We start from the raw sequence: 54,261 nt of genomic DNA, 5'->3' as shown, positions 1-54,261 counted from the left end.
TTCGGGGTTTTGTTTTATCTAAAATACAACTTATTTTACTGAATATCAAGTATCTGAATCACTTCTGAAAGTGCCTAAAACATAGCTATAATATTTGAATATTATACTAAATTTCAAATAACAGGAAACTGTCTCAAATACTATTATTTTAAGAAGTTTTTAAGAAGAATAAAATTAGCTGGTAAACCATACTATATACAAAAAAAAGGTATAGAATTTATTTTGTTCAAACAAAAAACCAAACCCTATAACTTGATAAGCTTAAGACTAAACTGGTTATTAATAATTAAAAAATAACTTCCTTTTTCTAAGCTTTCAACATTTACAGAATTATGATTATTTATAGCAACAGGGAATTCTTGCCCAAGCAGATTAAATACTTTTACAGAAGTAAGCTCATTTACACCCTTAATATTTATAACACTGCCTTTTACTGGGTTTGGATATAAACTAACTTTGGTTTGATTTAAGGTATTATCATCTGTACTTAAACTGTAACCTGCGGTATATATCTTAGCTAGGTCTGAATACTCAGAAACTCCAATATCATTAAAAGCTGCAATTCTATACGTATGAATACTAGCTGTTTCCAAACCTGGAAGTTCAATACTTTCTGTATCAGCAGATAATGTTGCGACTCTTTGATACGTTCCAGACACAAGTTTTTCAACATAAAACCCATTTTCATCATTAGAAGCGTCTATCCAAAGTATTTCTCCAGTAGAAGTATTTAATAATCCACTTTGAATAATTTCTGGAGCTCTAGGTGGTGATGGTGGTGTAACATCTGGAACTTCAGTATATACACTCAATTCTGCACAAGATGTTAATTTACTATTTGTACCTTCTCCTGTATTAGAAAGTGCCACAAACTTAAGGTAACGCGCTGTTTTAGCTGGAAATGACTCTATAATCTCATCTAGAGTGCTAGTCCAAGTCCCTTGAGAAACAGGAGTACCCCAATCGTTTAAATCTGTTGAAGCATAAAACTCATAACTCGCTACTCTTCCATTAGGATGATCTTGCCTATTATAGAACCCTAAAGCTTTTATATCAATAGTTTCATGCATGTCTATGATAATTTCGTGTGGATGGGTGGATGTGTTATCACCCCAATCTGTAAACCAATAGGTGTTAATATCGCCATCGAAAGTATGCGTTCCGGGATGATCTGGTCTATTACTATCTGTACTTAATAATTCCCAACCTGATCTATCTGGCAGGGTTCTTCCAGCGCCATCAGAAGACACCACATAGTTTGAATATTCAGAAACAATATCTCCAGTTCCTTTTGCTTTTACTCTATAAAATATTTCATCTAGCCCAGAAATAGAGGTATCTGTATATGAAACTACATCTGAACCAACCGAACCTATAACCATGAAATTAACACCATCCTCAGAACGTTCTATATCAAAACCTGTTTCATTAGAAACATTATCTTCCCATTGTAAATCTACTCCAGAAGAGGATTCAGCTGTAATAGCCAATTTAGTTGGAGGCATGATATTGGGTACAACATCTAATTTAAAGTTTAGCACTCCAAATCCATAAGTTGCAAACCTAACCGTATTTGTTCTAGTAATATATTCTACATTTGTATAATCTAATTCGGGTACATTTTCATCATTCATTTCGTACCATCTATCCGCATCAACATCAAAAACCCAAGGTCCACCAGTACCGCATGCTGCAAAAATATATTTTCCATCAGGAGATTCATCAAAGGATCGCATTCTATATATACTTAATCCTGTGTTATGATTAGTAAATGTTTTTCCTCCATCTTCAGAAATCATAAATATATTACCTACCCCAGCATAAAACACTTTATTTTCATCTAGTTTTGATCCTTTTATAACATGTTGATTTTTTTGATAATTATTAGACAAATCATTAGCTCTAGGTTTTGTTGTACTAAATGAGGCTTTTGAAAATGTTGCTCCACCATCTTCTGAATAATAGAAATCACCATTTTTAACTGATACAAACCATTTATTGGTATTGAGTGATGAATAACCAAAGCCTGTTAAGGATTGCGTAGTTAAGGTACTAAAATCAAAATAATGTTGGGTTTTAATAATACTTGCAGCATATGAGTTATACGTTAGTTTTGAAAGCTTAGAGCCACTTGGAATATAAACTGCATCTTCTTTTTGATTTGGTGAAGGAATCATAGGTGCCGCCCACCAAGTTGATGATGAGAAACTATTTGAAACATTTGATGATACTTTATAACCAAAATTATCTCTATGAAAAATAGTTCCGTAATACATCCATGTCCATACGCCACGTTCATTACCAGCCAAAGACACTCTTAATCCATCTGTACTTTTAATTTCTCCTGTTCCTGTTATGCCATCTGTTTCGCGCATTTGCCTAGTTCCGCGGTCTTGAGTTGCCGTAAAAAAAGTATTATAATGCTGACTATTATCTGAATCATACGCCATTTGTGTTGGCGATGTATGGTTAATGGATATATAAGAATCTTTATTATCAGGACTATATGAAATATGACATCCAAAATCGTTGGAGGTAAACATAAAATAGCGTCCATCTTTATGTTTATAGACTTTCATTTGTTTCATATCCCAACCTAACTTATGCGCAAAAGTGTTGTTAAAATTTGCTCCGCTATCTGTAGAATAATAATGATCCAAATAACCTCTAAAAATTACATTCGGCTTTGTTGGATGTACTTCTCTAGCAACAACATCTCCTGATAAAGTCATTGTTGGGGTATTAGTAACCCAAGTTTCACCTTCATCTGGCGAATAATAAATGGTATTTACATCTTGATAATCTCCCGCGGCATAAAGGTGCACATTGCCATTGTACACTGTACCAAAAACTCGCTTAAAAGGATCGGTCTCCATATCATTAGAAAAGCGTTCATCAAACGTATTTGTGGTCGTGTTCCACTTATGTGTTTTTATATTATCTGCAGACCAATCTCTTGTAATTAAATACAAATCTTCAGAATTATGAGGTTTTAGAATACCTAGTTTGCTTGTATTATTTAACGAAAAACTAGATGTATTATAACTTAAACCATTATCGGTAGAATAAAAGGCTTTCCAAGCACCTCCACTAACCTTACCTACAACTACAATGGTATTAACCCCATTTACTTCTGAAACAGCAACTTCATGAGAGGTTGCGTTTAAACTTAACCCTGATGGAATATTCCAAGTTTGCCCCTCATCATCAGAATATTTTATTTTTTTCTCTGAAGACCATAACAATCTAGATGTGGTTGGGGTTGGATTAATGTTATAAAAAAATCCTGAAAAAGATTGCTTTATATTCATCGCTGTCCACTTAGTATTTGTATATGTGGTCTCGTCTTTTTCTATTTTAAACAAATGTTTAGCATGCGTAAACACATAAAAGATGTCTTTTTCCCTATCGTAAGCCGATTCATTCGTTCTATAACTTGTACTAAATCTATTTGGTGCTGAAAACTGTACGTTACTCCAATTACCTGTTACGCTACCGTTGGCATAAGTGGAACTACTATTTACAATCTTACTACTTAAACTAGTTTTACTAAATAAATGATTGCTTTTATATCTTTGTTTTCTTCCTTCTGCAACAGCTAACTCTTCTTTGGTTAATTTTAACTTCGGTCGTTCCTTAGCTTTTTCTATAACAAATTCTTCTTCATTTTCAGACATTAACAACCCATCATCAATATTGTTATCTTCAGAATTGAATAGAAAAACTCCAAACACTAACAATAATAACGAACAAATTACTAGACCTTTATGTATATACTTTAAGATATTCACCATCATATTTAATGCTATTACTGTTTAATAAATTTACCCACACGTTCATTATTTATAATGACTACATACAACCCAGTGGACAAATGCCCCACCTCTAATTTATTACCAACAATACGAGCTTCTTGTTTAGCGCCATATATGTTATATAGTGTAGCAGAAGTTATCTCTGGAATACCTTTAACATAAATTAAATTATCTTTTACAGGATTAGGATATAAAGCTACCTTTTCTAAGGTGTTAAAATCTGTACTAAGCGACGATTGTTCTCCATATAGTTCTATTTCGAATAATCTTATATACTGAGTATCTTGACTTGAGTTAAATACAACACGTATCTTATTAGTAACAGGTTCACCAGAAAAAACACCAGAGGTTACCAAATTACTATTATTTGTTACGTTGACTGTAGTATCTACCCAATTATCGGTAGCATCTAAATATTGTATTTTATACGATTTTGTAGCCTTATTATCCTCGACCATTTTATAAGAGCTAATCTTGTAATTGTCTACTAAATCTATTTCTAAGGTTATAGGGAAACCACCGTTAGTATCAAACCTGAATACCCACCGACCCTCAGTTGTATAATCTTCATCAGTCGCTCCTGCTGGAACATATACAGTATGGTGGTCGTAGCCCCCTGTAGCATTACTATGAATAGTAACAGCTTTATCTTTTGCAATATTTACCAAACTTAAATCAACTGTTGTTGTAGCCATAAGGGAATAGCCAGAATTCGCAACGGCTGGAATAATACTTCGTACTCTATATCTATATTCACCAGAAAACAAAATATCGGTATCTGTATAAGTGGTTATTCCTGCGCCTTCTACCCTATCAATTTCTTCAAAAGTACCACCATCTATGGAGCGTTCAACTTTAAAACCACCTTCAACATCTGAAGTAATTTCCCAAGTTAAATCTACTTCTTCTGCATTTGAATCGAATGTTGCTGTTAGATTATTGGGAGGAGTTAAGGGCTCAAATGTCGTATCGTAAGCTTCTGCAGGATTATAAGCCATATTAGACACCTGATCTCTATATACAATACCATTTTCCGTTAATTGTTTGTCGCTATCAAGTGTTTTATTAAATGGCCAGAAATAAGGGAATATACAATAGCGTTCTACAAAAGGTGCTTCTTCTAACCTTTTTATCATCTCTTTCAATCCCGCAGCATGTTCTGTTTCATCTGCAGGTGTACAACTTGACCAAGGCGCTCCATTACTAAATTCAGTAATCCAAACCGGTCTTCCTGTTCTATCATGTACCGCTTTTGCAAAATTGTAAATGCCTTGACCATTAGTAGTATTACATCCTCTGTAATAATGTATAGCCACAAAATCTACACGGTAATTTAATTCGTCGCACCTATCTATAAAAGGATATAACCAACTGTTTAAACCTCCATCTGTTGGTGCTGGCGACCCTAAACGCAAACCAGATTCCATTAATTTAGGCCATTGTGCTAACACTTGTTCTATAGTAGCATTTGCCTGTTCTGGCGCATTTGGCTCATTATGTCCCAACATATTTGGCGAATCTTTCTTATCCTTAAATAAGGTTAAACTTGGCCAAGATATTTTATGCTTTATTGGTACATATTCTACATCTAAAGTAGAAATTCCATTAGCGTTCCAATTATACTTCCATCCCCCATTAAATTTTGGTGAATCGTTATTTGGATGTCCTTTTTTGTTTGGCCAACGCCATGGTATTACTCTGGCAAATGATACTTCTCCAGCTAATCCATTTGGCATTGTATTTACAGTCAAATCTGCATCATGCGCTAAAAATACTTTACTAAAACCACTACCATTTTCATTTTGAGCCATGGTTACATAGTAACCTCTTTTTACCTTAAAGGAAGCAACAGCATCATTAAAGACTCCTAATTGTGCTATTTTATTGTAAGTGTATGGAGTTAACACCATTGAATTTCCTGTAAGGTTAGGACCATCAAAAATCTCAACAGCTCCATAATCTGGTGCATGAGGAATTACCACAGCACCATTAACATACTGTACAATTCTAACATTTTGATCTAAAACAGCTGGTTGTCCATAAGCTAATACATCTTTTAAATAGGTGTCTCTAACCACCGACGGCAAAATATTTTCGAACATTAACCAAGAATCTTCAGAGTTTATATTTACACTAGCTAAATCTAAAGCATTAGTGGCATCGGTAATTTTTAGTTCTGAAGTTCCTTCAAGTGTCACATTAGAGTAAGACAATTGTGTTTCTGTAACGTTTTGGTCTGTGTAAGTTACATTAGTAATCGTAGCACTTCCAAACACTATTTGATAAATCCTAAGATCTCCATTTTCTGCGGTTACTCTTACTTGATCTGTAGCCGTAACTACAGCTTCACTTGCTAAAAGCGTACCCGTGTTGTCTGTGATTTGAAAACTAGCATAAGTAGCAACTTCTATAAGGCTTTCTAATTGATTTGCTACTATATTTTGTGGTATATCTTCAATAGCTGGCGTTGTTTCGTTTACTGTTCCTACTGCAATTGAAGCAATGGTACTATCCGTTTCTACTGCTCTTAACTGCAACGTAAAATCTGTCATAGCTCCACTAGCACCAGTTACTCTAATTATCATACTATCACTTATAATAGTAGTCCCTTGATTAGAAATAACAGTTTCTGCAACGGCATCTAAAACTTCCAATGTAGCACCCTGTAATAATGTGATATCATTAATAAACTCAGTAACCGTTAAAACTGGAGTTATTTTTGAAATTGTAGTACTTACATTATCAAATTCTGCCTCATCGCTATTTATTGATTTTATAACACTATCATCAGTGGTCATCGTATAAACATGAGCAGTTCCATCTTCTGCAAATACTTTTATAGTTTCTGTACCATCAATAATTGTGTCTGGAGTTACTGCTAAACTTGTATCACTAATTAAAACAACAGTAGCGTTTGAACTAAGCGTTAATGCCGAAATTAAATCGGCTGCAGTAATAGCTTCCAATGGCACGTCTTCAATTTTACTTTCAGTAGCATTTAAAGTTCCAATTGTAGTGCTTATAATATTATTTTCCGAGCTTAAAGATGAAGGATCTACTATTTCTGTTAATTCAATATCATCAAAATAATGCTCACCTCCAGAGTATTGTCTTAATGCTACTCTAAAATTATTAGCCTCCCCTGTAGCTATTTTAACAACAAATGAATATTCTTGCCAACTTGTTGATTGTATATTTACGTAATTATTATAAGTCCATACCGTACCGTTTTGGTATTGAACAGATAAGAAAGCATTTTCTGAAGCTACTGCAGCCTTTCCGAAAAAGTGTACCCTATATGTTTTACCTTCGGTAACAGTAACTGGCTGATTTGTATAAGAATCTCCTGATATTTCTCCAGCATAAGTTCCTGAATTTATATCAACAGTTTGGACAACAAAATTTTTGCCATTAGTCCATCCTGTTTTATCACCTGTTTCAAAACCTCCATTGGTTAATAAATTTTGGCTGACACCAATATTGGTTATAAAAAAAAGGAATGCAGCGAATAATAGTTTTAGTTTCATTTTTTCTCTTTTAAATAGCATATATCATCTAACCATAATCTTTTCTTATTAAGATAGGTTAGGTCAATTTTATTAAAACTTGAGGCAATAAAAGGGTTAAACAATTAACTAACTATTTAACCCTAATCTTAAAATTATTTATTTAATTAGTCTTGTTAACTAATCAATAATATACTCTTCATAATCTGTATAAAATAAATCTATTCCATTTCCAAAAGGTAAATAAACACTTCTAAAGAATATATTTTTTGTGATATCTATGTCTGAAAGATCAAGAGAAAACCCTGCTAGATTATCTGTAGGAAGTGTATAGGTCGCTTCTTCTCCATTGTTATTAGTATATTTAAATTCACTATAAATATAATCTTCGGGTAAGTTTGTACTCATCTCAAACTCTACAGCAAAAATATCATCAACATCAACTACATGAGACGCTATTTGTCTATTGGTTAAAGTTGCTAAATAAATGTCTCCAAGTGCTTTACCTATTTTTGTTACTGGAACAGACTGATTACCAAAACCATCCATTGTTTTTACTTCAAACAAATATGAACCTTCCTCTAGCCCTTCAATAACTTTAGAATATAATTCAACTATCCCTGATGTTACCGTAATATCTATGTCTAATGAATCCTTTACATCGAACTTATCCTCCCATATAATTCTAGCTTTTCTTATAGAAATATCCGAAAGTAATACCCACTTTAATTCAACTCTGTTTTTTCCACTAAACGCAGTTAAACCAAGTGCTTTTTCAGTATATATTTGCTCTCCTCTATCCAAGTAAGGTTGATGCAATTCATTCATTTCAGAGCAATTGTACAAAAGCATAATTACTAATAATACTATTATTTTTTTCATTTCTTATATTTTAAAAACCATAATTAATTTTTATTATGACTCTATTTCTTTTCTATTAATAAATGATGACAGTTTTATTTATCTTTTGGAGCACCAAAAAACTGAATTTCAGCCATAGACATATACTTAAGTCCATCTTCCCACAATTCAATAGGTCTAAAACGAATATATCTATAAGAAGTACCTGGATCTATATTAAATTCAAATGGGTTTTCTCTTGCCCATTCTCGATCTCCAGCAGCTACAGCATTTCCAGGTAAACCAGATAATTTTGTAGTCTCAAACTCTCCAATATACTGCCATCCATCCATACCTTCTTCTCTCCAATTTCCAGTAATATTAGGATCATCTCCATCAGGCCATATATAAGCACCATTAGTTTCTCTATCTATCAAACTTTGGTCATTGGTTCCATATAATTCAAATCGCTTAATTCCTCCTTGCTTATATTGATCAAAAAATGTAGAATGAAAGATAATTCGACTTAATAATGTTTCCACACTCAAATCTAAAGTAATATGCATTGGAAAGTAATTTAGACCTTCCTCAGATTCTAAATCAGCAATCTCTGAATGATAATTTTGAGTAGTCCACTTAGGCTGTTCTTCTCCCCATTTTCCATCAGCAACTTTCTGTATATTATAATTACCATTCCTATAATTGGTTTCTGTTGGAATATCAGTATCCAACTCTAAAGGGGTTATATTATTGTGATCTATTAAAACTTCAAATAATGGTTTAAAAACACCTCTGAGTGTATCGCTCTGATTTCCCCAGCGATCTTTTACATAAAAACCAAGTTCTACATCCACAGTATCCATTCCTCTTACATTGTATTTTGAATCAATTATATTAGCGTCATCATAAACAACGTCATAAGGCACAAAATCTCCAAAATCATCATGTCTTAGTACAGTGATACCAATATTTCTAACCTCTTCTTCATTATCCCAATCTAATAACACTCCTGAAAAATCATCGGTAACTTTTAAAGATTCAAAGATAGCTATATGAGGGGGGGTTAATGGCTCAAATTCTACAGTAACAGCATTAGATTTATTACCACTTGTATCGACAGCGTATATCTCAGCTTTTTGATTGTCTGTTGTCCCAAATCCATCTACTTTTATAGCTTGAATAAATTTAGATGAAGTTGCCCTTCTTTCAGTATTTTCATTAGGGTAATAAACCGCTTCAACATAAGCAAAATCTTCATCGTTAGGTGGAGTATAACGTATAATCGCACCTCCTCCAATAGGTTCAGTAACTATATCTGTAATAACACCTGGAGCTTTACTATCTGTTCCTGGTTGTCCTACAAACTCTTCCTCTCCACATCCTATTAAAACTAATAGGATTATAAGGGTCAAACTAATTGTTTTAGACATTGTTGCTTTCATAACTTTTCTATTTTTTAATAATTTACCATCCTCCATTTTGTAATGTATTAGGGTTCGATAAAATCTCTTCAGTATCAATAGGCCATAAATTATCTTTAAACGTATAATCTGCTGTACCCAAAACTCTTGGTGACTCATAATATTCTTCGGCTGTAGTTCCTAAATAATTCCAACCTCTAAGTGGGCGTATCAAATTATTTTCAGCCAATTTCCAACGCTTTAAATCCCAGAAGCGTTGCCCTTCAAACACTAATTCTATTAATCTTTCTTGTTGAACAATCTCTCTGAAACCAGATTTTGAATTAGGTTTATTAGGCTGATTAGAATAATTTGCCCAAGACTCCACAACGCCCTCTAAGTTAGCACGTTCCCTAACTTTATCAATATAAATGTAAGCGGTAGCTCTATCATCAATCTCATTTAAGCACTCCGCATATAATAAGTATAAATCTGCAAGTCTAATTTCTGGGAATGCATAATTGACAGTAGTAAGCTGACCATTATTATTTATTGTATTTTCATAGTTTGTAAGCTTCTTTGCAAAATAACCTGTATAGGAGCCTCTACCCAAAGATCCCTTAATAGCACTAGACCATTCACTTACTGTATTTCTTGCCTTTAAATAATGACTCTCAAAAGTGGACAAACCACTACCGCCAGCTGTTGTAGTTGTATACCAAATTCCTCTGTCAAAGCCTAAACTTCCATAAAACCTTGTTTCCCTATCAAAATGCAGATTAATCGTTGTTTCGTTGTTTTTTACAAAATATTTATTATCAGGAACTAGATTATTATCAAAATCATCATCAGCAGCAGAGTTGTATCTTCTTAATTCATATCTGTTTCCATAATCCCAATCTTTATCTTCATCAATTGGCACCCCTCGCTTTGTATAAAACATTTCGGCTATTCTTAATGTAGGAGAATAAATTGAAAAAGCCCCTCTTTGATTATCAACAGGACTAGAAACAGCAGTATGTGTTCTTGCCATAGCATGTTGCTGCAATACTTGAGTAGATCCCTTTGTTGAAACAAATAATTTTTCATCTGTCCAAATTTCAGATAAAGAATGCTGAATAGTTAATGTATTTAATACTTCATCTGGTATTTCATCTATATTTACATTATTTGGCAACTTTAATCTAGTTGGATCAAAATTAAATAATTGTACACCAGCTCCTTCAATAATTTCTATAGCCTCTTTACAAGCTTCTGCTGCTAAACGCCATTTTTCATTATCGTAGGTCTGTGGAAACAATGAAACGCCATTTTTGTCAATCATATTGGCGTAATCCCCATTACCATTAAACAACGGACTTGCTCCCATAGTTAAAACTCTTGCTCTAAGTGCTAAAGCACCTAATTTAGTAGCTCTACCTAACTCTTCTACAGGGTTAAAAACTTGGGCAGGTAAATCAGTAGAAGCTTCTAAAAACAAGTCTGCAATATAGGTTACACATTCGTCAACTGGACTTCTAAATTTCTGTATTTCAGACACATCAGAATCAATAGGCAAATTAAAATCTGATATTATTATGGGACCATACATTCTAAATAAATAGAAGTGGTAATAGGCTTTTAAAAATTTAGCCTCAGCAACCCATCTTCTTTTTGAAAATGCATCAATCACTGGTACATTGTCAATTTTTTCTAAAAACGTATTACAATCTCTAATGCCTCTATGAAGATTAGTACCTCCATTAGCTCCAGACCAATAATCCGCTATAGGTCTATCTGCATTTTGACTTCCTATAGCTATGGCTTGCATAGCAAATGTAAAATTGGCTACACCTCCAGTAGGTATCCTTAACACTTCTCTATAGGATTCATCTCCTCCATAAAAAGCTGGGTTATTGGATAAGCTTCCCAATCGTGGCATCCAACTATAACAACCATACAAAAACTTTTCTGCTTCTTCAACATCAGCAAAAGCATTATCAATTGTTGCAATATCATCTGGTACAACGTCTAAATAATCAGAGCAAGACACATAAAAAAACGATACAAACGAAATTATAAGCCTTACTATATATTTTTTATTATGTTTCATTTTTTAAAATTTTAATCTTACACCAATATTAATTACTTTTTGAACTGGGTACTTATAGGGATTTCCTGATAGAGATACATCCCAAGAATCAAATTTGCTAAAAGTTATTAAATTTCTTCCAGAAATATAAATTCTTCCTTCTGCCAATACTGGCATAGCTTTTTTAACAAAATCTCTAGGGATAGTATATCCTACTTCAATCTGCTGTAATCTTAGATACGAACCATCCCTTAACCACCAAGAACTAACTTTTTCATTATTTCTATTTCTAATATGAGAAAACCTAGGATGCAAAGCATAAGGGTCTCTGTTTTCTAAAGACCAATGATCATTGGCGTATACCTCCAATAATTGATTTTCTGATGTCGGTATTCTATCTGCTGTCCATTGAATAAAAGGTGCAGTAGAAAACTGTGCTTTTTGAGTTAAATTATTGCCAAATTTATACTCTTTAGTTCTCTGAATGAAAAATGATTTACGTGCTATACCATTGAAAAAACAGTTAAAATCCCAATTCTTATATCCCACTGAAAGACCAAAACCATAATTAATTTCTGGCGAAGTAGGATAGCCTATAGGTACTTGATCTCCTTCATCTACTACTCCGTCCCTGTTAATATCTTTATATTTAATATCTCCTGGTCCATAAGCACCCTCTAACCCATAAACGTTTTGTGCATATCCAAATTGTTGTGGCGAATTACGAACATCAGCTTCATCAAAAAACAAACGTTCAGCAACATAACCGAAGGTCTGATTAATAGGGAGCCCCACTTTTGATCTCCAGGGTGTAGCTGAAAAATCTGGCTCATCAAACTTTGTACGCTCACTTGTTGCATAGGTAAAGTTTGTAACAGCTTGCATCCAAAAATCGTCATTAAATTGATGATTTCCTTTTATTGAAAACTCAAAACCATGATTTTTAGCTTCTCCAGAGTTAGCTGAGATATTAGTCACCAACCCAAAACTATCTGGGATTTCTGTTCTTGTTAAATAAATATCCTCGCGTACTTCTGAAAAATATTCTACAGTTAAATCAATTTTACTATTAAATAATGCTAAATCTAAAGCAGCATTGAATTTTTTAGCAGTTTCCCAAGTTACAGAAGGATTTGCGTATCTGGAATAGGTTACCCCATTAAGCGTTCTCTGTGGCGTATTAATTCCTTCACCAAAAGTAGCACTTCTTGATCCTGCATTTAAGTTTATATTTGACAAATACAAAAATCTTTCTGATGCTTGACCAATATTATCATTACCTACTAAACCATAAGATCCTCTAAGCCTAAATTTGTTAACTACATTTGACATAGACTCCCAAAAAGGTTCATTAGATATTGTCCAACCCGCCCCGAATGAAGGAAAGAAACCAAAACGTTCTTCTTTAGAAAAACGTTCAGAGCCATTATAACCAAAATTAAGCTCCACAAAATATCGTGTGTCATAGCTATAATTTAATCGTCCTGCCAATCCTAAATTACGCCTAGGTAAAGTTGCTTGCAAATCATCTCCTGTATTGTTTTTTGATTCCCTAGCCGTAGCAACGAGCGTAGCTCCTATGGTGTGTTCATCATTAAATGTTTTATCATAATTAGCAGCAAATTCTCCATAAAACACAGGTGTTACAGTAGTTTTTCTATTGCCAAAATCTAAAGATAAACGTGGACTAGTGCCACCTCTTTCTCCTCCATTTAACTGTTGTAATGTATAGGTATCTTCGAACTTATCATAAACCCCAATATTATAATAATAAGGTTCATACTTTCTATCTACGCTAATAAATGAAGCCAAATCATACCCTAGCTTAACCCTTAGTTTAAAATCTTCAGTTATCTTTTGTTTCAAATTTATCTGTGTTGTAAATCGTGTTCTAGTAGATTCCTTGTACCCTACTATAGATTCAGCATAAGGGTTAATAAATCTTGCCCCTGGTTCATAATTACCAAAAAATATCCTATCAATACCTATGTTGGCAGTATCAGGTTGATAAAAAGCGGGGTATCTCACAGGACTAGTTCTTCTTATCTGATCAAATAACGTAGATGCACCATTTATTGGTCCAGTATAATCATCTATAGCCAAATAGATTTGAATTCCTGCTTGCAAGCTCTGAGTTATATTAATATCATTGTTAGACCTAATTTGAAACTTATTTAAATTAATTCCTGTATTAAAATCACTTCTATCATCAATTTTTAATATTCCAGTATCTTTAGTAAAGGTAGTTGACAAAAAGTATTTAGCTATTTCGCCACCACCAGATACATTTAAATTAGCTCTGTGGTTAATTGAGAAATCTTTAAAAAGCAATTGTGTCCAATCTGTTACAGGCGCTTCGGCTTCAGCTCTTGGATTATCGCGTGACCTATCTATTATATTTTGAGAAAAAAGTTGCACTGGAACAGGAGATCCGTCAAATGGAAGTGCTGCGTCATTATACAACTCCATATACCTAATAGGATCTGCATACTTAATATCCTTCACATTCGAAGAGTATGAGGTTTCGTATTTGAATGACACCTTAGCTTTACCCTTTTTTCCTCTTTTTGTAGAAACTAAAATTACTCCATTCGCACCACGAGAACCATATAAAGCTGCTGCAGATGCATCTTTCATTATTGAAAAATTATCAATATCATCAACATCCATTCTAGCCAAATCATCCTTACTGGATTCCAAACCATCTATGAGAATTAATGGCCCAGTTACAAAACCAAAGGAAGCCACTCCCCTAATAAAAAACTCTGCATTATCTGCGCCTGGTTCCCCTGTAGTTTGAAATGATATTAAACCAGGTACTCTACCAGAGAATGACGCTGTTAAATTACTTGCAGGTATTTTTAGTTCTGATGGTTTAACCGTTGTTATAGCTGCTACAACACTTTCTTTCTTTTGCGTACCAAAGGCAACAACTGTTACAGCATCTAACTCTGCTGTATCTACTTGCAGAACGATATTTAATCTTGTCTTTCCAGCTACAGATACTTCTTGTTTAATAAATCCTACATAAGTAAACACCAAAACATCTGTTGGCTTTACTTTAATAATAAAATTGCCATCAAAATCGGTTGTTGTTCCTCCTTTAGTTCCCTTTACAGATATGTTTACTCCTGGCAATGGAGAGCCATCATCTGAGGCCGTAACTGTTCCTTCTACTATTGTGTCTTGAAAGTCAGCAGTCACATTTGCTTTCTCTAACACTAAATTATAAGCATTGCTTTTTTCAATACTTAGCAAGAAAAAAACAGAAAGAAAACAAGCGGTCTTAATTAAAACTCTTGAATAGTTTCTCATTAATTTTAAATTAGTTTGTTTATTAGTTTAACATTCTTTTTTTGAAGTTAAGCATCTGTTAACCAAAGCACAAGAATGCCAATAGAATATTAAGGATATACTCCTTAATTTTGTGCTTATTTTGTGTTATAAAAACCATCTCTGAACAAAAAGAGATGGTTTTTAAACTTTTATTTTTTTATAAATTAATTACTTCTTTATAATTTTAACAGTTTGCGCATCATTAATTCTCATAAAATACATTCCTGACTGTAAATTAGAAATATTAACTTTATTGTTATTTAATGATGTGCTCACTTTTTTACCAACAACATTATAAACAGTTGCAGATGTTATTGGCACTAAACTTTTAATGGTTACATAATCTCCATTAGCGGGGTTAGGATAAACAGAGAAATTAGATAATTTATTATCTCCTACACTTAAAGGAGCAGATTCAAATACCTGAATTTCTGTTAACCTCACGAATCTATCAAAACCTGTAGTAACTGTAAGTCTAACTTGATTTGTTGTCACCTCTGAAAAAGACATGTAGTACGAACCATCATCATTACCAACTACATTCTCAATCTCTTGATACACGGCCCCATCCCAGTACTCCAAAACAAAATCAATTAACGGTCTTGAAAAATCTTCTGCTGTACTACTAGCCGCAGTATAAAATGCATATCTAGAAATATTAAAACTTCCTCCCAATGCAATTTCATATTGCACTTCATTACCAACACCATCAATATTAACCACTTGTCTATTAAGAGGATTTATTCCATCATATCTTAATTCGCCATCTGTTAAAATTGCGGGGTCGTTTGCACTACTACCAGCATGAGCAGCAGCACCTATTAGGGTCTCTGTAACCGTTTTTCCCGCTGCAATGTTAGTTTGAGTATTAGAAGAAAGCGCATAATCTCTTGTACCACTATCAAATGGACTAGTTGTTCTTAATATCATTCCCGTGGTAATAAAATCTGTACTAGCTACTGGTGATGTACCATCACTTTGAAAAACCTCAGCTAAAACACCTGGATTAAGCGTTAAACCAGCTAACAACTCAGAAGCCAACTCCCCTGGTGATAAATCAGAAATTGTATTACCTCCATTATCCAAAACACCATCTGTTGAAGAAATTATTTCTTCATCACCATCAAATCCAGAAACAACTTCTAATACCTGAATTTCAAAAATTCGAATAAATGACGCGTCGTTATGAGCAGTCCATGTAATCCTAATCTTATCTGCAGTTACTGCAGCAAAATTATGTGTAGAAATAAGATCTGTATTACCTGAAACGGTGTGCGCTAAAGCATAAGAAGAACCTCCATCGGAATACTCTATAGTAAAATCGGCACTAGCAGATGTGTTTTCAATAAATTTAACCGCATCAATAGACGCACTTCCTCCAGCAAATTCAATTTCTAAAGATACAGCTAGAGTACTTTGGTTAGCTCGAGTACCTCCATCAAATCTCCAAAGCCATCTATCATCATTTGTACCTAAAGGATCGCCATCAACAGCTCGTTCTCCTCTGTATTCATAACCTCCACCACTAACATATCCCGATTCCACCACTGTACCGGCATAAGACATAGCCGCATCAGTATCTGTAACAGTTACCGTTCCATTAAGAGCCACATTAGTTTGCGCAAAAGATACACTTAAGCCCAAACAAAATAAAAAAATAAAATTTAGTAATTTTTGTTTCATGATCATTTATTTTAGTTTAGTTAATCATTTAATTTTTATTGCTATAATAGCAATACTATATAGCGAAAGTATAAAAAATTTGGTATATTACCAAAATAATATCCTATTTTAACAGCAACTCGCACCAGAGTTACAGCACATTTATAATTTATAATGAACTTAACCTCAATAGAAAACACTATGTTTCAACAGTTTATAAATTTAATTTTACATTGCTATTATAGCAATATTATTCAAAACTATTTATAAAATAATTTATTTTGAAACCGTTAAATATAAAATATGTCAGAAAATATATAAACATACTTATTAAACCAATATTCTGTTAGAATCTTACACCATTTTTTTATGACTGTACTTAAGCACTATAGCAAAACTAAAATTTACTATATTTAGAGTAAGCATCTTCTCTCTCTCAAATTAACTAAACTATGTATCATATAACTATTAAAGATATTGCACGACAATTAAATGTTTCGGTCTCTACAGTTTCACGGGCTTTTAATAATAAGAGCGATATAAAAAAGGAAACGAAGGAATTAATTTTACATACTGCTAAAAAAATGGGGTATAAACCAAACCCTATTGCTAAAAAATTAATTGAAAGACGTTCATACAATATAGGTTTAGTTGTACCTGAATTTGTAAATCCTTTTTTTTCGCAAGTGTCTATTGGTGTTCAAGAAGTCTTAGCTAAAAAAGGGTATCAACTTTTAATTACACAGTCTAACGAATCTTACGAAACAGAACTTCTTAATGTTAAAAACCTAGAAAATAGCATGGTTGATGGCATTATCATGTCTTTAACACGAGAAACAGACAATACATTATATTATAAAGAATTAATACAGCAAGGGCTTCCAATAGTATTTTTTAATAGGGTTCCAGAAAAATTAAACGCTACCAAAGTTATATTTAACGATTACAAATGGGCTTTCTTTGCTACCGAGCATTTAATACAACAAGGCTGTAAAAACATTGTACATTTAAAAGGTATATCTGCATCGCAAACCATATCATCAGAAAGATCAAGAGGTTATAAAGATGCCATGAAAAAACACAAACTTTCTTTAAACCAAAACCAAATTATTTCAACGGGATTTACCATAAATGATGGTAAAAGAGTGGCAGAATTAATGATTAAAAACAATCAAATACCAGACGGTATATTTGCTATTAATGATGATGTCGCTATAGGTGCTATGACCGTTTTTAAAACACATGGTTATAAAATTCCTAAAGATATTGCCTTTGTTGGGTTTACCGAATCTAAAATAGCCCCTATTATGGAACCACCATTAACATCTGTAATACAACCAACTTGCGAGATAGGCATTGAAGTGGCTAAATTAATAATACACCAAATTGAAAACGAGAATAACTACACACCGCAAACTATTACCCTAAATGGACAGCTTAATATTAGAGCATCTTCTTTGAGAAATATTTGATTTTTTTTGCATTAAGAAATTAACCAAATTATAACACTAAAAATAGCCGTATAAAATACAAATAAAAACAATTCCAGTTTAACTGCTTTTATAAACTTATATATCTGCTGCATAAATTAGAATTAATATTATTTAACATGAATTCTATATATTAAAATATTGACCATCAAAATTTTAATGTAGAAAAAATGTCATACTTGTAAAGGTTAATTAATTAAAAAAGAGCTCTTAATATTTCTATTAAAAGCTCTTTTTTTATCCTATTAGTTCATCGAACTTTTAACTGCTACAATAAAAAAGTTATTGCTTAACAAACCTTTTAGTAGAAACACTATTATTGTTTCCATATATTTTTGAGATATAAACACCTCTTGCCAAAGCAGACACATTAATAGCATCGCTATTTTTTATTTCTAATACTTTTTTACCTAAAATAGAATAGACCTCAATTTTTGCAACAGCACTATTAGAAGTAGCTACATTCAAAATGTTTCTTACAGGGTTAGGAAATACCGAGAATTTAGAATTTGCTAAATCGTCTACTCCAGTAGTTTTTGCAGGAGCACCAAACACTTGAACCTCATGCAATCTAATAAATTGAGTATCGGCACTTGAAATAAATATGACTTTAACTTTGTTTGTTGTTACAGTTCCAGAAGTAAATGCCCCTGAAGAAGTAGCATCCGTATTCCCAGTTACCATTATTAAATCCATCCATGTTACCCCATCTCCGCTTAAATATTGAAATGTATAATCGGTAGTTTGGTCACCAGCTGGCTCATACAAAGCGTACGATTCAATATCAAAATCAGCACCTAAATCCATAACAAACTCAACAGGTAAACCATCACCGTTAGTCACATCATCAAATCTATACAACCAACGAGTTGAACTACTACTATCTCCATCGACAGCATTTGCTGGAATATTAGTTAGATGATGCGTATAAGAATTACTTCCTACTATTGTAACTGCAGAACCCTCTGCTACATTATAAATTGAACTCAATGCTATATCATAATCTTTAGGCGTTTCATTACATGCACTTACTCTAACAAACATATCGTTTGTTACTGGATCTCCTCCTACAGCTAAAGAATCATCAGCATCATTTAACACAACTGCAGTGTTACCTAACTCCAACTCTAAAGCTGCTATTAACTGGACAGCCGTTGTACCACTTGGTATATCAGTAATATCTGTAGCACCCAATATCCCTAATGAAGTAGAAATTATACCGACGTCTTCAGTAAATGGCGCATAGAGCTCAAGCTCGTGTACTCTTATAAACCTATTAGTACCACTTCCACCATTATCGTCAGGGTTGCCTGTTATAACAACTCTTACCTTAGTTGTGGTTACTGGATCAAAACAGGCAGAAGTCCTTACATCGGCTACATTAAATGTACCAGAAAAACTAGCTTGCTGTACCCAAGTTACACCATCGCCAGCTAAAGTCTCAAATGTATATTCAGACCCATCTTGTCTTTCAAACAACGTATAAGAGTCTATTTCTGTAGGGGTAACCAAATCAACTTCAAAAATAATAGGGTCTAATGCACTTATGGCATTAGCTCCAAAATTATATAACCATCTATCATCACCACTACCTTGCCTAACACCATCTGTTATACTTGATGGTTTGGTAGTGGAGTGGGCTAAAACTCCTGGGTTAGCTGTAGTGGGAATAATGGTAACAGTTTTTCCCAAGGCAACGTTAGTAGCGCTCGTACTTACCACAATGTCATAATCCTTTGGCGTTTCATTACATGCGCTTACTCTTATAAACATATCGTTTGCTACTGGAGTGCCTCCTAACACTTCAGAATCGTCGGCATCATTTAAAACAGTTGCAGTAACCCCTATATTTAGAGTTAAAGCAGCAATTAAATCGTTAGCAGATGTTCCTCCTGGTATAGCAGTAATATCGGAAGCACCAAGAACACCAATTGAAGTAGAAATGATATTCACATCTTCAGCAAATGGCGCAAAAACTTCAAGCTCGTGTACTCTGATAAACTTATTAGATCCCCCATTATTGGTATCAGGGTTACTCGTTATTACGACTCTTACCTTAGTAGTTGTAACTGCCATAAAACAGCCAGTACTTATAGCATTAGCGCCGCCAGCGCTACCTACAACAGTATTTTGAATATCCCAACTTGCACCATTCCATGTTTCAAAAGTATAAGACGATGCATCTTGCTTCTCTGTCAACCTATAAGAATCTATCTCAGTAGGAGCTCCAAAATCCACTTCAAATGCAATAGGATCCGATTCGCTAATTGGATAAGCTCCAAAATTATAAAGCCATCTATCGGCATTGGTATCACCAGTACTTCCATTTGTTATACCTTGTGGGTCTGTAGTTGAATGCATAAAAACTGTAGGGTTAGCAGTTGTAGGAACAATGGTAACTGTTTTTCCTAAAGCCACATTCGTTTGGGCAGAAGTCCCAATACTTATCGCAAATAAAAATGCGATACTGAGTAATAATTTTTTCATACTTAATTAGTTTTAGATTAGTTAATTATAGTTAGGATAAGTATACGAGAGATGGGAAGTAACATGTATATTTCTAGTTGTTAAAATTAGTTAACATTCTTCATGGTTATACCTGAGACAACAAAAACCCTTTTCGAGAACGTTACCGAAATCAATTTATTAATCGGTAACGTTCTCGGTTATCGACTAAGTGAAAATTATATCGTTTTATTACAGTACCGAAAATAAATTAACATATATTTTATAGATTTAGCAATTCCTAAATACGCATTTTTAACTCGTTAAAATACATACAACACTTTCTAAAATTCGTGATAAAGCTTTTTAAAATAGTACTTATTTTTATAATTTCCTCTTACACAAGTTTTGGGCAATCGGGATCGGCTTTAACATGTATAAATGCCGAACCTTTATGTGGATCAAGTGCTTTTACCTATAGGAATGTTTCAGGTACGTTTCGATTAGAACAGGGTCCAAATTATGGCTGCTTAGGTGTATCTTTAAACCCATCCTGGTTTTACCTTCAAATTGCAAAGGATGGAGATATTCAGCTTAAAATAGAGCAAAGCACCACACAAGGCGGATCTCCAAATTTAGATGTAGATTTTATTATTTACGGCCCTTTTAGTGACCCCAGAACACCATGTACCGCAAGCTTGGATGCTTCAAAAATTATTGATTGTAGTTGGGCTACCGATTTTGTAGAGTACATTGACATTGCCAATACACAGGCAGGCGAATATTATTTATTAATGATTACCAATTTTGGACGCCAACCAGGGTATATAAAAGTTACCCAAACACTTGGTAACGCAACAACCAATTGTGTTTTGGTTAAAGACCCCATAAAAATTGAAGCACATGGTTGTGAAGGCGATGCTATAAATTTAGATGCCACAACACCTCTTGGGGTTACTTACAAATGGTACGAAGATGATGGCAGTGGCACTCATACTTTTACTGAAATTAAAAACGTTACAACAAATACATACAACACAACAGACTCCAACACCTTTAAAGTTGATGTTTTTGATATTAACCATGTTTTAATAGAAAAATATGAGTTTACAACTAACTTTTATACGTCGCCAAATATCCCTTTAAATATTGAGGATTATACACTTTGTGATGATACTGATGGTGATGTTGATGGCATTACCAGCTTTGATTTAAGCTATATGGATAATATGCTTTTAAATGGACTAGATCCAAACCACTTTTCGGTGTCATACTACTCTACTTTGGCGGATGCCGAAACCGAAAATGTTATTAATAAACTCCCATTAGCATATACAAATAGTAAGGCTTACGAAGAGGTTATTTACGCACGTATTGAAAACACAACCACCAACCTAGTGAGCTGTTTCGATATAGGTGTATTTAAGCTTAAAGTGCTACTTCCTGCCGAAATAAAATTAGAAAACCAATACATGCTTTGTGCTAACACCAACGGCACTGAAACGATTATAACACCACCGTTAATAGATACTGGCTTACCTGCATCAGAATACAACTTTGTTTGGCGTCTTAATAATGTGGTTTTAAATGATGACACAGACGGATTTATTTTTCCCGAAGAAGATGGTAACTACGCGGTTGAAGCAACCCACAAAATAACGGGTTGTATAAGTTATGATAATACGTCAGTTGAATTAAGCTCACCACCCGAAATATTGGCGAAAGTAAAGTCGTTTGCTTTTATAGAAGAAAATAGTATTGAAGCAGAAGCTATTGGACTAGGTATTGCCGACTTTCAATTTAGTATCGATGATGGTATATGGCAAGATTCTGGCCTTTTTAGTAAGGTAACCTTTGGCGATCATCTTATTAAAGCTCGAGATAAAAATGGTTGTGGGTATTCTGAGGTCTTGGTTACTGTTATTGACTATCCGCAATACTTTACCCCTAATGGTGATGGCATTCATGATTATTGGAATATAATTGGTGTAGCTAATCAACCTTACGCAGAAATACGTATCTTCAACAGATACGGAAAACTCATTAAACAATTAAATCCAAACAGTAAAGGTTGGGACGGCACATTTAATGGCACGCCTTTACCTTCTGAAGATTATTGGTTTACAATTACCTATATTGAACCAAGAGACAACTCTACACGTACTTTTAAAGCACATTTTACGCTTAAAAGGTGATGCGTCCTTTTACTTTAAACCAAATACTGTATTCCTCAATAAATAGTTAACGTAATTTCTATATCTATTGTAACAACCTAGTTTTTTAGCTAAAACTAAAAAAAAAAACAAACCCGTTGTGTCACATCCGTCACTCTTTGTTGTATAACTATTATAACATAACCCGTTGTACATTTTGAGGAAAATTTGTCAATTTAAGTGAATTTTACTCATTTTTATGAGTGAAATTAGTATCGAGAATCCAATTTTCCATTTCAAAACCTGTTCTCGATACGATTTTCTGTTGAAAATCACTCGAACTGACAATTTAGTTTATAATTGAGAATACTCATGAGTTATTTGTTTTATATTTCGATTTCAAAATCATCGTATCCTTGCGTGCATCTTTGACTATCACAAGCCATAAATTCTATTTCTCCCGTTAGGGTAAATGGTTCTTTTATGTTACGCTTTATAGCTTGTTTAAAAACGGCTTTGTTTTCAAAATAGGTAACATCCATCTCAAAAACGGCTTCGTAAACGGTTTTTCCTTTTTCTTCTGAAGGTTTACCAACGAGCTTATAATTTGGATTCTCATTAAATACAAAAACAGTAGGTAAAGGTCCATTTTCTGGAACATTTTGAGAATATAAATGCCAATTATCATCAATAATAGCTGTGAAAATAATGTTGTACTCTTCTTCTGAAATTTTTTCTACAGCAGTATCCCATTTTACGGGCTCTAAAATTTGAGAAAAGCTTGTTGTGGTAAAGAGGAGTAAGAGGAGTGTTAGTTTTTTCATGTGTTTTTTACATTTATTTAGTACTAGTTTCTTTACAAGATTTAGAAGTATGTTTATCTATAGTTTTTGGTTGTTTTTTTAAGAAGTTGTTTATTTTACTACTGAAAATTTAAACTTATCACTCCCTAAAAGCCCTTTACCACTAACACCTTCTATTTCTCCAAAATATAGACTGTTAATATCTGAACAATAAAAAGTAATAGTGGCTTCTCCTTGCGCATTGGTTATAATATCTGGTTTCCAAAATAAACTTGTACGAGTGTCAAGAAAAGAAGCATCTTCTGTATTTTTATCATAAACAGGTTTATAAAATTCTTTTTTACCGTAATAGCCTTTTATTCTTGACCAATTGAGTTCTTTTAAAAGCTTTTCTATATCATTACCTCTATATTTTTTATAATACTTAGCTCTTTTGAACGTACCATCATCTAATTCAATGATGTATATATCTCCTTGCCTTAATGTAAATTGGCAATCCCTAATTCGATCCACAAAGTCATCCTCTGGCAAAAAACTTCTTAATACTTTAGAATATTTACTCCTTCCTTTTTTGGTTTTTACAGTAACCTCATCTAAAATATATTTTGCTTTAAAAACAAAAGGTTTCCGTTGTTTTACTGGTTTACTGTATTTTTTTATAGGGTAATAATTTATTAAATCTGTACGTTTTTTATTGATGCCGTTGAAATAATCTTCTCTTATTTTCATCATGAATTTCTTTTTATCTGTAAAAGGTGAGATATACAAATAATCACGCTCCACTAGCTTTAAATAATCCGATGCAATTGTAAACCTCCCCAATGAATCTGTCATCATCAAACCATATTCTTTAGTTTTGGTTTTTTTTTCTGTAAATTCAAAAGAAAATAGTTTTGCCATAGAATGTGCTTTTTTTATTTTTCTGTTTTTAGGTTTTAACACCCCTCTATAAGAATCAAAAACTACTAGTTTTAGGTTTTGAGATTCTCTTAAATTACTCTCCGTCCATTTGTATGCCCGCCAACCTTGGGTAAGTAATAATAAATTTAACGCCTCTTGTCTATTCGCATTTTTTTCATCAAAATAATACGATGGGTTGTAAAGCCTTCCTTTTAACTGACTTGTTAAATGATAATGACTTTCTATGGTTTTTGAGTCTTCATTATTTTTATACAAATGACCAAAAATACGTAAGCCTAAATGAGAAACTACAGGCACACCATTTTCATCGGTTGCTTTAATATGCAACTGTACTTTGTCTTTAGTATGATACTCACTTTTATCTAAATTTGCTTTAATATGAATCTTTTTATGAGCATTTACATATACCAAACGCTCTGCAATTGGTGTTAAATTTTCATCAAACAAGGTGACTTCTGCAATGCCTTGTGGTAAATCTTTTATTGGGATTTTTAATTGTAGTTCGTCTTTTATACGCCCACTAACCAAATAACCATCCCCTTTTATTTGTAATCTTAAATGAACTTTTTCTTCTTCAAACTCTTTACTCTGGTTGATTTTAAAAACAACATAGTCTGAATTTGTTTCTAAAAGCTGAAATACTTTTCCACTAGAATGTATTTCAGGTAAGGCATATTCTGTATGCGCTTCCCTGTTTTTTAATTTTATTTTATAGTTTTTATAAATATTGGGAGTAAATAAAAAACTCCCCATACCTGCGTGAGCGCTGGTAAAATCTAGCGTAGCTTTATCATCTTCATACAAAGTACCTACTATTTTTACAGGATAGCCTTTTTCATTAAACGCTTTAAACGCAAACGACTTTCGATTCCTGATACCAAATGACCTCCTTCTGGGAAAGTGACGAAATGAATAATACTATCTTGTTTTATTGCGTTTACTGTTTTCGTTTCCTTATCAATAATTTTTATCTTTTTAAGGGCATAAAAATCTTTTTGATTTTTAAAAAACGAATGCGAACTATAGGCTGTTAAACTGTAGTTTCCAATAGACAACGTATCACTTAAAAACAAATGTCCATCTACAAAACCATTTTCTATTTCATATTTCTCCTCCCAAACGGGTTTGTTATTTTTCTCTTCTATAAGTTGCACAAACAATATACTGCTTTTATTAGACGGGATAAGCATTTTATCATCTAATACAGAACCTTTAAACCAAACGTTTTCATCAGTAAAATAGACATCTTTATCGGTTTGCAAATAGACTACATCTGTAATATTATCACTTGACAATTCCTCTAACTCTTTTGTTAAGGCAGTCTCAACGCTTATATCTATTTGAGAATAAAGCGTGGTAGTTAAAAAGAAAAACAATAAAAATATGTTCTTGTAACTAAATGACATTATAATTGCATTTTTTGTTGTTTTATCATTTTATTTAATACTATTACTCAGTTTTATAATTTAGTAAATTCACCTCTATTTATTATTCTCAATAATCCCCTTTAAAAGTCTATCGAACGCATACATTTTATAATCATCATCAAAAACATCGCCATTTTTATCAATAATTTTTGGTTTGTCTTTTGTTGCGTAAGACGCAAAGGTTATAGCAAAAATAATGAAAGCGATAAAATGATTAGAAAGCAAACTATCTTTTTTGCCTATAAACACTGATAGGCGCGTCATTAAAACCTAGTCCCTTTCTTCTTAATCATTTCAATTTTAGATTGCATGTCTTCTACCAATTTTTCATTTTCTAAAGCTACATTTGTTGTTTCACTTACATCTTCCTTTAAATTATACAACTGTGGTTGTAAGCTACCTCCAGGTTCAATGCCTTTCTTTTTAATCCAACCAATACCAGATTCTAAAGATTTCTTTTTATTGGTGACTAAAGGTTGTATGTATTTCCATTCCCCTTTTCTTAAAGAAAACGTAAAAGATTCTTCTAACATTTCATCTCTTCCTTCTGCAGAATTACCTGTGATAACATCCAACATATTAAAACTATCTGGAGCTTCAATACTATCTAATTTATGGTCTATTAAATCTGCAAATGAAGCATACAAATCTACCTGAGACCACAATGCATTAGACGTTTTACTTTTTATAGTTTCAGGCCAATACACAATGGTTGGCATTCTTGTTCCTGCTTCAAAAGCACTATATTTCCCTCCTCTATACACTCCAGCTGGTTTGTGTGCTCCTAACTTTTCTACAGCTTCATCTTCGTACCCATCATTTAACACAGGACCGTTATCACTTGTAAATACTACGATTGTATTTTTATCCAACCCCAATTCTTCTAAATAATTTACCACCTCACCTGTGCACCAATCCATCTGTGCAATGGCATCTCCTCTTAATCCCATATCACTTTTTCCTAAAAAACGTTTATTTGGCGAACGAGGTACATGAATATCATGGTAGGCTAAGTATAGAAAAAAAGGTTGGTTTTTATTGGTATTGATAAATGCTTTTGATTTTTCTACTAATTTATCTGGAAACTCTTCATCTACCCACCAAGCACTTTTTCCACCAGACATATGCCCTATTCGACTAATGCCGTTTATAATGGTTTTATTATGTTGCGGGTCTGCTTTTTGTTTTCGAAATTCTGGGTTTTCGTAACCTGTAGGTACATCTCCAATTTTTTCTGTGTAACTAACACGCAATGGATCTTCTATGTTAAGTTTTACAACGTTTTGATTTTCTACATAAACTGTAGGTACTCTATCTCCAGTTGCAGGAATTAAAAAGCTATAATCAAAGCCCACTTGTTTTGGTCCTGGTGAAATTTCTTTATTCCAATCTACAGTTCCATTTCCTAACCCTAAATGCCATTTCCCAACTACGGCTGTTTTGTAGCCATTTTTTTGAAGCATTTTTGGCAATGTTGGCGTATTCACATCAATTAATAAAGGTGCATCTCCTGCCAATATTTGAGCATCATTTCTAAACGCATAGCTTCCTGTTAACAACGAATATCTGGAAGGTGTGCAGGTTGCTGCAGAGCAATGTGAATCAGTGAAATTAATCCCATTCTTAGCCAATTTATCTATATTGGGAGTAGCTACACCAATGGCTCCATTAACGCCAATATCTCCAAACCCTAAATCGTCAGCATAAATGATAACAATATTTGGTTTTTTACTATTTATAATTTGATTGCTCTCTTTTCTTACTTCTGATTTACAAGAAATAAAAAAAAAAGAAAATATCAATACTTGTAATAATTGCTTATACATAACTGTTCTTTACTTTTTATTCGACAAAACTTCTTTCATCTTTCCTGGATCGGAGTACAATACTTCTTTATTTTGCATCAAACGCTTGTGAATATGATGCGTTACATCCATCCACGAACGTTCTTCTACCCATAAGGGATCCATCATTTGTGATTCCCAATTTCTCAATTCGCCTTGTAATTGTTGAAATTCTTTAGAATGGGTGGTCTCCAAATTAGTTGTTTCTCCTAAATCTTCTTTTAAATTGTACAATGTTGCGCCATAATCCTGCAAACGCACCATTTTATAATTTCCAATTCTAGCCCCAGCTTCTTCTAACTTCCTCCAAAACAATTTATTGTGTGGGTTTCCTGTTTTTTCTCCTTTTAAATAGGGTAATAAATTAGCACCATCCAAAACCAAATCATCTGCTTTGGTAATATTTGCAGCTGCTAAAGAAGTGGTAAAAATATCTAAGGATGATGATAAGCCTTCAAATGTTTGTCCGCCTTTAATGGCTTTTGGCCAACTTACAACAAATGGCACACGATGTCCGCCTTCAAATTTATTCCCTTTCCATCCTTTTAAAGGACCTCCACTAGAACTATTATTTGCTGCACCTCCATTATCACTTAAAAAATAAATTAGTGTATTTTCTGCTAAACCTAAGTCTTTTAATTTTTGCTGTAGTTTTCCAACATTTTCATCCAAAGACCAAGTCATAGCTGCCAATTTTTGTCGTGGATGATTTTTATACTTTTCTAAATGTTCTTTTTTAGCGTGCATAGGTGTATGTACGGCATTGTATGCTAAATACATAAAAAACGGTTGATCTTTATTCTCTTCAATGTATTTTACAGATTGATCTCCCAAAACATCTGTCATATAACCTGTAAATTTTACACGTTCTCCATTGTGCTGTAGCATGGTATATTTTGAAGGATTTTTAAGCGAAAAATATGAACGACTTCCAGTTTCAAAACCATAAAACTCATCAAATCCTCTTTGGTTTGGATGATCCGTTTTATCTGCTCCTAAATGCCATTTTCCTAATGCCATGGTTTTGTAACCATTCGCCTTAAATACGTCTGCCATAGTTACCACATCATCAGAAAGACCAATATCTCCCGAATTCCCATACCCTGTACCATTGGCTTCAAAACCAAAACGTTGTTGGTATTTCCCTGTTATTAAACCTGCACGTGAAGGTGCACAAACCGTAGCACTTACATGCGCATCTGTTAGCACTACTCCACTTTGAGCAAGCTTATCAATATTAGGGGTTTCCAAATCTTTACACCCCATAAAACCAAAATCGGCATACCCTGCATCGTCAATAAGAATGACAATGACATTGGGTTGTTTTGAGGTATTTGACGGTTTTTCCTCGGCTGTATTTTTACAAGATGTTGCTAAAAACAAAGTAAAAATAAGCATACTAAGAAAACTAATTTGATTTCTTTTTGTTTTAAATATTACATTCATTTGATAGTATTTAATTTGATTGATAAACTATATTTACGCTTGATTTTTTCTCAAGACCTTTTGCCTGAAAGGTCTTTAATATTTAATTAACAATAACATCCTTTTTATTCCAGTTTGGATTCTCCTCCAACTTACGGTCATAATTTTCAGATACCCAAGTTAATAACATTTTTTTTAATTTCTCTGTCATTTCTGGTTCTGATACTGCAATATCATTGTTTTCACCTAAATCTATTTTTAAATTGTAGAGTTGAAACGCACCCGTTTCTAAATCGTGAATCAGTTTATAATCTCCTAAACGAATAGCACTTGCAGGGTTTCCGCCTTGATTTCCATAATGTGGATAATGCCAATAAATTGCACGATTTTCATCTGCTTTAGCGCCTTCTATAAAAGGTTTTAAATTGATCCCGTCAATCGTTTTATCCATTTTATCTTCTCCTGAATAAGCCAATACTGTTGGATAAATATCAACACCAGAAACGGGCATATCCGTTACAGTTCCGTTTTTAGAATTTGGTGGTTTTATGGTGAAAGGCACACGAATTCCGCCTTCATTCATCCAACCTTTTCCTTTTGCAAATGGCAAGTTTGAAGTTGGCGACCCTTCTGCAGTTGTTAGCCCTCCGTTGTCTGATACAAACACAATCAGCGTATTATCATATTGATTGGTTTCTTTTAAATAGTTTATCAACTTTCCAACATTATCATCCAACGATTTTATCATCGCTGCAAACTTAGGGTGCCCTTGTTTTATACGTTCTCTAAAACGTTTTGGGTTATTTCCTGTAGCCGTTTGCATCCAAGGTTGTGCTGGTAAAAATTCATCTTCTTTTTTAATGCCTTCTTTTTTACGTTTTTCTTTATAAATATTAATATCTGCTTCTTTGGCTTGAAAAGGGCCGTGAACCAAATAATAAGACAAACATAAAAATACAGGTTGCTCTCCTTTATTGGCTTTAAAAGCAGAAATAGCTTCGTCAGTCAATCTATCTGGTAAATATTCGCCTTCAGGACCATCGGTTAATCTTGGGTTTCCGTAAGGTGAGAAATACCCCTTAATGCCCTTTCCAGAATTTGGTCGTCCCATAGCCCAACCACCAATATTCAAATCATACCCGTGGTTTTCTGGCCAATATTCTTCTTCATCTCCCAAATGCCACTTTCCTGCAAAAATGGTTTTATACCCTTTTGTTTTTAAAGCTTCTGCAATGGTTTTTTCGGTGAGTTTTAATTCAAATTCAGTATCGGGTACTATCCATCTATCATTTACTGTAGTCCCTTGGAATGCTTTTCTTCCCTTTATCCAATCAGTTACCCCAGTAGCTACAGGATATTTCCCTGTTTGAAAACTTGCTCTTGATGGTGAACACACAGGGCAATTGGCATAACCACTGGTATATTTTACACCATCATTGGTTAATTTATCTATGTTGGGTGTATCGTAAAAACTGCTTCCAAAAGCGCCGATATCTGTATAGCCTAAATCGTCTGCTATGATAAATACGATGTTAGGCTTTTTTGGTTTTTCATCCTCTGTTTTCGCACAAGCTATAAGCAAAAAGGCACTTAAAATGATTATTGGTATCCTGTTTACAATTTTCATAATTTATTTGATGATTGATTTATATTTTTATTAATTGATTATGTTACTCCACTATATATGAGCCATTAACAACAACAGGAATCCCTGAAGTTGTCATACCCTCTAAAGTTATATTTACCTTTGTTTTAACGGCGCTATTAAAATAAGACACTTCGGCAATACCATTTTCATTGGGGTGTACATAAGGTCTCCAATACAATGTATTTCTCACATCTGCTAAAGTTTTATCTATAGTTTCTGGTTTATCATAATTAGGCGAATAGAATACCCGTGTTTCTTGATAACCATGAATTTTTGCTCCCACTGAATGTGTACTTTTGGATTTTCTGTTAAGTCCACCTGTTTTTGTATAAATAAGAATAGCTCCATTATCGCCCCGTGAACCTAAAATAGAAGCTCCTGACGTTTTAATAGATTCTATTTTTCTAACATCTTCTGGTGCTATAAACTCTAATTCTGATTGAGACATTTCCATCCCATCTAGTAAAATTAATGCAGGCCCACTATTTCTATTAAAACTCACATTACCATTGCGAACATTTACTCCTGGAATATTGAACGAAATAAGCTGGTATATGGTTGAAAAATTTGGTCCATCATCAGGCACTATAAACGTGTGATCTGCTGTTCCGAATATACTCTCATCGTCTTGTTTCTTAGCTTTACCCGTTACCACAACCTCATCTAATACATTTTCTATAGGCACATTAAAAGACATATTATTTCTGTAAATTACATCACCTATTGCTTTGCGTTTTTCTTGCAATGGTCTATATAACTTGCTCCCTCTAAAATTCGCAACTATTGGATCTCTATATAAAGAGTCTAAAGTAATCTGACCCTTATCTTTACCTTTTTCATCTTTTGTATTTATCATCATCATTGATGTCCCTTTAAAATACAAATCATTAAAAAGGAAATTCCCGCTTACATTTGTTGTATCTTTTAGTTCAATAAAATTATTGTTTTTATTTAATAAAACACTAATGCTTCTATTCGGTCTAGCTTTTGCTGAAAGTAGGCTTGTTACTCTTCCTGAAATTTTTAATCCTTTTTCTAACCTAAAATAGGTTTTCTCTTTTTTCTCTGGTAAAGCCTTCCATATAAAATCTCTCCAACCTTGGGTAAGTAATAATAAATCCAAATGATAAAGTCGCCCTTTGTTGGCTTTATTAAAATAATAAGCTGGTTCAAATACGTCGCCTTTAATATCTGATTGTAAAAGGTAATAAGCACAAATATTGGTATTGCTTGATTTTAGAATGGTATTACCATCTGTAGATGATAGGGAAAAGCTTCCATCAATAGGAATTCCTTCCTTAGTTTTTGCTGACACTGTTAGATTTACTTTTTCTTTTGTGGAATAATGTGTTTTATCTGGTGTGATAGATACTTCTATACCATTATCTTTTTCTATAAAAAGTAAACGTTCGCTTTGAGGCCTATTTAAATCATCATATAAGGTGATTCTACAAATCCCCTCTGGCATGTTATCTATTGGCAATGTTAACGTTGTGGTTACATTTTCAATGGGTATATCGCCTTGAAAATAGGTTACACCTCGTGTTGAAGCTACCAAGGACACTATTTTTCTTTCTTGCTTAGAATGCGTTGCTTCATTAGTTTTAATACTTATATAATGCTTTCCTTTCCTACTAGTTATATTTAGAGTATAGCCTTCTTCCTGAACTTTGGGAAACTTTATATTTAACATTTCTTCTTCATATCCTGTTAATTTCACATTATAAGTTTGATTTGCTTCAGGTGTAAACGAAAATTTTCCCATACCAACATGTTGACTTTTAAACATGCTTATAAAATCACCATTAGCATCATACACTTCTCCAGATACGTCAATAGGATTCCCTTTATTATCAACTGCTTTAAAAGCAACCACACTTAGAACATTTTCAATTAAAGCACCTCCTTCTGGGAAAAACTGGATATCTATAGTTGAATTCTTTTTAGATGTATGTTTTGAGTTTTTAGGTTTTCCATTTGCTACATTTTCATCCGATTCTGAAGTTTTATTTTTTATCAAATCAATAATTTCTATGTTTTTTGTAAACACAAACGGTTTATCAAAATTACGCATCCAATTCGTGTATGCCCGTAATTGATAAGTGCCTGATTTCACACCTATAGAATCTGTAAGTTTAAAATCGCCATGTCCGATACCTTTTTCCAACCTTGTGATATTACGTGCAATTATTTTAGAATCTGGTGCTATCAATTCTACATACAAGGTTTTACTATAATCAAAAAGCACATTGGTGTACCCATAAACAGAATACGCTTTATACCAAATAGATTCTCCTAAGGCATAGTAATCTCTATCCGTATGCAGATATACTTTTTCTAAATCTGGGATTTCTACTGATGAGGTAGTATTATCAGATGTTTTCTGAGCAAAAGTTGATACAAATGTCAGAAAAAAAAGGGCAAACCCTAAACAAGGGGTTTTAAAATAGGAATGCTTCAAATTTGTGATGGATTTTATTTGTTGATGATTATTTTGCTAATTGATTGATTTTTTAAATTACTAATCCAAATCTTACAAGGTCAAAAAGAGACCTTGTAAGACATAAAACTTTATTGCTTTAACAATTTCGAAGATTTTACTCCTTCAAATAAATTCAAATAAGCGATGGTTAAATTCCATCCAGCATTATATGCCGTCCAACCTTCTCCATGTCTTGGACTACCTTTAGGATTAAATGGATACATTTCTGAGCCTGGGAGCGAACTTAAAGATCCTCGTGTAATTTCCAATCTGGCACAAATATCTTTACGCTTGTCTGGAAAAGGCCACGCGACATCCACCCCTTCAAATCCTAAATCTGGATGATTGATACTACTTGCATTCTGCGGATTTCTTCCCATAAAATTATCATAATGCGCATAAGCTAATTCTACCAAACGGTCTTTGAGTTCTCCATCTTCTAAGGTTAAAGCTACAGATAACCCACAAGCTGGAAATGCAATAATATTACCTGCTTCGTTATAGCCTGGTAAGGTATAATTCTCTTCATCAAATTTTCTGAAATCCCACATATTATGAGATAATGACACTGCTTTTTCTGCCCAATCTACTAACTTTTGTTGCAAACCTTTTGGTGCCAATTCTGGATAATAATATTGAAAATGTGCCAGACCTTGAATGGTTTTATGTTCGCTCATACGTTGTCCTTTTGTAAATTTGGGGTTGTTCCAATCTACATTATCCAACATCCATTGTGTTTGGTCTTGCGCCGCTTTTAAATAAGTTTCTGCATTGGCTAAGTTTTCACGTTTTGCAACTTCATACATCAATAAATTCGGCATAATAGAGTGTCCTGGTGCGTGACGCCCTTTTGGGTTTCCTATTTTGGTGATGACTTTGAATAACCCTGATTTCCCCCACCATTTTACTGTTGAGTCTAAAACTTGGTTGTAAAATTCTTTACCAATGTATTTTTTATAGGCTGGATATCCGTATAAAAAATAGGCAAATTGCTCTATGGTTTGAGGGTGCAATTGTTTGCCTAAGGGGTCGCCTGATGGGTCTGCTGAATATGGATTCATCAAATTCCAACCGACTCCAAATCTTATACTTTGTATCAAATCTGGTGTGTTGTTGCATTTTAATCTTGGCAAATCCGTATAATAGCCCTTTGCTTCAAACATAGGATCATCATCTTTATAATCTTTGATGTGTTTGAAATCTTTGGAAGTTATCTTCGTTTTTTCCTTTTCCCAACTCATCGTCACAGGCATTTTATCAAATACTTTGGGATTCGATAAATATAGCATCACCATAGAAGGCACTTCGTGTGTATAATAGGTGCCATCTCTCCAAGCAGTTCCTCCATAAGCCGAAGGATGTGTTCCCATAATACTTCTAGCATCATTAAAAAAATCGACTGAAGGTTGGTACGCCATTTTTTGTAACAAATGTTCTCCAATTTCAAAAGGGTAGGATGTTGCTTTACCCAAACCATCACCTTCTAATTGAATAACGTATTCTTTTCCTTTAGAATCCTTTGGATTGAAATCTGAGAAATATCCTTTTCTATCCTTCAATTTGCCTTTATAAACTTCTTTTTCTGAAGATTTTTCTATGATTGAAAATGGCAAATCTGTTTTGGCTGTAGGTACTGTAAATCCTTTTGATGCTCCTAAATTATACCCAACTTGATTGACACAAATCCAATGTTTTTTTGCTACAAAAGGTTCTGGTACTTTCTCTTCAACTTGATAAGGAATAGCTGGCACGTTTTCTCCCCAAACTTGCCATTCTACCAAACCAAAAGTTACGGGGTTGGATGTAACAATTCTTATAGCACTCATAGAAATAGGTTGATTAAACACAATGGCTTTTCTACTACTAAAATTATCGATGATTACTGCTTCTGGAATATCAACCCACTCTTTGCCTAAAGTATATTGTAAAGCAAAATCTCTAATTGGTAAAATCCCTTTGGCATCCATATAAAGATGCACTCCTCCTATTTTAAACTCGGCAGTTAAGTCCATACTTACTGTATAAACTTTCCTTTTAGGGTTGATTCTAACAGAACCTGTGGATAAATTTCCGTCGTTTAATTTTTGAAGGTTTTTCTTTTTTGTGGTTGTTTTTATCGATTTTCCTTCGGCGTAATTCACATAGGTTTGTGCGTTTTGTGAAATGACACTAATAATGCTGATTAAAAAAAATGTTATAATTTTCATTCCTATAAAATTATCTTATCTGAATTTCAAAAACCGAAACAGGAATATGCGTCACTTTTGATTCCATTTTAATATATATTTTTTTTGTTTTGATAGGCATATCAAACTGATGTTGTACAATGGTTTGATGATTATTTATTACAGAAAAAAGCAGGGTTTCATCTTCATCAAAAACTTGGATATGTTCAACACAAAACGGCATTCTCGCTTCTGGATGCCCCATTAATGAAGATTCCATAGGATGGTCATAATCGGTATCTAAAAATAATTTTATTTCATTTATGGTTTGTGTTTCATCCCAACTTAATATCAATTCTGGCGTTTTGTCTTCTTTTGTAGCAGCCCAAGCATTGGCTTTTAAATAGGGACGCACAAAACCATTAGTCAAATTTTCTGTACCAAAATCAGTAATTTCAGGGGTTATTTTAAACGCTAAGTTTTCACCTTTTGGTCTTCGTAAAGGAATCCAAAATTCAAAAGCATCCAACCCAGAATTTTCTGGAGGTGATTGTTTTCCTATATTATTTACGGCTTTATTTTCACTATTGAATACCGATAAAATTCCCGTTACGCGTTCTTCTGAAATTTGATACGATACATTTTCATTTCTTAAAATTGCAATAAACGCATATTGGTCTTGGTCTAAAACTGCATCAAACACAAATGATATATTTTGCTCTCCTTTACTTAACTGAATATTTTGATGTTCTATAATCGTATCTGGTGTATAATAGCCTGTTCGTTCGGAAGTTCTTAATTGTACTGTAATTGATGTATCACATTCCGCTAAAAATTGAAATATATATTCATACTTTGTGTCCGCTTTCAATGGCAATAATTGGGCAATACCATTCGTGAGTTTTTGCCAAATACCGCTTGGTTTCAATGCTTTTAACTTGAATACACTCGAAGCTTCTATAGTTGCAGTATTTGCCAAATTGAACTGCTGATTAATGGAGGTTTCTGGGATGCTTTGTCCATTAATATTTAGAGTTTGTTGCAATTCTTTTATTTCTTTGTTTTGGATTAAATCTGCTGGTAACACCTTATTTTTAATACATTGAGCTGCTCCGTAACCTATAGCTTGTCCATAATGTGCTGTAGTTGCCATTACACGTGTAGAACCAAAAGCTACGTGGGTTGCACTCATAATTCGTCCTCCTAAAAACAGGTTATCAATATTCTTACTTATCAAACTTCGTAAAGGGATTTGATATATGCCTTTAGAATGGTATTGCGTACACCCAGGGCGACTATCGTAAACACCATCTGCTGGATGTAAATCTACTGCCCAACCTCCAAAAGCTATGGCGTCTTCAAACTTTTTTTGCTCCACAATATCTTGTTGCTTCATCATATATAAACCTTCGAAACGTCTGCTTTCTCGTTTTCCAGGAATGGTTCCTACCCATTCTAAAGTTAAGTTTTCTGCTTCGGGAAAACTTCCTGAATTCTTGATATAATCCCACACACCATATACCACTTTCCACAATTCCCATTTAATCTCTTCAGAATCGTGAATGGTATCTTTTCTTCCTCCATATTCTAACCACCAAAGTCGGCAACCACTATCGTTATAACCTATGTTTTTATAACGTGGTATTTTGGTAATGTCTTTTAAAGCAAACTCTGGTGCAACAAAATCAACTGGTTTTCCTGTGTCTTTACTGTAAAAGTAAATGGTATGTCCTAAAAGTTCTCCATAAGAAATGTCTGGTGCAAACAACTCTCCAAACTCCTCCTTAGATTCTGCACCTATTCTAAAGGCAGCCCCAGCTTGAAATCCAACAATACCATCGCCAGAAGCATCACAAAACAAAGCTGCTTTTAAATGATACATCGTGGAATTTTGACTACAAAATGCATTGACTTGTCTTATCGTTGTTGCATTGGATTTTAATACTTCAAAAACCGAGGTATTTAACAACAAAGTTATATTGGTTTCATTAGTTACTTTTTCAAGTAGAATGGTATCGAAAATAATGGTATTTCCTTCTTTGTTTCTAAAGGTATTTTCTACTAAAACCTCATCGATAATTCCTCCTTCTCTGGCCCATCTATTGTTATTTCCCATATGAGATGTTGCACCCAATACCCACAAGCGTACTTCACTGGATGCATTACCACCAAGTACAGGACGGTCTTGTACCAAAGTAACCTTAATACCTGCTCGTGCTGCTGCTATGGCTGTACATACTCCTGCCATTCCTCCTCCAACAACTATTAAGTCTGAAGTGGTAGAAATGGTTTTATTATCTCTTGTTGTTTCTTTAAAAGCTTGTTTTATCATATGAAAAAACCTCTACTTTATAGGTGTAATTATATATGTATATTCTAAATCTTGAGCTTTAATTAAATACGCATCGTGTGCCATTCTTCCCCAACTGGTATCGCCACCAACGCCCATTTGTTCCTTGTCGATATTGATGTTTACAAAATCTCGTTTTACAATATCGGTAGTATGTCGTTGTATCTTTTTTTCACCTTCATCAAAATCATCATTGTATTGATGGTGTGCACTAAAGCCAAAATATTGGGGTGCCATAATTTTTATACCTTGTCCTGTTGTGTTAGTAAAAGTAACCCAACGTGTATCTGTTTTATACCCATTTTCTTGCGGACGGATGTATGGAAAATACAAATCTGAAACAGATGCATTGTACTGCCCTACCAAAGCTGAAGTATTTCTATCTTGATAATTTTCGTGAGGCCCTTTACCAAACCATTCAACATTATTATATTTATTTTTCAGAATGAAGTTTGTTCCGAAACGTGGTAAAACTGGTAATTCAGTGTTTATAGATGTGATGCTTGTTTTTACTGAAATTTCTCCCAAAGCGTTAATGGTATAATCGATAACCAAACCACCTTTTACGTCTGACAAACTGTATTTTGCGGTTACAACGATAGTATTATTTTCTTTAGTTTCTTCTAAAGAAATAAGGGCTTGATTTTCGGTTACTTCTTTCCAAACGCCTAATTTTTCAGGCATTTTGAATCCAAAATCGTTATCGGTAGTCGCTCTCCAAAAATTGGCTTTTATGCCTTCCACTAATATATTTCCATTGCCATAATCTAAAGAAGTTAAAGCACCCGTTTTTTTGCTAAATGCCATTTCGAAACCTTCTCCGTACACTTTTAAAGTATCCTTATCCACACTTGATTCCAATTCACCATTTGTATTTTGCAAAGCGATATTCCTTTTTGGATGTGTTAATTGCAGTTGCTCATAAGCCAATAAGTGGTTTTTAGGCACTAAAGGACTTGCTTCTTTTAATTTGGCATAGATATTCAAATGATATTCAGATGCTTCATCCAATTCTGGTAGATCTATTTTTACTTTTTTAGTTTGATAAGGCGCAATATCCAAAGTTGGCAACTCTCCTGAAGTGATTTCAACACCTTCTTTCAATACTATCCACGAAAAATTAAACAGATTCAGATTTGTAAAATCGTATTTGTTTTTGATTTCTATTTCTCCAGATTTTGGGTTTTCAGAAGAAAATTGAATGTATTGATATACTTTTTTAACCTCGTACAAAGCGGGATGATCTGTTCTATCTGGATTTACAATTCCGTTCAAACAGAAGTTTTTACTATGATCCAGATTGAGGTCTCCCATATCACCTCCATACGCCCAATAGGTTTCGCCTTTGTCGTTTGTGGTTTTTAATCCTTGATCTACCCAATCCCAAATAAAGCCACCTTGCATAATATCGTATTGCTCAATCACATCCCAATAATCTTGCAAATTCCCAACACTATTTCCCATAGCGTGTGCATATTCACATTGAATTAAAGGTCGTGTAGGGTTGTCTTCTGCATACGCAATCATTTTTTCAATGGATGCATACATAGGTGCTTGAATATCTGAGTTTTCGTATTTGGTAGCCCCTTCATATTGCGTAGGTCTTGTACTGTCATTTTCTTTCAACCACTTGTAAGTTGCAAAAAAGTTGTCGCCATTTCCTGCCTCATTTCCTAAAGACCAGGTTACAATACAGGGGTAATTTTTATCACGCTCAAACATACGGATAGTTCTATCTAAATGCATCGCTTTCCATTGTGGTAAATAAGCAGGATGTACTGCTTTATCTTTCTTGCCGCTATCAACACTATACGTAACACCCATTCCGTGGATTTCGATATTGGCTTCATCAATCACATAGAAACCGTATTTGTCGCACATTCTGTAAAAAAACGGATTTTTAGGATAGTGACTACAACGTATCGCATTGATGTTATTTTGCTTCATCAATTGTAAATCTTTCAGGGTTAACTCCTCGGAAACTACATGACCTCTACTATCATCGTGGTCGTGTAAATTCACACCCTTTATATAAACCGCTTTTCCGTTGACTAAAAACTGATTGTTTTTTATCGTGATGTTTCTAAACCCAACTTTTATGGCAGTTGATTCTCTGTTTACGGAAATTAACAGCGTATATAAATTAGGCGTTTCTGCATTCCACGATTTTACATTCGGAATAATTTTATGAAAATCAATTGTATTTCTACCTGTTTTTAAAGTTGCGTTTTTAGTTTCTGAATACATTTCTATTTCACCATCTAACAAGCTTATTTTGATGTCTTTTTTTGCTGCTTTAGTTGTATTATTATCCACTTTTAAGGATAGATTGAAAATCCCATCTTTAAAATTGTTTTCCAAATCGGCAATTACCCTAAAATCTCGAAGTGTAATTTTGTTAGAAGCATAGATGTAAACATCACGATCTATACCCGATAAACGCCAAAAATCTTGATCTTCTAAATAAGTCGCATCCGAATAACGTAACACTTGAACCGCTAATGTGTTTTTTCCTTTTTTGATGTTTTTGGTGATGTTAAATTCAGCAGGTGTTTTACTACCTTCGTTATAGCCCACTTTTTCGCCATTTACCCAAACATACATTGCTCCACTTACCCCTCCAAAATGTAAATAAACATCTTTTCCATTCCAATTTTCTGGCACTTCAAAATTACGTTTGTAGCTTCCTACATTATTCACACTATGGTCTATAAATGGTGGGGTTATAGGATGCGTATAGCCTGCACTGACGTATCTAGCAATACCATAGCCTTTTAGTTCCCAATTAGATGGTACTTCTAGTTTATCCCAGCCTTGTAAACTAAAATCGCCCTTATAAAAATTAGTTGGTCTTGCTTGTACACTGTCTGCATAATAAAAATCCCAGGTTCCATTTAGGGAGCTATATAAGGTTGAGTTTTCCCAACTTTCATTTTTTAAAGCTGAGGATTCCTCTTCATATTTGTAAAAGCTTACAGTAGGTGTTTCTCTATTAATTTGAAAAATTTCTGGGTTCTCCCACTCTGGATTTTCCCATACTTCTGCTTTGTAAATTGGTTTTTCAATGTTAGTATTGCAGGATAAAATGATTGATAGTAGCAATAAAAGTAAACCTAATTTTCTCATAGTAATCAAAACTATTTTTTAATGAATTTAATTGGTTTTAAAATTTGAAAATATTGACACTGTACACAAAAGGTTCTACCAGTTACGGATAGAACCATCTGGAGCTTTCAATATAGGATGTGGAAATTTCACTTTTTCAGTAATTTCCATTATAAAATCGGCTTTCTTCGAGTCAAATTTCACGCCTAATCCTGGACTTGGATTAAGGTGTAATTTACCTTTTCTGAAATCTATAAAATCTTCATTGAAATATGCTGGTCTTTCAGGCTCTCCTCCTAACAATTCCATCATGCATCTAGATGGACTGCTAGATCCTAAAACATGTACCAAGGCTGCGGTTGAAAGAGGCCCTGTAAAATGAGGTATCATACCTACATAATGGGTTTCACACATGGCAGCTATCTTTTTAAAATGCGAAAGCCCACCAGTGTTAGGTAAGGTAACGCGACTATAATTAATCAGCTCTTGTTCTACTAGTTCATTAATGTCCCATATATCACCAAATTGCTCTCCTACAGCTATAGGTACTTTGGTCATTGAACGCATCATCCTGTAAGACCCTGGGTTTTCCGATCGTATCAAGTCCTCAACAAAATAAGGCTGTAATTCTTCTAATTCAGAACATATCTTAATCGTTTCTTGCGGATCAAATCTGGTATGCAAATCAATGGCCCAATTACCTTTCCCGCCTACTGCACTATCTATCCTTTTACAAAGTTCAATCGTTTTTTCTGCATTTTCATAGAAATCAAAAGGGCTTTCGCCATTTCCTCCTGTAGGGCCAATTCTATAGCATCTTAACCCCGCTTCTAAACAGTCTATTGCGCGTTGTTCATTGGTTTTAGCTTTGGAAGCACGGAAACCTGTAGCATAACATTCGACAGAATCTCGGGATGCTCCACCTAATAAATCATAAACTGGAGCATTCAAAGCTTTCCCTTTCAAATCCCAAAGAGCCATCTCCAAAGCTCCTAAAGCGTGAAGTTTTTCCCGTCCTGGTGGGTAGAACATACCCCTATATACATTCTGCCATATATATTCAATTCTAAAAGGATCCTCGCCAATCATCATTTTAGCACATTGTTCAATCATATCCTTAGAACCACCTTCACCAATACCAATAATGCCGCCGTCAGTTTCTATCTCGACAATTCCGCGAGCTTGGTTAAATAAGGGCTTGTTATATCCTGGTGCACTGTAATACCTGATTTTTGTGATTTTCATTCCAGATACTTCTTCCAGATTACTTAATGCCTCCATAGCATTTAATTCGTGTAAACCTGCAAAAAGTGCTGTAGATCCTAAAATACCTGACTTCAGAAAACTTCTTCTTTTCATAACATCTAATTTTTTACAAATTGATTGATATAATATTTTATAGTGCTATTTAACCTTAAATTAAACACTCCTTTTAATACTATTCCAATTCTGCATGATTAATCAATTACTTCTATGTTAACAAAGCGAACACCCATTTTCAAAAGACTATATTGATTATATTTTACAAAAGCATCAAATATGCCTGTGTATTCCTTAAAATCAATATCTTCAAATACAACTGAGGTATCACCGATATTAACAATATGCTCTTTTGTAACATTCCCAAACTTAAGAATTGCTTTACCTGCTTCTTTCACAGGGTCAAAGTGAAGGGTTATTTTGTATTTCCCTGCTTCACTTTGGACTACCCATTGTCCCCAACGCTTCCCAGAAACTATTCCAGGCCCTCCCCAATCAAATCGGGAAAGTTCAACCTCCCGTTGTGCAGGATTACCAATAATGGTGGGTTGAACACCATTAAAACCATAAGTGAGCCTTTCTTGGGTAACTTCTCTAAACCAATTCTCATAACTTGTTAGGTACTCTCTTACAATTTCAGGATGCTCTTTTGCGATGTTATATATTTCGCTTGAATCGGTTTTAACATCATATAATTCTAATCTCTCAAGAACATTTTTCAATTCACCATCACTAGGTTGAAAAATTATACCATGCGGATTATCTTGAGGCGCTATCAATTTATAGCGTGCCCCCCTTACAGCAAAATGCATGTATTCAAAAGGTTCATCGGACTGATGTAATTGAAAATATAGCAAACGCTCAGGCAAATTGTTCACTTCTTTTTCAATTAAAGGTAAAAGCGATACACCATCAATTTTTACCTGCTTAGGAGGTGAAACTTTACATGCTTCTAAAAGCGTGGGCAAAACATCTATGACACTTGTGGCCGTTTCTATTTTTCTGCCACCATTAAATCCTTGTGGATATCTAATGAAAAAGGGAACACGAATACCATTTTCATAAACGCTTGTTTTGGTACCCCGGAGATTGTAATTATATCTATCGGGAATAACATCATTCTTGGTTCTTCGATCTCGAGGGCCATTATCTGACATAAAAACAACAATGGTATTATCCTCAATATTCAAGTCCTTCAACAATTTCATCACCTTCCCAACATTTGTATCTACATTTGATACCATACCATAAACACGAGCATTGTTTTCATGTAAACCCATTTTCCTGTATGGGTCTACTTTCTCATCATTTATAGTAAGAGGTAAGTGAACAAGATTAGTGGATATATAAGCTAGAAAAGGTTTTTTGTCCTGATGGCTTTGACGAATGAATTGCATACCTTCATTAAAAAAAATATCATCGCAATATCCTTCATAACGCTGTGCTACATTATTGTGTTCTAAAATAGGATCATAATATGTGTTTCCAACGGGGCCTGCTGCCTGACCAATGCCACCTCCCTTATGAACCAATGCCTCCTGAAACCCATTATCTGTTGGTCTCATTGGGTAATTATCTCCAAGATGCCATTTTCCAAAAATCCCTGTTCGATAACCAGCATCACCTAAAGTTTCGGCTATGGTAACTTCGTTGGCATGCATAAGACCTGCATGGTAAAAAACACTTAATATTCCTGTTCTATAAGGCCATCTACCAGTCATTAATGCGGCTCTTGTAGGTGAGCAACTTGGATATGCATAAAAATGTGTCAATTCAACGCTTTCCTTCCCTAATGCATCTATATTAGGAGTCTTTACATAGGGGTTGCCATGTATTCCAAGATCGCCATAACCTAAATCATCTAACATGATTACAACTATATTTGGGCGATTTTGGGAATAATTAATATTGAATGCCAGAATAAATAGAAGCGATAAACCCTCCCTAAATCTCCTCTTAACTAAGTTTAACATAAAATAAAACATTAAATAATTGTTCAATTGTTAATAGAAACTTATTACTAAAACATTATGATACAAACAAATCAAAATCCCATCATTAATTTGATTCTTTTTCATAATTTGTTCTACAGCGTATTATAATTTAAAACACTTGTTTAAGCAGCTTCCAAAGGTAATTTTCCTAAAATCTGAAATAGAAGAATAACCTCTTTTTATAATTTCATTTCAATAATTAATTTTTAATGAACTTTAGAGGGGCATGCCCCTCTAAAACCAAAATATAAAAACCTGTATGCAAGCGACTAACATTTACTTTTTTATCAATCTTTGACATCATTATTCTTTTACCAAACAAATCGTAAACAACCGCGTTTGTTACATTTTCTAAGCCTTCTACATACAATTCTGATTGAACAGGATTTGGAAACACCATAATTTTGTTTGTATCTTCAACAGTATCAACACTTAATGATGGTGCCTCTACATTATAATAAAATGTTGCTGTGGCTGTACAATCTTCATTCACTTTTGTTCTTACCCAATGGGCATTAAATCCTTCTGGGAACTCATACACTTTTTCTTCGCCAGGGTTTACTAGAATCGATTTATAATCCACAAAATTACCGTTAGCCAAATAATCTATCTGCAATGTAAACGTTACAGGAATGTCCAAATTATGAGACATAACGACCGTTTTTTCATTGTAACCTTGCATGATGTAAGGCAACGAAGGTGTATTGGCTTGTACTGACATATTTTTCCAAGTTGAGCCAATACCTTTTGGTATCCCCATTCTAAATAAATCGTCCACATTACCAAACCAAAGTCCTACTTTTCCATCACTCGATTTTTTATAATGCTCGTCGTTATTGGCATTAGCAAAATTTCCAGACAACACTAGCATACCTCGCCATGAACAAAAATCGAATATCTGCTTGTTATGGGTAGTTATGGGTCTTATTCTTCGCATACCACCTGAATTATTTCTTGGTAATTCGTAAAAAGTCCCGTGGATGTTCATCATACTACGTTCTGTAACAATTTCTCTTTCGCCACGAGGCCAACCCGAAACGAATGGTGAACTAAATTTATCATCACCAAAAGGCAATCGATATTGATTTCCTTGAGATTCTACAATAACAGATGCTTCATCTACATTGAAATCTTTAGTGGTATTGTATTGCGACCTCAATGTGTTTTCTCCACTAGTATTATTCACCTTATTCATAATCATATTACTAGACATCTCGTAATAACCTGTGGTGATACTACCCTGGTTATCAACAATATCAGAAGCAAACTGTAACTTCATATCAGTACCAGACATGAGCCTAATTAATCCAGAACTCATTGCTGTAGTTTGAGCTGGTGGTACAATACTGCTAATAATACTAGGTGTTTGTGTACTATATTCGTTCGCGAAATGTAAATATGCACTTGCACTATTTACATTGGTATTTGAAACGACTCGTAACCAAGGTGCTTGCAAACTTTCTGGAAGTAGATAATTCGCATACCCCAATGCTGGAATGGTTACCTGCTCTAAGGTTGTCCAATTATTATCTCCACTCATATCTACTTCAATTGTAAACACAACTTCGGTGTTGGTATTTTGTTCTAAATGAAGAGTTCTGTATTTGTAACCACTAATTAAAATAGCTTCACTTGGTGTATTTGCAGAAACCGCTTCAGAGGTCCAAACGCCCCCAAAAGCAAAAGGAGTACTTGCATAAGTATCTAATTCTTCTCGCGTAGTAAACAATAAATTGGATTCTGCTCTTGGGCAAATACTGTTCCCCATTTTTGATGCATCATTACACGCCAAAACAATTTGATCATTCCATTCGGTATAATCAACAATCATTTTTAAAAAGCTACTAAAAGGTACAATTCCTCCTGTATTATCATGACTAAATTCTGATGGAAATTGATACATCAACCCATGCATATTCATTAAATAATTGCCATTGCCATAACCAATATCTCTAATTCTAGGCCACTCTGTGTACCATCCAGGATCTCCATCATGTGTGTAACTTCCTTTAGGCATTCTAAACCGCTTCCAAACACCACCTTTATCGCATACATTTAATAATACTGATTTATCATCCCAACCCATTGACCAAATGGGATCGTTGGGAGACGTTGCCCCGTAAATACCTCCTTTTGATGTAATTTCTACGTGCTTATTAACATCAATATTTGTCCAAGCTCCAGAATTGGCAGGATTACCATCGCCAAAGCCTTTCCATTCAGATAATGTTCCTCCTTTTCCATTATTAGCAATCATTAAACGTCCTTGCCCTGTATAAGCACCTTTCATGTGAACACCTGGAACAATGCTGTTAAATCCTCCAGAATTTGTATCACCGTGCAAGGTTACAAAATCCAAGGTATTTACATCTACATCATAAATACCTTCTTCCATGGTTACAAAATAAACACGGTTTTCTGGGTCTGTTAAATGGCGTGCATTAGCAGTCATACGCCCTGGCATAGTAGATAATGGTATGGTTTTAACTACTTTGTTTTCATCAATGATATGAGACCCTATGATGAGCTGATTGGATTCTGAATGAATCATACGATTTGCAGGAGTACCTCCCACACTTTCTGGTCTAGCAACGACACTTAAATCTGAACTTAATTGATACAATTTATCATTACTTCCATTAGGGAAATGAGGTGAATAGGTTACATACCATAAATCGTCTTGCCAAGGTACAATAGCACCTACGCCACATTCATTATTACTATTGGTTACCGCTAAATGCGGATAAACACCACTATATAAAGGATATACAAAAGGTTCGTTGTCTTTTATAAAAACTGCTATATCGGTTAAGGGCTTTCCATTATAATTTGAATCTGATGACGTTACTTCAAATGACAAATTGGTTGTATAAGTGCCACCTTGTGCTTCACTATCATCAATGGCAGTAACGGTTATTGTTTTTGGATTGTTATAATTTGAAGCATTGAATACCACACTTGAAGGCGTTACATTTAAATACGATGTACCAACCTCGGCAATATTAATAGTGACATCGCCTGTAGGAAGGTCTTTTAGTTTTATAGTAAATGTGTCTGAAGTTGCTCCTTCTTCCTCTACGGAAGTTGATCCGCTTGTTTGTTCTATAATAATATTGCTATTATCAAACAAAACACATTCATCAACCAGATACGACATACCAGATGTCATTCCGAAATTAGACAAAAAGCTTACAGAAGTTAATGTTGATGGATTCCCTTGAAAATATGTTAAACCCGATGCTACCAATTGAAGTACACTAGTATTGGCTTCGGAAACATATACATCGTAATTGGATTGCCCTGTACCGTATTGATGTCCTACTATCTTTAAACGATGTGCATTTAAAACATCACCTGCATCAATAATATCTCCATCTGCATTGTTATCTGTTGAAAAAGAAATTTCATTACCAGACCCTATGGTAATCCAAGAACCAGAATACACTTGAATATCACCGTTTTCTGCAATTCTTAGATTGATTTCAGCATTATTAATGTGAACATTTAGGCCTCTGTTTGCTCCTGAAAATAAGGTTGGATTCTGACAAGCAAAATAAAACTCGAATTCCCACTCTTCGTCATTGGCATTTATATCCTGACTTAATTTACCATTAGTTGCAATAACTTGAGCAGATTCTGAAGACCCTGATACTAAACCTGTTGACTCTACAGAAACCGTACCATTGGTTGTCCAACCTATAGTACCATTGTTAAAACTACCGTTTACCAGTATATTTTGTTGCGCAAATACAACTAAGGTATTCACGAATAACAGTAAAAAAAGTAGTTTCTTAAACATCTGTAAAGTATTAAATTAGTTATCGAAAAAAGACAAGTCCCACGAATCAAACCATTCTAAAAAAGGAATCTCTTTTTTGAATTGAACAGGCAACCATACATAGCGCCCATCAATTGGGTTTTTAGGTTGCCATCTATCTGCCATAAAAATAAACGCCTCTTTTTTACCTTGCACAGGTAATACATAAGTACTTTGCGACCAAAATGTGGTGTTCTTTTCTTTTTCTGAACCTTTACAAGGATTACCAAGATATGTCCAGTCTCCCATCATTTTATCAGATACCGCTAATTTTGCAGGGTTTGGACTCCACCCCGTTAAACCTGATGAAAACATATAGTATTTCCCATCCTTTTTAAAGATTGCAGGAGCTTCGTTTCGTCCACCAGGAAATACACGAATATATTCATGTGTTAAGGATAAATAATCATCCGATAGCTTTGAAATTAGTAATGTTTGATTTTCTTCGGATGCCGTAATATGATACGCTACATCATCGTCATCAACAAACAAGGTCATATCTCTTGACATTTGTCCTTCTTCAAAATCTCGCACAAAATAAGCGCCATCTATTACCTTTTGTTTCCAGTTTTCATCTTTTCTATTGTTTATAGGTTTAGCTTTTAAAAACTGTGCTTCTGAAAAATTTTGAGGTAATACTTTTGGATGTACTCTAAAACTTTTTAAATAGGTGTATGGGCCTGTTATAGTATCAGCAATAGCAACCCCCGTTAAAGCAGCTTCGTAACCTTGCCCTTTTAATTCGTGATGAAACCACATCACAAACTTATCAGTGTGTTTGTTGTAAATTACCTTAGGTCTTTCAATAATACAGCCTTTTTGTATTAATGAATTTTTATCTTCTGTAACTGCTGAAGCAATACCTTTATTTTCCCAATGGTATAAATCTTTGGAAGCATATACTCCAACACCTACCATAGCACTATTGCCTTGACTGCCTGCAATTTTATGCTCTCCAAACCAGTAATAGGTATTCTTGTAAAACAGAAAGCCACCACCGTGCGCATTGATATGCGTTCCGTTAGTGTCTTTCCAAATTTCGCCAGAAACAAATTCGTTTTTCTCTAACTGGGCATTTACAGTTAATGTGGTAAATGCACCGATTAAAAAAAAACGAATTTTAAACATTGTGAATTCTTATTTTACAGGTTTAATCATATAACTATATGTTAAATCTTGTGCTTGAATTTGGTATTTTTTATGTGCCATTCTTCCCCAACTGGTATCGCCACCAACACCCATTTGTTTTGCATCAATATTGATGTTTACGAAATCTCTTTTTTCAATATCTGTGGTATGACGTTGTGCTTTTTTCTTACCTGCATCAAAATCGTCATTATACTGATGGTGTGCGCTGAATGATACGAAATCTGTTCCTATAATTTTGATGCCTTGTCCTGCTTGGTTTGTAAAGGTTACCCAACGCGTATCGGTTTTATAACCATTTTCTTGCGGACGAATGTAAGGAAAATACAAGTCTGAAACAGATGCTTCATACTTTCCTACTAAAGCCGATGTATAACGGTCTTGATAATTTTCGTGAGGCCCTCTTCCATACCAAGTTACATTATCAAATTCATTTTTAACAATGAAATTATTCCCAAAACGTGGTAATACTGGTAATTTTGAATCGATACCTGTAATGCTTGTATGTACTAACATTTCACCTAAAGCATTAATTGTATATTCAATCACCAAAGCACCTTTTACGGATGGTAAACTGTATTTGGCAGTTACCACTTTATTGTTGTTGGTGTCTTTACTTTCTTCTAAAGACATCAATGATTGATTTTTAGTAGCTTCTTTCCAAACACCCAATTTCTTTGGCATTTTAAAGCCAAAATCATTATCGGTTGTCGCTCTCCAGAAATTGGCTTTTATACCCTCTACTAAGATATTTCCATTACCGTAATCTAAACCAGATAAAGTTCCTGTTTTCTTATCAAAACTCATATGAAAACCTTCTCCAGAAATTTTTAGAATTGCTGCGTCAGAACTTGATTCTAATTCTCCGTTTGCTTTTTGTAATGCAACTTTTGTCTTTGGATTGTTAACCTGTAACTGCTCATAAGCTACCAAATGTGCATTAGGCATCAAATCTGTTGCTGATGTAGATTTTGCATATAGATTTAAATGATATTCTGCTGATGCATCTTCTAACTCAGGTAACGCTATATTTACCTGTTTTGTTTGATAAGGTTCAACATCCAAATTAGGTAAATCTCCTGAGGCTACCTCAACACCTTCTTTTAATAATTTCCAAGAGAAATCGTATTCATTTAAGTTTGTAAAATCATACATATTCTTAATGTCAACAACTCCTGATTTTGGGTTTTTCGAATTAAATTTAACATATTGATACACTTTTTTTACTTCGTGTAATGCAGGATGCGCAGTTCTATCAGGATTTACAATACCATTCAAACAAAAGTTTTCGTCGTTTTGTAAATCGAAACCTCCTAAATCGCCTCCATACGCCCAAAATGCTTCACCTTTGTCGTTTTTGGTTAACAATCCTTGGTCCACCCAATCCCAGATGAAGCCTCCTTGCATAATATCGTATTTCTCAATAACATCCCAATAATCTTGTAAATTCCCTACACTATTTCCCATAGCATGTGCATACTCACATTGAATTAATGGACGTGTTGGCTTACCGCTTTCGGCATATTTAATCATACGTTCTGCTGACCAATACATTGGTGCTTGAATATCACTATTTTCATAGCCTGTTGCACCTTCATATTGCGTAGGTCTTGTATTATCTTGCTCTTTTAACCATTTGTAAGTGGCGTAAAAGTTGTCTCCATTTCCAGCTTCATTTCCTAAAGACCAAGTTACGATACACGGATAATTTTTATCGCGCTCAAACATTCTTACGGTTCTATCTAAGTGCATGGCTTTCCATTGTGGTAAATACGCTGGATGAACCGATTGTTTCTTTTTGTTATTATCCAAACCTTGGTTGGTAGTACCCATTCCGTGGGTTTCGATATTGGTTTCATCAATCACATAAAACCCATATTTATCGCATAATCTGTAAAAATGTGGATTTTTAGGATAGTGACTACAACGAATGGCATTGAGGTTATTTTGTTTCATCACCTCTAAATCTTTTAGTGTTAAGGCTTCTGTAACCACATGACCTGTAATTTCATCATGGTCATGAAGGTTTGCGCCTTTTAACAATATCGGTTTACCGTTTACTAAAAACTGACTGTTTTTTATGGCAATGTTTCTAAACCCTACTTTTATGGATGTTGATTCTCCATTTACTGTAATCAGCAAGGTGTATAAGTTTGGTTTTTCAGCATTCCACGTTTTAACATTTGGAATGTTTTTTGAAAAATCAATCGTATTTCTACCTGTTTTTAAATCAACTGTTTTTGTTTCAGCATATACTTCTGTATCTCCATCTAATAGCTTTACAGAAACTTCTTTACTTGCATTAGCATCTGTGTTGTTATCTATTTTCAAAGCGGCTTTAAAAATTCCATCTTTAAAATTATTTTCTAAGTCAGAGGTTACTCTAAAGTCTCTAAGCGTTACTTTGTTGGATGCATAAACGTACACATCGCGCTCAATACCACTCAATCTCCAGAAATCTTGATCTTCCATATAACTGGCATCAGACCAACGCATTACTTGTACTGCTAAAGAATTTTTACCAGTTTTGATGTATTTTGTAATATTGAATTCGGCAGGTGTTTTACTTCCTTCATTATACCCTACTTTTTCACCATTTACCCAAACATACATGGCGCCACTTACACCTGCAAAGTGCAAATACATATCTTTACCATCCCAATTTTCTGGAATTTCAAATTCCTTTTTATAACTTCCGTTATTATTTAAGTTATGAGGAATATGAGGTGGGTTTGGTGGAAACATATAAATAATGTTTGTATAAACTGGAATACCATGCCCCTTTAATTCCCAGTTTGATGGGACTTCAATTTTATCCCATCCGCTGATATCAAAATCGGTTTTATAAAAATCCGTAGGACGAGCTTGTACACTATCGGCATAATAAAAATCCCACTCGCCATTTAACGATTTGTAGTTTGGTGAATTCTCCCAACTTTCGTTTTTTAATGCTGATGCAGCATCGGCATATTTATAAAAACTTGCGGTAGGTTCTTCTCTATTGATTTGAAAAATTTCTGGGTTTTCCCATTCAGGGTTTTCCCATTTTTCAGCGACATATACTGGTCTTTCGATTTTTTCTTGAGTACATGAACTTAATATCAATAATACAATACACAGTTGGAAATAGGTTTTCATTTAGCTTGATGAATTTTAGTTTGATTGAGATTGTTTATAGTTTAATTACTTTTTCTGTTTTATAACCTTTTATAGCAACAAAATACATCCCAGAAGGAAGTGAGGACAAATCGATACTATATCTAGTTTTTTGAGTTTTAATAACAGCGCCTCTTACATCCATGATGTTAGCCTCTACTTCTTGATTAATATCTTTGAATGTTATTTCTCCTGTTGTAGGGTTTGGAAAAATTATCATCTCTTTTTTATTGAAGTCATTAACACTTAAAACAGATTCTCCATACACTTCTAACTCATATAAACGAATAAAAGGCTCACTATTTCCTGTAATATTCAATCTTACTTTATCGGTAGTTACTCCAATAAAATATTGTTCTACTATGGCATCTGTTTCTCCATTTATACTAACAATATCTACCCAAGTAGTGCCATTATGATATTGAAATTGATAATCTTGAAAAGGTCTATTGAAGCCATCAAAACCTGAGAGGGCTCTAAAACCAGTTACATTATAAGTACCTCCTAAATCTATTTCTGCCCAACCTATTCCGTTTGCTGCATCAGCAGTAAGCCATCTACTTTCATTTGCTACGGTTTCTCCATCAACTATATTACTTGCTGGGAATCCGTTTCTTTCACTAGATACAGTAACCGTTTTACCAGCAGCTATATTTGTTTTTGATGATTTCCATCCTCTAATATATTCTACATAAGCTTTTGTTAAATCCCCAATAGGCCTATCAACAAAAAAAACATCTGTATCAGGTTCATCACCTAAACCAAAACTTGCCCCATCTGAAAGCCATAAATATTCATCAACTTGCGGAATGTATTTAGGATCTTTATAGGTGGTTTTTAATACGCCATCATAATATATACGCATATATTCTTTAGTCCAGTAAAAACCATAGGTATGATATCCAGTATGAATACCTGGGGTACTGTATTGCTTAGTACTAGCTTGTTTATTAGCCCCATAACCGTCGATATGAACTACGGCTTTTGTAAAATCTCCTAACCACGCCGATTCAAAAATATCAACCTCAGCACCATCTGCTCCTGAATCATCTGCTGGGGTGCCATTCACCATATTATCACCTTGTAACCAAAAGGCTGTGTGTGTGCCATGATCTGTCTCTGCAATTTGTATTCTGGCTTCATAATAGCCATAAGTGGTTTCATATTTATTATTTGTATTTATAGAACCACAAACCATGGTTTGCCAGTCAGTCTTTTCAACATTAAGCTCTAACTTTCCATTGGCTAAAGACACACTACGCGTTCTCCAAAACCAACGGTTAATTCCAATAGCAGGTCTAGGATTTCTAGAATTTGTACTATTATCTATATTCCATTTAGCTGTGTTCACTGTGGCATCTTCAAACTCATCACTAAAATCTAAAGCCCAATCAGAGCCCAAATAGGTATTTGTTGGTAAGGCACCTGATGGCGTATTTGAATCTACCATTTGTGCTTGACTATAGAAACTGAAAAACAAAAAAACTATTAATGTATATATTGCTTTCATATTATTATTGCTTGATAAATTTATGTCTAAATTGATTGTTGATATTAAGAATATACAATCCGCTTGAGAGGTTACTAACATCTATTATATCGCTATTAATATTAACTTTTTGTTGTACACCCAATAAGTTATAAATAGATACAGATTCAATAGTATTTCTACCTTTAATATGTAATTGATTACCCTTTACTGGATTTGGGTAAATTTGAAATTGTGATTTATCAAAATCATTAACACTTAAACCCGACGCTAAAGCACCAAATACCTGAATTTCATGCATACGGATATATTTTGAATCTTGATGTTTTGTCCAGATAATCTTTAATTTATCGGTAGTTTCTTTGGTTGGAAAAATTTGTCCATGTTCAAGAGAAGTATTCCCTGTAACATTTAACAAATTCTTATACTGCCCGTCTGTTTCATCCCAATATTGAAACTCAAAATCTTCACTGGCATCATTTCCTTCTATAAAGTTGTATGAATCTATAAC

28 protein-coding genes (1 of these 28 running past the window's edge) are annotated in these 54,261 nt (G+C 34.0%); 2 read left to right on the top strand and 26 right to left on the bottom strand.

The annotated features are described in order from the left end of the window. Positions 1–245: 245 nt before the first annotated feature. The 7 genes from Q0739_RS12200 to Q0739_RS12170 all read right to left on the bottom strand — a co-directional run bounded on the left by Q0739_RS12200 (position 246) and on the right by Q0739_RS12170 (position 16,651). Entirely contained in the window at positions 246–3,797 is a 3,552-nt protein-coding gene (locus tag Q0739_RS12200; RefSeq protein WP_298239020.1) for a discoidin domain-containing protein, read from the bottom strand. Between the two features lie 11 nt (positions 3,798–3,808). After that, the gene (locus tag Q0739_RS12195; protein WP_298239019.1) at positions 3,809–7,342 is read right to left on the bottom strand and encodes a glycosyl hydrolase; all 3,534 of its coding nucleotides are present in this window, start codon (positions 7,340–7,342) and stop codon (positions 3,809–3,811) included. Between the two features lie 159 nt (positions 7,343–7,501). Beyond that, on the bottom strand, positions 7,502–8,203 hold the full coding sequence (locus tag Q0739_RS12190) for a DUF4998 domain-containing protein (RefSeq protein WP_298239018.1): 702 nt from the start codon (positions 8,201–8,203) through the stop codon (positions 7,502–7,504). Positions 8,204–8,277: 74 nt separating this feature from the next. After that, positions 8,278–9,603: a DUF4959 domain-containing protein gene (locus tag Q0739_RS12185; protein WP_298239017.1), complete on the bottom strand. Its 1,326-nt coding sequence runs from the start codon at positions 9,601–9,603 to the stop codon at positions 8,278–8,280. A 22-nt stretch (positions 9,604–9,625) separates the two neighbouring features. After that, positions 9,626–11,653 (bottom strand): RagB/SusD family nutrient uptake outer membrane protein, encoded by a 2,028-nt coding sequence (locus Q0739_RS12180; RefSeq protein ID WP_298239016.1) that lies wholly within the window; start codon positions 11,651–11,653, stop codon positions 9,626–9,628. A gap of 3 nt (positions 11,654–11,656) precedes the next feature. Further along, complete coding sequence (locus Q0739_RS12175) at positions 11,657–14,947, bottom strand: TonB-dependent receptor (protein ID WP_298239015.1); 3,291 nt, start codon at positions 14,945–14,947, stop codon at positions 11,657–11,659. Between the two features lie 189 nt (positions 14,948–15,136). Next, positions 15,137–16,651: a T9SS type A sorting domain-containing protein gene (locus tag Q0739_RS12170; RefSeq protein ID WP_298239014.1), complete on the bottom strand. Its 1,515-nt coding sequence runs from the start codon at positions 16,649–16,651 to the stop codon at positions 15,137–15,139. Positions 16,652–17,082: 431 nt separating this feature from the next. Here Q0739_RS12170 and Q0739_RS12165 point away from each other — a divergent pair, with 431 nt between their 5' ends. After that, the gene (locus Q0739_RS12165; RefSeq protein WP_298239013.1) at positions 17,083–18,102 is read left to right on the top strand and encodes a LacI family DNA-binding transcriptional regulator; all 1,020 of its coding nucleotides are present in this window, start codon (positions 17,083–17,085) and stop codon (positions 18,100–18,102) included. Between the two features lie 300 nt (positions 18,103–18,402). Here Q0739_RS12165 and Q0739_RS12160 read toward each other — a convergent pair whose 3' ends face one another. After that, positions 18,403–20,607, bottom strand: a complete 2,205-nt coding sequence (locus tag Q0739_RS12160) for a T9SS type A sorting domain-containing protein (RefSeq protein WP_298239012.1) — start codon at positions 20,605–20,607, stop codon at positions 18,403–18,405. Between the two features lie 311 nt (positions 20,608–20,918). Here Q0739_RS12160 and Q0739_RS12155 point away from each other — a divergent pair, with 311 nt between their 5' ends. After that, positions 20,919–22,760, top strand: coding sequence for a T9SS type B sorting domain-containing protein (locus Q0739_RS12155; protein ID WP_298239011.1), 1,842 nt, complete (start codon positions 20,919–20,921; stop codon positions 22,758–22,760). A gap of 344 nt (positions 22,761–23,104) precedes the next feature. Here Q0739_RS12155 and Q0739_RS12150 read toward each other — a convergent pair whose 3' ends face one another. The 18 genes from Q0739_RS12150 to Q0739_RS12065 form a co-directional block, all read right to left on the bottom strand. Continuing rightward, complete coding sequence (locus tag Q0739_RS12150; RefSeq protein ID WP_298239010.1) at positions 23,105–23,542, bottom strand: protein-disulfide reductase DsbD domain-containing protein; 438 nt, start codon at positions 23,540–23,542, stop codon at positions 23,105–23,107. 90 nt (positions 23,543–23,632) lie between these two features. Then, positions 23,633–25,246, bottom strand: coding sequence for a hypothetical protein (locus Q0739_RS12145; RefSeq protein ID WP_298239009.1), 1,614 nt, complete (start codon positions 25,244–25,246; stop codon positions 23,633–23,635). Between the two features lie 14 nt (positions 25,247–25,260). After that, positions 25,261–25,848: a hypothetical protein gene (locus Q0739_RS12140; RefSeq protein ID WP_298239008.1), complete on the bottom strand. Its 588-nt coding sequence runs from the start codon at positions 25,846–25,848 to the stop codon at positions 25,261–25,263. 75 nt (positions 25,849–25,923) lie between these two features. Continuing rightward, positions 25,924–26,133: a hypothetical protein gene (locus tag Q0739_RS12135; RefSeq protein WP_298239007.1), complete on the bottom strand. Its 210-nt coding sequence runs from the start codon at positions 26,131–26,133 to the stop codon at positions 25,924–25,926. Beyond that, positions 26,133–27,695 carry an arylsulfatase gene (locus Q0739_RS12130; protein WP_298239006.1) on the bottom strand — a complete coding sequence of 521 codons (1,563 nt, stop codon included), beginning with the start codon at positions 27,693–27,695 and terminating at the stop codon, positions 26,133–26,135. Before Q0739_RS12130 ends, Q0739_RS12135 begins: the two co-directional genes overlap by 1 nt. 9 nt (positions 27,696–27,704) lie before the next feature. After that, the gene (locus tag Q0739_RS12125; protein WP_298239005.1) at positions 27,705–29,159 is read right to left on the bottom strand and encodes a sulfatase-like hydrolase/transferase; all 1,455 of its coding nucleotides are present in this window, start codon (positions 29,157–29,159) and stop codon (positions 27,705–27,707) included. An 82-nt stretch (positions 29,160–29,241) separates the two neighbouring features. Then, entirely contained in the window at positions 29,242–30,765 is a 1,524-nt protein-coding gene (locus Q0739_RS12120) for a sulfatase (protein WP_298239004.1), read from the bottom strand. Positions 30,766–30,808: 43 nt separating this feature from the next. After that, positions 30,809–33,247 carry a hypothetical protein gene (locus tag Q0739_RS12115; RefSeq protein WP_298239003.1) on the bottom strand — a complete coding sequence of 813 codons (2,439 nt, stop codon included), beginning with the start codon at positions 33,245–33,247 and terminating at the stop codon, positions 30,809–30,811. A 110-nt stretch (positions 33,248–33,357) separates the two neighbouring features. Next, positions 33,358–35,475, bottom strand: a complete 2,118-nt coding sequence (locus Q0739_RS12110; RefSeq protein ID WP_298239002.1) for a cellulase N-terminal Ig-like domain-containing protein — start codon at positions 35,473–35,475, stop codon at positions 33,358–33,360. A 10-nt stretch (positions 35,476–35,485) separates the two neighbouring features. Continuing rightward, positions 35,486–37,765 carry an FAD-dependent oxidoreductase gene (locus Q0739_RS12105; RefSeq protein WP_298239001.1) on the bottom strand — a complete coding sequence of 760 codons (2,280 nt, stop codon included), beginning with the start codon at positions 37,763–37,765 and terminating at the stop codon, positions 35,486–35,488. 12 nt (positions 37,766–37,777) lie between these two features. After that, complete coding sequence (locus Q0739_RS12100; protein WP_298239000.1) at positions 37,778–40,909, bottom strand: glycoside hydrolase family 2 TIM barrel-domain containing protein; 3,132 nt, start codon at positions 40,907–40,909, stop codon at positions 37,778–37,780. Positions 40,910–40,984: 75 nt separating this feature from the next. Continuing rightward, positions 40,985–42,247, bottom strand: a complete 1,263-nt coding sequence (locus tag Q0739_RS12095) for a mandelate racemase/muconate lactonizing enzyme family protein (protein ID WP_298238999.1) — start codon at positions 42,245–42,247, stop codon at positions 40,985–40,987. 98 nt (positions 42,248–42,345) lie between these two features. Next, positions 42,346–44,121: an arylsulfatase gene (locus tag Q0739_RS12090; protein WP_298238998.1), complete on the bottom strand. Its 1,776-nt coding sequence runs from the start codon at positions 44,119–44,121 to the stop codon at positions 42,346–42,348. 220 nt (positions 44,122–44,341) lie between these two features. After that, positions 44,342–47,941: a T9SS type A sorting domain-containing protein gene (locus Q0739_RS12085; RefSeq protein ID WP_298238997.1), complete on the bottom strand. Its 3,600-nt coding sequence runs from the start codon at positions 47,939–47,941 to the stop codon at positions 44,342–44,344. A 15-nt stretch (positions 47,942–47,956) separates the two neighbouring features. Next, complete coding sequence (locus Q0739_RS12080; protein ID WP_298238996.1) at positions 47,957–49,087, bottom strand: glycoside hydrolase family 43 protein; 1,131 nt, start codon at positions 49,085–49,087, stop codon at positions 47,957–47,959. 9 nt (positions 49,088–49,096) lie between these two features. Further along, positions 49,097–52,243 carry a glycoside hydrolase family 2 TIM barrel-domain containing protein gene (locus Q0739_RS12075; protein ID WP_298238995.1) on the bottom strand — a complete coding sequence of 1,049 codons (3,147 nt, stop codon included), beginning with the start codon at positions 52,241–52,243 and terminating at the stop codon, positions 49,097–49,099. A gap of 34 nt (positions 52,244–52,277) precedes the next feature. Continuing rightward, positions 52,278–53,771 carry a family 16 glycosylhydrolase gene (locus tag Q0739_RS12070; protein ID WP_298238994.1) on the bottom strand — a complete coding sequence of 498 codons (1,494 nt, stop codon included), beginning with the start codon at positions 53,769–53,771 and terminating at the stop codon, positions 52,278–52,280. A 4-nt stretch (positions 53,772–53,775) separates the two neighbouring features. Next, a protein-coding gene (locus tag Q0739_RS12065) for a discoidin domain-containing protein (protein ID WP_298238993.1) crosses the window boundary here: on the bottom strand, positions 53,776–54,261 show its 3' portion. 2,289 nt of this gene lie beyond the right edge of the window; the window shows 486 of its 2,775 coding nt (coding positions 2,290–2,775); its start codon lies beyond the right edge, outside the window; the stop codon is at positions 53,776–53,778.

It is taken from the genome of uncultured Algibacter sp. (assembly GCF_947487605.1).
Lineage (GTDB): Bacteria > Bacteroidota > Bacteroidia > Flavobacteriales > Flavobacteriaceae > Algibacter_D.
The sequence above is the reverse complement of the archived record's forward strand: the minus strand, read 5'-3'. Positions and strand labels throughout refer to the sequence as shown.

Coding starts and splice junctions, on each gene's coding strand:
- Q0739_RS12090 (WP_298238998.1), bottom strand. CDS start 44,121: ATGTTAAACTTAGTTAAGAGGAGATTTAGGGAGGGTTTATCGCTTCTA.
- Q0739_RS12130 (WP_298239006.1), bottom strand. CDS start 27,695: ATGTATAAGCAATTATTACAAGTATTGATATTTTCTTTTTTTTTTATT.
- Q0739_RS12135 (WP_298239007.1), bottom strand. CDS start 26,133: ATGACGCGCCTATCAGTGTTTATAGGCAAAAAAGATAGTTTGCTTTCT.
- Q0739_RS12185 (WP_298239017.1), bottom strand. CDS start 9,603: ATGAAAGCAACAATGTCTAAAACAATTAGTTTGACCCTTATAATCCTA.
- Q0739_RS12105 (WP_298239001.1), bottom strand. CDS start 37,765: ATGATAAAACAAGCTTTTAAAGAAACAACAAGAGATAATAAAACCATT.
- Q0739_RS12095 (WP_298238999.1), bottom strand. CDS start 42,247: ATGAAAAGAAGAAGTTTTCTGAAGTCAGGTATTTTAGGATCTACAGCA.
- Q0739_RS12150 (WP_298239010.1), bottom strand. CDS start 23,542: ATGAAAAAACTAACACTCCTCTTACTCCTCTTTACCACAACAAGCTTT.
- Q0739_RS12100 (WP_298239000.1), bottom strand. CDS start 40,909: ATGAGAAAATTAGGTTTACTTTTATTGCTACTATCAATCATTTTATCC.
- Q0739_RS12075 (WP_298238995.1), bottom strand. CDS start 52,243: ATGAAAACCTATTTCCAACTGTGTATTGTATTATTGATATTAAGTTCA.
- Q0739_RS12125 (WP_298239005.1), bottom strand. CDS start 29,159: ATGAATGTAATATTTAAAACAAAAAGAAATCAAATTAGTTTTCTTAGT.
- Q0739_RS12190 (WP_298239018.1), bottom strand. CDS start 8,203: ATGAAAAAAATAATAGTATTATTAGTAATTATGCTTTTGTACAATTGC.
- Q0739_RS12110 (WP_298239002.1), bottom strand. CDS start 35,475: ATGAAAATTATAACATTTTTTTTAATCAGCATTATTAGTGTCATTTCA.
- Q0739_RS12200 (WP_298239020.1), bottom strand. CDS start 3,797: ATGATGGTGAATATCTTAAAGTATATACATAAAGGTCTAGTAATTTGT.
- Q0739_RS12070 (WP_298238994.1), bottom strand. CDS start 53,771: ATGAAAGCAATATATACATTAATAGTTTTTTTGTTTTTCAGTTTCTAT.
- Q0739_RS12170 (WP_298239014.1), bottom strand. CDS start 16,651: ATGAAACAAAAATTACTAAATTTTATTTTTTTATTTTGTTTGGGCTTA.
- Q0739_RS12195 (WP_298239019.1), bottom strand. CDS start 7,342: ATGAAACTAAAACTATTATTCGCTGCATTCCTTTTTTTTATAACCAAT.
- Q0739_RS12085 (WP_298238997.1), bottom strand. CDS start 47,941: ATGTTTAAGAAACTACTTTTTTTACTGTTATTCGTGAATACCTTAGTT.
- Q0739_RS12165 (WP_298239013.1), top strand. CDS start 17,083: ATGTATCATATAACTATTAAAGATATTGCACGACAATTAAATGTTTCG.
- Q0739_RS12120 (WP_298239004.1), bottom strand. CDS start 30,765: ATGAAAATTGTAAACAGGATACCAATAATCATTTTAAGTGCCTTTTTG.
- Q0739_RS12175 (WP_298239015.1), bottom strand. CDS start 14,947: ATGAGAAACTATTCAAGAGTTTTAATTAAGACCGCTTGTTTTCTTTCT.
- Q0739_RS12180 (WP_298239016.1), bottom strand. CDS start 11,653: ATGAAACATAATAAAAAATATATAGTAAGGCTTATAATTTCGTTTGTA.
- Q0739_RS12080 (WP_298238996.1), bottom strand. CDS start 49,087: ATGTTTAAAATTCGTTTTTTTTTAATCGGTGCATTTACCACATTAACT.
- Q0739_RS12160 (WP_298239012.1), bottom strand. CDS start 20,607: ATGAAAAAATTATTACTCAGTATCGCATTTTTATTTGCGATAAGTATT.
- Q0739_RS12140 (WP_298239008.1), bottom strand. CDS start 25,848: ATGTCATTTAGTTACAAGAACATATTTTTATTGTTTTTCTTTTTAACT.